The 56,016-nt window shown below is 58.4% G+C and carries 56 protein-coding genes and 4 tRNA genes (2 of these 60 cut by a window edge); 45 read left to right on the top strand and 15 right to left on the bottom strand.

Going from position 1 to position 56,016, the window contains the following annotated elements; translation table 11 throughout:
- Nucleotides 1–76 carry the 5' portion of a TraR/DksA C4-type zinc finger protein gene (locus tag CIC07_RS15365; RefSeq protein WP_076354907.1) on the bottom strand. The gene continues 629 nt to the left of window position 1, outside the view, so only the first 76 of its 705 coding nucleotides appear in the window; the start codon lies at nt 74–76; its stop codon lies beyond the left edge, outside the window.
- 155 nt (nt 77–231) lie between these two features.
- On the opposite strand from CIC07_RS15365, the gene lspA reads away from it, so the two are divergent.
- The 18 genes from lspA (at nt 232) to CIC07_RS15275 (ending at nt 19,408) form a co-directional block, all read left to right on the top strand.
- A complete protein-coding gene (gene lspA / locus CIC07_RS15360) occupies nt 232–753 on the top strand; it encodes a signal peptidase II (RefSeq protein ID WP_076354909.1) in 522 nt (173 codons plus the stop codon).
- 39 nt (nt 754–792) lie between these two features.
- Nucleotides 793–1,770: an RluA family pseudouridine synthase gene (locus CIC07_RS15355; protein ID WP_076354911.1), complete on the top strand. Its 978-nt coding sequence runs from the start codon at nt 793–795 to the stop codon at nt 1,768–1,770.
- Nucleotides 1,771–1,967: 197 nt separating this feature from the next.
- Nucleotides 1,968–3,203: an LL-diaminopimelate aminotransferase gene (locus CIC07_RS15350; RefSeq protein WP_076354913.1), complete on the top strand. Its 1,236-nt coding sequence runs from the start codon at nt 1,968–1,970 to the stop codon at nt 3,201–3,203.
- A 426-nt stretch (nt 3,204–3,629) separates the two neighbouring features.
- Nucleotides 3,630–4,184, top strand: coding sequence for a bifunctional pyr operon transcriptional regulator/uracil phosphoribosyltransferase PyrR (pyrR, locus tag CIC07_RS15345; protein WP_076356890.1), 555 nt, complete (start codon nt 3,630–3,632; stop codon nt 4,182–4,184).
- A 6-nt stretch (nt 4,185–4,190) separates the two neighbouring features.
- Nucleotides 4,191–5,093: an aspartate carbamoyltransferase catalytic subunit gene (locus tag CIC07_RS15340; protein ID WP_076354917.1), complete on the top strand. Its 903-nt coding sequence runs from the start codon at nt 4,191–4,193 to the stop codon at nt 5,091–5,093.
- Between the two features lie 31 nt (nt 5,094–5,124).
- Nucleotides 5,125–6,423: a dihydroorotase gene (locus tag CIC07_RS15335; protein ID WP_076354919.1), complete on the top strand. Its 1,299-nt coding sequence runs from the start codon at nt 5,125–5,127 to the stop codon at nt 6,421–6,423.
- Between the two features lie 12 nt (nt 6,424–6,435).
- Complete coding sequence (locus tag CIC07_RS15330) at nt 6,436–7,581, top strand: carbamoyl phosphate synthase small subunit (protein ID WP_076354921.1); 1,146 nt, start codon at nt 6,436–6,438, stop codon at nt 7,579–7,581.
- A complete protein-coding gene (gene carB, locus CIC07_RS15325) occupies nt 7,568–10,780 on the top strand; it encodes a carbamoyl-phosphate synthase large subunit (RefSeq protein WP_076354923.1) in 3,213 nt (1,070 codons plus the stop codon). Before CIC07_RS15330 ends, carB begins: the two co-directional genes overlap by 14 nt.
- A 122-nt stretch (nt 10,781–10,902) precedes the next feature.
- On the top strand, nt 10,903–11,649 hold the full coding sequence (gene pyrF, locus CIC07_RS15320; protein ID WP_076354925.1) for an orotidine-5'-phosphate decarboxylase: 747 nt from the start codon (nt 10,903–10,905) through the stop codon (nt 11,647–11,649).
- Complete coding sequence (gene pyrE / locus CIC07_RS15315; protein WP_076354927.1) at nt 11,646–12,293, top strand: orotate phosphoribosyltransferase; 648 nt, start codon at nt 11,646–11,648, stop codon at nt 12,291–12,293. The genes pyrF and pyrE overlap by 4 nt, the downstream gene beginning before the upstream one ends.
- Before the next feature lie 178 nt (nt 12,294–12,471).
- The gene (locus CIC07_RS15310) at nt 12,472–13,281 is read left to right on the top strand and encodes a hypothetical protein (protein ID WP_076354929.1); all 810 of its coding nucleotides are present in this window, start codon (nt 12,472–12,474) and stop codon (nt 13,279–13,281) included.
- Complete coding sequence (locus CIC07_RS15305) at nt 13,278–13,883, top strand: hypothetical protein (protein ID WP_076354931.1); 606 nt, start codon at nt 13,278–13,280, stop codon at nt 13,881–13,883. Before CIC07_RS15310 ends, CIC07_RS15305 begins: the two co-directional genes overlap by 4 nt.
- On the top strand, nt 13,880–14,341 hold the full coding sequence (locus CIC07_RS15300; RefSeq protein WP_076356892.1) for a GNAT family N-acetyltransferase: 462 nt from the start codon (nt 13,880–13,882) through the stop codon (nt 14,339–14,341). The genes CIC07_RS15305 and CIC07_RS15300 overlap by 4 nt, the downstream gene beginning before the upstream one ends.
- 123 nt (nt 14,342–14,464) lie before the next feature.
- Nucleotides 14,465–15,808, top strand: coding sequence for a stalk domain-containing protein (locus CIC07_RS15295; protein WP_076354933.1), 1,344 nt, complete (start codon nt 14,465–14,467; stop codon nt 15,806–15,808).
- 73 nt (nt 15,809–15,881) lie between these two features.
- A complete protein-coding gene (locus CIC07_RS15290; RefSeq protein ID WP_076354935.1) occupies nt 15,882–16,379 on the top strand; it encodes a tetratricopeptide repeat protein in 498 nt (165 codons plus the stop codon).
- Nucleotides 16,380–16,663: 284 nt separating this feature from the next.
- Nucleotides 16,664–17,713, top strand: coding sequence for an ABC transporter ATP-binding protein (locus CIC07_RS15285; RefSeq protein ID WP_076354937.1), 1,050 nt, complete (start codon nt 16,664–16,666; stop codon nt 17,711–17,713).
- Entirely contained in the window at nt 17,710–18,609 is a 900-nt protein-coding gene (locus CIC07_RS15280; protein WP_234992890.1) for an ABC transporter permease, read from the top strand. Before CIC07_RS15285 ends, CIC07_RS15280 begins: the two co-directional genes overlap by 4 nt.
- Before the next feature lie 10 nt (nt 18,610–18,619).
- A complete protein-coding gene (locus CIC07_RS15275) occupies nt 18,620–19,408 on the top strand; it encodes an ABC transporter permease (protein WP_234992891.1) in 789 nt (262 codons plus the stop codon).
- Between the two features lie 119 nt (nt 19,409–19,527).
- Here CIC07_RS15275 and CIC07_RS15270 read toward each other — a convergent pair whose 3' ends face one another.
- Entirely contained in the window at nt 19,528–20,523 is a 996-nt protein-coding gene (locus CIC07_RS15270; protein ID WP_076354941.1) for a glycosyltransferase, read from the bottom strand.
- 157 nt (nt 20,524–20,680) lie between these two features.
- On the opposite strand from CIC07_RS15270, the gene CIC07_RS15265 reads away from it, so the two are divergent.
- The 15 genes from CIC07_RS15265 (at nt 20,681) to CIC07_RS15195 (ending at nt 35,471) form a co-directional block, all read left to right on the top strand.
- On the top strand, nt 20,681–22,972 hold the full coding sequence (locus CIC07_RS15265; RefSeq protein ID WP_076354943.1) for a preprotein translocase subunit SecA: 2,292 nt from the start codon (nt 20,681–20,683) through the stop codon (nt 22,970–22,972).
- Nucleotides 22,973–23,015: 43 nt separating this feature from the next.
- On the top strand, nt 23,016–23,474 hold the full coding sequence (locus tag CIC07_RS15260) for an NUDIX domain-containing protein (protein WP_076354945.1): 459 nt from the start codon (nt 23,016–23,018) through the stop codon (nt 23,472–23,474).
- Nucleotides 23,475–23,619: 145 nt separating this feature from the next.
- Entirely contained in the window at nt 23,620–24,612 is a 993-nt protein-coding gene (locus tag CIC07_RS15255) for a Gfo/Idh/MocA family protein (RefSeq protein WP_076354947.1), read from the top strand.
- 320 nt (nt 24,613–24,932) lie between these two features.
- Nucleotides 24,933–25,709, top strand: coding sequence for an ABC transporter ATP-binding protein (locus tag CIC07_RS15250; RefSeq protein WP_083687914.1), 777 nt, complete (start codon nt 24,933–24,935; stop codon nt 25,707–25,709).
- Entirely contained in the window at nt 25,675–26,763 is a 1,089-nt protein-coding gene (locus tag CIC07_RS15245; RefSeq protein WP_076354951.1) for an efflux RND transporter periplasmic adaptor subunit, read from the top strand. Before CIC07_RS15250 ends, CIC07_RS15245 begins: the two co-directional genes overlap by 35 nt.
- Before the next feature lie 4 nt (nt 26,764–26,767).
- Nucleotides 26,768–29,683, top strand: a complete 2,916-nt coding sequence (locus tag CIC07_RS15240) for an ABC transporter permease (protein WP_076356896.1) — start codon at nt 26,768–26,770, stop codon at nt 29,681–29,683.
- 7 nt (nt 29,684–29,690) lie between these two features.
- The gene (locus tag CIC07_RS15235) at nt 29,691–30,575 is read left to right on the top strand and encodes an ABC transporter ATP-binding protein (RefSeq protein ID WP_076354953.1); all 885 of its coding nucleotides are present in this window, start codon (nt 29,691–29,693) and stop codon (nt 30,573–30,575) included.
- Nucleotides 30,572–32,155, top strand: coding sequence for an extracellular solute-binding protein (locus CIC07_RS15230; protein WP_234992892.1), 1,584 nt, complete (start codon nt 30,572–30,574; stop codon nt 32,153–32,155). Before CIC07_RS15235 ends, CIC07_RS15230 begins: the two co-directional genes overlap by 4 nt.
- A gap of 150 nt (nt 32,156–32,305) precedes the next feature.
- Entirely contained in the window at nt 32,306–32,470 is a 165-nt protein-coding gene (locus tag CIC07_RS15225) for a hypothetical protein (protein WP_165895337.1), read from the top strand.
- 113 nt (nt 32,471–32,583) lie between these two features.
- Nucleotides 32,584–32,657: transfer RNA gene (locus CIC07_RS15220), tRNA-Met, on the top strand.
- A gap of 44 nt (nt 32,658–32,701) precedes the next feature.
- Nucleotides 32,702–32,778: transfer RNA gene (locus tag CIC07_RS15215), tRNA-Ile, on the top strand.
- A gap of 76 nt (nt 32,779–32,854) precedes the next feature.
- On the top strand, nt 32,855–33,340 hold the full coding sequence (locus tag CIC07_RS15210) for a MarR family transcriptional regulator (protein ID WP_076354957.1): 486 nt from the start codon (nt 32,855–32,857) through the stop codon (nt 33,338–33,340).
- A gap of 146 nt (nt 33,341–33,486) precedes the next feature.
- Complete coding sequence (locus CIC07_RS15205) at nt 33,487–34,722, top strand: MFS transporter (RefSeq protein WP_076354959.1); 1,236 nt, start codon at nt 33,487–33,489, stop codon at nt 34,720–34,722.
- 108 nt (nt 34,723–34,830) lie between these two features.
- Nucleotides 34,831–34,916, top strand: a tRNA-Leu gene (locus CIC07_RS15200).
- 318 nt (nt 34,917–35,234) lie between these two features.
- Complete coding sequence (locus CIC07_RS15195; RefSeq protein ID WP_076356898.1) at nt 35,235–35,471, top strand: DUF2642 domain-containing protein; 237 nt, start codon at nt 35,235–35,237, stop codon at nt 35,469–35,471.
- 137 nt (nt 35,472–35,608) lie between these two features.
- On the opposite strand, the gene CIC07_RS15190 is transcribed toward CIC07_RS15195, so the two are convergent.
- Entirely contained in the window at nt 35,609–36,562 is a 954-nt protein-coding gene (locus CIC07_RS15190; RefSeq protein ID WP_200801145.1) for a DMT family transporter, read from the bottom strand.
- Between the two features lie 113 nt (nt 36,563–36,675).
- On the opposite strand from CIC07_RS15190, the gene pdxR reads away from it, so the two are divergent.
- Nucleotides 36,676–38,136 (top strand): MocR-like pyridoxine biosynthesis transcription factor PdxR, encoded by a 1,461-nt coding sequence (gene pdxR, locus CIC07_RS15185; protein ID WP_076354963.1) that lies wholly within the window; start codon nt 36,676–36,678, stop codon nt 38,134–38,136.
- Between the two features lie 52 nt (nt 38,137–38,188).
- Here pdxR and CIC07_RS15180 read toward each other — a convergent pair whose 3' ends face one another.
- The gene (locus CIC07_RS15180; protein WP_076354965.1) at nt 38,189–38,446 is read right to left on the bottom strand and encodes a hypothetical protein; all 258 of its coding nucleotides are present in this window, start codon (nt 38,444–38,446) and stop codon (nt 38,189–38,191) included.
- Nucleotides 38,447–38,639: 193 nt separating this feature from the next.
- Nucleotides 38,640–38,909, bottom strand: a complete 270-nt coding sequence (locus CIC07_RS15175) for a hypothetical protein (protein ID WP_048743809.1) — start codon at nt 38,907–38,909, stop codon at nt 38,640–38,642.
- 111 nt (nt 38,910–39,020) lie between these two features.
- Here CIC07_RS15175 and CIC07_RS15170 point away from each other — a divergent pair, with 111 nt between their 5' ends.
- Complete coding sequence (locus tag CIC07_RS15170) at nt 39,021–39,806, top strand: uracil-DNA glycosylase (protein WP_076354967.1); 786 nt, start codon at nt 39,021–39,023, stop codon at nt 39,804–39,806.
- Nucleotides 39,796–40,611 carry an SPL family radical SAM protein gene (locus CIC07_RS15165; RefSeq protein WP_076354969.1) on the top strand — a complete coding sequence of 272 codons (816 nt, stop codon included), beginning with the start codon at nt 39,796–39,798 and terminating at the stop codon, nt 40,609–40,611. Before CIC07_RS15170 ends, CIC07_RS15165 begins: the two co-directional genes overlap by 11 nt.
- On the opposite strand, the gene CIC07_RS15160 is transcribed toward CIC07_RS15165, so the two are convergent.
- Both CIC07_RS15160 and CIC07_RS15155 read right to left on the bottom strand, forming a co-directional pair.
- Entirely contained in the window at nt 40,574–41,503 is a 930-nt protein-coding gene (locus tag CIC07_RS15160) for an S-layer homology domain-containing protein (protein ID WP_159442427.1), read from the bottom strand. The two genes, CIC07_RS15165 and CIC07_RS15160, sit on opposite strands and share 38 nt — an antisense overlap.
- 237 nt (nt 41,504–41,740) lie before the next feature.
- Nucleotides 41,741–42,079 carry a L,D-transpeptidase gene (locus CIC07_RS15155; protein WP_076354973.1) on the bottom strand — a complete coding sequence of 113 codons (339 nt, stop codon included), beginning with the start codon at nt 42,077–42,079 and terminating at the stop codon, nt 41,741–41,743.
- 249 nt (nt 42,080–42,328) lie between these two features.
- On the opposite strand from CIC07_RS15155, the gene CIC07_RS15150 reads away from it, so the two are divergent.
- The 4 genes from CIC07_RS15150 to pstA all read left to right on the top strand — a co-directional run bounded on the left by CIC07_RS15150 (nt 42,329) and on the right by pstA (nt 46,549).
- Nucleotides 42,329–43,699, top strand: coding sequence for a TolB-like translocation protein (locus tag CIC07_RS15150; RefSeq protein WP_076354975.1), 1,371 nt, complete (start codon nt 42,329–42,331; stop codon nt 43,697–43,699).
- A gap of 62 nt (nt 43,700–43,761) precedes the next feature.
- A complete protein-coding gene (locus CIC07_RS15145) occupies nt 43,762–44,622 on the top strand; it encodes a phosphate ABC transporter substrate-binding protein (protein ID WP_076354977.1) in 861 nt (286 codons plus the stop codon).
- 99 nt (nt 44,623–44,721) lie between these two features.
- On the top strand, nt 44,722–45,654 hold the full coding sequence (gene pstC / locus CIC07_RS15140) for a phosphate ABC transporter permease subunit PstC (protein ID WP_076354979.1): 933 nt from the start codon (nt 44,722–44,724) through the stop codon (nt 45,652–45,654).
- A 7-nt stretch (nt 45,655–45,661) separates the two neighbouring features.
- The gene (pstA, locus tag CIC07_RS15135) at nt 45,662–46,549 is read left to right on the top strand and encodes a phosphate ABC transporter permease PstA (protein ID WP_442953340.1); all 888 of its coding nucleotides are present in this window, start codon (nt 45,662–45,664) and stop codon (nt 46,547–46,549) included.
- 57 nt (nt 46,550–46,606) lie between these two features.
- On the opposite strand, the gene CIC07_RS15130 is transcribed toward pstA, so the two are convergent.
- From CIC07_RS15130 to CIC07_RS15120, 3 genes are all read right to left on the bottom strand, one after another.
- A complete protein-coding gene (locus tag CIC07_RS15130; RefSeq protein WP_076354981.1) occupies nt 46,607–46,840 on the bottom strand; it encodes a hypothetical protein in 234 nt (77 codons plus the stop codon).
- Between the two features lie 120 nt (nt 46,841–46,960).
- On the bottom strand, nt 46,961–47,104 hold the full coding sequence (locus CIC07_RS15125; protein WP_083687916.1) for an aspartyl-phosphate phosphatase Spo0E family protein: 144 nt from the start codon (nt 47,102–47,104) through the stop codon (nt 46,961–46,963).
- Nucleotides 47,105–47,240: 136 nt separating this feature from the next.
- Nucleotides 47,241–47,804, bottom strand: a complete 564-nt coding sequence (locus CIC07_RS15120) for a VanZ family protein (protein WP_083687917.1) — start codon at nt 47,802–47,804, stop codon at nt 47,241–47,243.
- An 88-nt stretch (nt 47,805–47,892) separates the two neighbouring features.
- Here CIC07_RS15120 and CIC07_RS15115 point away from each other — a divergent pair.
- A tRNA-Val gene (locus tag CIC07_RS15115) sits at nt 47,893–47,965 on the top strand.
- On the opposite strand, the gene CIC07_RS25870 is transcribed toward CIC07_RS15115, so the two are convergent.
- On the bottom strand, nt 47,963–48,115 hold the full coding sequence (locus tag CIC07_RS25870; protein WP_481855865.1) for a hypothetical protein: 153 nt from the start codon (nt 48,113–48,115) through the stop codon (nt 47,963–47,965). The two genes, CIC07_RS15115 and CIC07_RS25870, sit on opposite strands and share 3 nt — an antisense overlap.
- A gap of 354 nt (nt 48,116–48,469) precedes the next feature.
- On the opposite strand from CIC07_RS25870, the gene CIC07_RS15110 reads away from it, so the two are divergent.
- Nucleotides 48,470–48,976 carry a DUF3231 family protein gene (locus tag CIC07_RS15110; RefSeq protein WP_076354985.1) on the top strand — a complete coding sequence of 169 codons (507 nt, stop codon included), beginning with the start codon at nt 48,470–48,472 and terminating at the stop codon, nt 48,974–48,976.
- Nucleotides 48,977–49,174: 198 nt separating this feature from the next.
- Here CIC07_RS15110 and paiA read toward each other — a convergent pair whose 3' ends face one another.
- Together paiA and CIC07_RS15100 are read right to left on the bottom strand one after the other, a co-directional pair.
- Nucleotides 49,175–49,708, bottom strand: a complete 534-nt coding sequence (paiA, locus tag CIC07_RS15105; protein WP_076354987.1) for a spermidine/spermine N(1)-acetyltransferase — start codon at nt 49,706–49,708, stop codon at nt 49,175–49,177.
- Nucleotides 49,709–49,725: 17 nt separating this feature from the next.
- Nucleotides 49,726–50,178, bottom strand: a complete 453-nt coding sequence (locus tag CIC07_RS15100; protein WP_076354989.1) for a MarR family winged helix-turn-helix transcriptional regulator — start codon at nt 50,176–50,178, stop codon at nt 49,726–49,728.
- Between the two features lie 231 nt (nt 50,179–50,409).
- Here CIC07_RS15100 and CIC07_RS15095 point away from each other — a divergent pair, with 231 nt between their 5' ends.
- From CIC07_RS15095 to CIC07_RS15085, 3 genes are read left to right on the top strand one after another with little or no spacing between them, the layout of a single operon-like run.
- A complete protein-coding gene (locus CIC07_RS15095; protein WP_076354991.1) occupies nt 50,410–51,756 on the top strand; it encodes a spore germination protein in 1,347 nt (448 codons plus the stop codon).
- Nucleotides 51,749–52,819 (top strand): GerAB/ArcD/ProY family transporter, encoded by a 1,071-nt coding sequence (locus CIC07_RS15090; protein WP_076354993.1) that lies wholly within the window; start codon nt 51,749–51,751, stop codon nt 52,817–52,819. Before CIC07_RS15095 ends, CIC07_RS15090 begins: the two co-directional genes overlap by 8 nt.
- Nucleotides 52,816–53,898: a Ger(x)C family spore germination protein gene (locus CIC07_RS15085; protein WP_076354995.1), complete on the top strand. Its 1,083-nt coding sequence runs from the start codon at nt 52,816–52,818 to the stop codon at nt 53,896–53,898. Before CIC07_RS15090 ends, CIC07_RS15085 begins: the two co-directional genes overlap by 4 nt.
- Before the next feature lie 67 nt (nt 53,899–53,965).
- On the opposite strand, the gene CIC07_RS15080 is transcribed toward CIC07_RS15085, so the two are convergent.
- Together CIC07_RS15080 and CIC07_RS15075 are read right to left on the bottom strand one after the other, a co-directional pair.
- Nucleotides 53,966–54,988 carry a cytochrome d ubiquinol oxidase subunit II gene (locus tag CIC07_RS15080; protein WP_076354997.1) on the bottom strand — a complete coding sequence of 341 codons (1,023 nt, stop codon included), beginning with the start codon at nt 54,986–54,988 and terminating at the stop codon, nt 53,966–53,968.
- 6 nt (nt 54,989–54,994) lie between these two features.
- Nucleotides 54,995–56,016: the 3' portion of a cytochrome ubiquinol oxidase subunit I gene (locus CIC07_RS15075; protein WP_076354999.1), read on the bottom strand. 313 nt of this gene lie beyond the right edge of the window; the window shows 1,022 of its 1,335 coding nt (coding positions 314–1,335); its start codon lies off the right edge, out of view — the gene reads right to left on this strand; it ends in the stop codon at nt 54,995–54,997.

Below are 56,016 nucleotides of genomic sequence, written 5' to 3'. Positions count from 1 at the left end.
GCAGCAGCTCCAGCTCCTGCTTTTCTTGGATCAGCCGCCCGCGCATGCGGGCAAGAAACGAATCGGAATGAGGCATCGTTTGGCACACACCTTTCGCAGATAGATCGATACTAGTGTGGTCGATTGTGGCCTCGATTAGAGATGGGCTTCTATGGAAACGGAAGAGGCGCATCCGCGGTGGCTCCTTGCTGAAGCGATATGCTACAATGGGACGGATGAGGAGGGAATCGCTTGAGGCTCAAAGGGTATTCATATTGGTTGGCGCTCGTCGTCATCGTTTTGGACCAGCTCAGCAAATGGGTCATTTCCAGCCGGCTCGAGCTGTACGAGCAGCTTAAAGTAATCGGGAATTTTTTTGTCATCACATCCATCCGCAATACGGGGGCGGCCTTCAGCATTCTGGAGGGCAAGCGCGCTTTCTTCCTGCTGATCACGCTCGCAGTGGCGGCAGGCATCATGTGGTACATCCACCAAAGCCGGAAGTCGGGGCGGACATTGCTGCTGACGGCGCTCGGACTCGTGCTCGGAGGAGCTCTGGGCAACTTCATCGACCGACTCCTGTACGGACACGTCGTCGATTTCCTCTCCTTCAACTTCGGCTCCTATTCGTTCCCGGTGTTCAACCTGGCGGATACGGCCATCACGATCGGAGTCGGGCTCATCATTCTCGACACCTTCCTCGGCGAGCGGCGCAATGCCGCCTCTTCGGAAGCGGATCAGCCCGGCGCAAGCGACAGCACGAGCGGCGCTTAATCGGCGACTACCAAGAATGAAGTAAGGACTGAATCAGGCATGAATGAAGAAACCATTATCAACCCAACCGTCTCCGGCCTCGACGAGGAGCATGGAGCCGAGCCTGTCCTGGAATGGACGGTGTCGGCCGAGGACGCCAAGACGCGTCTGGACAAGTTCATTACGGACAAGATGAACGACCCTTCCGTTTCCCGCACGCAGGTGCAGGAATGGATCGGCTCGGGAGCGGCTCTCGTAGGCGGACGCCCCGCAAAAGCCAACCTCAAGCTCTCCGAAGGCGATCTGCTGCAGGTAACCGTGCCCGAGCCTCAGGCCGCTGAAATCGTGCCGCAGGACATTCCTCTGGACATCGTCTACGAGGACGGAGACGTCATCGTCATCAACAAGCCTCGCGGCATGGTCGTGCATCCGGCTCCCGGCCATTCGTCCGGCACGGTCGTCAATGCGCTGATGTTCCATTGCAAGGATCTGTCGGGCATCAACGGCATGCTTCGCCCGGGAATCGTCCACCGCATCGACAAGGACACGTCCGGCCTGCTCATGGCGGCGAAAAACGACCTTGCCCATCTGTCGCTGGCGGCACAGCTCAAGGACCACAGCGTCACCCGCAAGTACATCGCCCTGGTGCATGAGAACATGCATCACGACATCGGGACCATCGACGCTCCGATCGGGCGCGACGACAAGGACCGCAAAATGTTCACCGTCACGACAAAAGGCAGCAAACACGCCGTGACGCACTTCAACGTGATGGAGAGGCTCGGCGACTATACGCTGCTGGAGCTTCAGCTTGAGACCGGCCGCACGCATCAGATCCGCGTCCATCTCAAATACATCGGTCATCCGCTTGCGGGAGACCCCGTATACGGACGCGCCAAGACAGTCGCACTGGCCGGCCAGGCGCTCCATGCCGCGGTGCTGGGCTTCACGCATCCCCGCACGGGAGAGCGGCTGCAGTTCGAAGCGCCGATTCCGGACGATATGCAGCATGTGCTGCACAGCCTGAGGAACCGTTGATTTTTCCCGGCCGGGCATCAGTCCTTCCGCAGCGGCCGTTGCCGGGCGGGAGGCAATTAATGCAAACATTTCTCGAAATGCTCTATTAAAACCATTTCCATGCTGAGCTATGCTGGATTGTAGCCGGCAGCCGGACGAGCGACAGCACGACACATCGGCCGGGGCCTATCATACAGGACGAAAGGTGATTCCATTCCATGACTCAAATCAACTCCAACTTCCTCAATCTGCAGGGCAGCTACCTGTTCTCCGAAATTGCCAAGCGCCGCACGAAGTTCATCCAGGACAATCCGCAGGCGGAAATCATCAGCCTCGGCATCGGCGACGTGACCCGCGGGCTCCCGGAGGCCGTCACCAAGGCGATGCACGCTGCCGTCGACGAGCTGGCTGTTCCGGGCACCTTCCGCGGCTACGGCCCTGAGCAAGGCTATGATTTCCTCGTGAACGCCATCATCGAGAACGACTACAAGGCACGCGGCGTTGATATCCGCTCCAACGAGGTGTTCGTCAGCGACGGCTCGAAATGCGATGTCGGCAACATCCAGGAAATCTTCAGCACGGACAGCATCGTAGCCGTGCAAGACCCTGTATACCCTGTGTACGTCGACACGAACGTCATGGCGGGCCGCTCCGGCCTGTTCGACAGCGGAATCGGCCGCTACGAGAACATCGTCTACCTGGACTGCACGGCGGAGAACGACTTCAAGCCTTCCCTGCCGGACCGCAAGGTGGATCTGATCTATCTGTGCTACCCGAACAACCCGACGGGCATGACGCTGACGAAGGACGAGCTCAAGGTATGGGTCGACTACGCGCGCGAGAACAACTGCCTCATCCTGTTCGATTCGGCCTACGAAGCGTTCATTACCGAAGAGGACGTTCCGCACAGCATCTATGAGGTCGAGGGAGCGCGCGAGGTCGCCATCGAGTTCCGCAGCTTCTCCAAGACGGCCGGCTTCACAGGCATCCGCTGCGCCTACACCGTCGTGCCCCGCGAGCTGAAGGGCTACGACAAGAACGGAGGCGAGGTCGTCGTCAACGACCTGTGGAACCGCCGCCACACGACCAAGTTCAACGGCGTCTCCTATGTGACCCAGCGCGGCGCGGAAGCCATCTATTCGGCTGAAGGCAAGGAGCAGATCTCGAGCCTCGTCGATTATTACATGACGAATGCCCGCATCATCCGCGACGGCCTGACATCGCTCGGCCTTGAAGTGTTCGGCGGCGTCAACGCTCCGTACATCTGGCTCAAGACGCCGAAGGGCATGGATTCCTGGGCGTTCTTCGACAAGCTGCTGTCGGAAGCGAACATCGTCGGCACGCCGGGCGTCGGCTTCGGCCAGAGCGGCCAAGGCTACTTCCGCCTGACGGCTTTCGGCAGCCGCGAGAATACGGAAAAAGCGGTCGAACGCATCCGCAATCTCAGCCTGTAATGCCCTAATGACTGGAAATCCCCGTTGTATTTATACACAACGGGGTATTTTTATGCAAAAATATCGTTTTTAGCGGTTGACTTCCTCGCTGGCGCATGGGATAATCAGAACCGATAACGGCAGTACCTTTAACTCAGTCCAGAGAGGCTGGCAAGGTAGCGTGAACAGTAGCCGCTGTCAGGAAGAAGATCATACCGGCATCCGGCGCGAGCGGCCGGGACGAAGCGGGGAGCACGGCCTTGGACGGCCTTCGCTCCTGGCTCGTCCTGCCGCGCGGCCTCCCGTGCCCTCTTCTCCTGCAGCGCTTCTAAAAAGCTCTCCTTGCTGATGTACCCGGCAAGGAGAGTTTTTTTTGTCCCGCTGACAGAGGATAAGCCTAACGAATCGGACCGGCCCATGCCGGCCGGAAGGAGCAGCAGCCCCATGATCCTGAACGAGAAACGAGCCATCATGGACGACACGGCCATTCGCCGTGGACTCACCCGGATTTCCCACGAGATCGTCGAAAAGAACAAGGGCATCGAAAACTGCGTGCTGATCGGCATCCGCACCCGAGGCGTCTATCTGGCGCGCCGGATCGCCGAGCAGATCCGCGAGATCGAAGGCACGCCGGTGTCTTGCGGCGAGCTCGACATCACGGGATACCGGGATGACCGGCGAGTCGAGGGGGAGACGATCCGCTTCACGACGACGGACGGAGCCGGCAACGCGCTTCTGATCCATGACAAGCGCGTCATCCTGTTCGACGACGTCCTATACACGGGCCGCACGATCCGCGCGGCGATGGACGCTCTGATGGATCAGGGCCGGCCGCAGTCGATCCAGCTCGCCGTGCTCGTGGACCGCGGGCATCGGGAGCTGCCGATCCGACCCGATTATGTAGGCAAGAACGTGCCAACCTCCAAGGAAGAGAACATCCGCGTAGCGCTTACTGAAGTGGACGGGGAAGACATCGTGACCATCATTCATCAAGGAGGATGAGCGGATATGACGGCAACACAGCTGATGCAGAGAAGCCTGCTCGGGCTGAAGGGGATGGACCGGGAGGAGATCGAGTCGATCCTGTCGAGGGCGGCCTACTGGGAGCAGCAGAGCGTGAAGGCCGGCGATGCGCTGGCAGGGCGTTTCGTGGCGAATATGTTCTTCGAGAACAGCACCCGCACGCGATTCAGCTTTGAAGTGGCAGAGAAGCGCCTCGGCGCCGAGGTGCTGAACTTCTCCGCTGCGGCATCGAGCGTGCAGAAGGGCGAGTCCATCTATGACACGGTAAGGACGCTGGAGTCGATGGGCATCGATGCGGGCGTCATCCGGCTGAAGCCGGCAGGCGTGCTGCAGGAGCTGGCAGAGCGGATCAAGGTTCCTCTCATCAATGCCGGGGACGGCAACAACGAGCATCCGACGCAGGCGCTGCTGGACATGTATACGATGCGCCAGCAGTTCGGCAGCCTCAGCGGGCTCAGCGTTTCGATCATCGGCGACATCAAGCATAGCCGCGTCGCCAGATCGAACCTGATCGGCCTGCGCGAGATGGGCGCCGCAGTAAGCTTCTGCGCTCCGGACAACATGAAGGCCGGCGAGCTGGATGCGCCCTACATCGGCATCGAGGAAGCGGTCAAGGCGGATGTCGTCATGATGCTGCGCGTGCAGCTGGAGCGGCATGAGGACGGGATGATCAAGTCGGCGGAGGAGTACCGGCAGCAATACGGCCTGACGGCGGAGCGGGCGGCGAGGATCGCTCCTCACGCCATCATCATGCATCCGGCTCCGGTCAACCGGGATGTGGAGATCGACGGCGATCTCGTCGAGCATCCGCAGTCGAGGATCTTCCCCCAGATGCAGAACGGGGTTCCGGTGCGGATGGCGGTCATCGAGCGGGCGCTCAGAGGCTAACAGGATTTACGAGAGGGGATTGAACACATACATGGCACACATCAAATGGGTAGTGAACGGCCTGGTCTGGAACGACGCGGCCGGCGAGCTGGAGAAGAAGCATATCCGCATCGAGAACGGCGTGATCGCGGAGATTCTCGGAGGAGAAGCTCCTGCAGCCGCCTCGGACGAGGTGCTCGACGCATCGGGCAAGCTGGTGTCGGCCGGCTTCATCGACATGCACGTCCATCTGCGCGACCCGGGGTTCACGCATAAGGAAGACATCGCATCCGGCACCCGCTCCGCGGCGGCGGGCGGCTTCACGACGATCGCCTGCATGCCGAACACGCGGCCTGCCATCGATTCGCCGGAGACGGTCCGCTACGTGCTGGACAAGGCGAGGACGGAAGGCAACGGCGTCAAGGTGCTGCCTTACGCGGCAATCTCCAAAAACCAGCTGGGACGGGAGCTGACCGACTTCGCGGCGCTCAAGGAAGCCGGCGCGATCGGCTTCACCGACGACGGCGTCGGGGTGCAGCGCGCCGGGATGATGAAGGACGCGATGGCGCTGGCGGAGTCGATCGGCATGCCGATCATCGCGCACTGCGAGGATGACAGCCTCGTTGAAGGGCTGTACGTATCCGAGGGCAAGTTCGCCACCGACAACGGCATCAAGGGCATTCCGAACGAATCGGAAGCGATCCATGTCGGGCGCGACGTGCTGCTCGCCGAAGCGACCGGCGTCCACTACCATGTATGCCATGTCAGCACGGAGCAGTCGGTCCGGCTGATCCGCCTGGCCAAGTCGATCGGGGTCAAGGTGACGGCGGAAGTATGCCCGCATCACCTGGTGCTGAGCGACGAGGACATTCCGGGCATGGATTCCAACTGGAAAATGAACCCGCCGCTGCGCACGCCGCGCGACGTGGAAGCTGTGCTGCAGGGGCTGGAGGACGGCACGATCGACATGATCGTAACCGATCACGCTCCACATGCCGAGGAGGAGAAAGCCCGCGGCATGCAGCTCGCGCCGTTCGGCATCGTCGGCTTCGAGACGGCCTTCCCGCTGCTGTACACGACCTTCGTCCGCACCGGCAAATGGTCTCTCGGCTTCCTGCTCCGCCGCATGACCGAGATTCCTGCCTCCGTGTTCGGCCTCGACAGCGGCCGCCTGGAAGCCGGAGCGCCGGCCGACCTCGCCGTTCTCGATCTGGAGAGCGAGCTTCCGGTCGAGCCCGGGAAATTCCTTTCGAAATCCCATAATACGCCGTTCGGCGGCTGGAAGCTTCACGGTTGGCCTGTCGCCACCGTCGTAGGCGGCAGCGTCGTCTGGTCCAACCATACAGCTTAAGGAGTGATACGGATGCAAGCTAGACTGATACTTGAGGACGGAACCGTATTTGCGGGCCAGTCGTTCGGCGCCAATACATCCAAACCCGGCGAGGTTGTTTTCAATACAGGCATCACAGGCTACCAGGAGGTTCTGTCCGATCCGTCCTACTGCGGCCAGATCGTCACGATGACGTACCCGCTCATCGGCAACTACGGCATCACCCGCGACGACTTCGAGACGGTCGCTCCCTTCATCCACGGCTTCGCGGTGCGGCGCCACGAGCCGGTGCCGAGCAACTGGCGCGCCCAGGTATCCCTGGACTGGCTGCTCAAGGAGCATGGCATCCCGGCGATCAGCGAGATCGACACCCGGATGCTCACCCGCAAGCTGCGCCACTTCGGCACGATGAAGGGCATGATCACGACGGGCAGCGAGCGCGTCGAGGCGATCGTCGAGCAGCTGACCGGCGCATCCCTGATGACCGACCAGGTCGCCCGCACGTCGACGAAGCAGGTGTTCACGAGCCCCGGCTTCGGCGAGCGCATCGTGCTCATCGACTTCGGCGCCAAGAGCGGCATCCTGCGCGAGCTGACCAAGCGCGGCTGCGACGTCGTCGTCGTGCCGCATGACACGTCCGCGGAGACGATCCGCCGCCTGAACCCGGACGGCATCCAGCTGTCCAACGGTCCCGGGGATCCGCAGGACGTTCCTTACGCGGTGGAGACCGTGAGGCAGCTGCTCGGCGAGTTCCCGATCTTCGGCATCTGCCTGGGCCATCAGCTGTTCGCCCTCGCCTGCGGAGCAGACACCGAGAAGCTGAAGTTCGGCCATCGCGGCGGCAACCATCCCGTCAAGGAGCTTGCTTCCGGCCGCTGCTACATTACGAGCCAGAACCACGGCTACACCGTGCCCGAGGCGTCGATCGCCGGCACGCAGCTGACCGTGACCCATATCAACAACAACGACAAAACGATCGAAGGCCTCAAGCATAACGAATATCCGGCTTTCTCGGTCCAATACCATCCGGAGGCGGCTCCCGGGCCGTTCGATTCCAGCTACCTGTTCGACGAGTTCCTGGAGATGATCCGCGCCCACCGCCGCAACAACCCGTCCAGACCGCGCCAAGCCCAGCTGTCGGATGCGTCCAAAGGAGAGCTGCTGTATGCCCAGAAATAACCTGCTCAAGAAAATCCTCGTCATCGGCTCCGGCCCGATCGTCATCGGCCAGGCCGCCGAATTCGACTACGCCGGAACCCAGGCCTGCCAGGCGCTGAAGGAAGAAGGCTACGAGGTCGTGCTGATCAACAGCAACCCGGCGACGATCATGACCGACACGAACATGGCCGACAAGGTCTACATCGAGCCGATCACGCTCGACTTCGTCTCCCAAATCATCCGCCAGGAGCGTCCCGACGGACTGCTGCCGACGCTCGGCGGCCAGACCGGCCTCAACATGGCGGTCGAGCTCGCCCGCGCCGGCGTGCTGGAGCGCGAGAACGTCAAGCTGCTCGGCACGCAGCTGTCCGCCATCGAGAAGGCCGAGGACCGCGACTTGTTCCGCGACCTGATGCGCGAGCTGGAGCAGCCGGTGCCGGAGAGCGTCATCGTCACGACGGTCGAGGAAGCGGTCGACTTCGCGAACTCGATCGGCTATCCCATCATCGTGCGTCCGGCCTACACGCTCGGCGGCACGGGCGGCGGCATCTGCGCAAGCGAGGAGGAGCTGCTCGAGACGGTATCGTCCGGCATCCGCTACAGCCCGATCGGCCAGTGCCTGATCGAGAAATCGATCGCCGGCATGAAGGAAGTCGAGTACGAGGTCATGCGCGACGCCAACGACAACTGCATCGTCGTCTGCAACATGGAGAACTTCGATCCGGTCGGCGTGCATACGGGCGATTCCATCGTCGTAGCGCCGAGCCAGACGCTGTCGGACCGCGAGTACCAGATGCTGCGCTCCGCCTCGCTGAAGATCATCCGCGCCCTGAACATCGAGGGCGGCTGCAACGTGCAGTTCGCGCTGGATCCGTTCAGCTTCCAATACTACGTCATCGAGGTCAACCCGCGCGTCAGCCGCTCCTCGGCGCTCGCCTCCAAGGCGACCGGCTACCCGATCGCCAAGATGGCGGCGAAGATCGCCGTCGGCTATACGCTGGACGAGATTGTCAACCCGGTTACGGGACAAACCTATGCCTGCTTCGAGCCGACGCTCGACTACATCGTGTCCAAAATTCCGCGCTGGCCGTTCGACAAGTTCACGGGCGCCAACCGGAAGCTCGGCACGCAGATGAAGGCGACCGGCGAAGTGATGGCGATCGGCCGCACCTTCGAGGAATCGATGCACAAGGCGATCCGCTCGCTTGAGATCGGCGCCCATCGCTTCCACTTGAAGGACGCCGCCGGCTTGTCCGACGAAGTGCTTCATGCCCGCCTGGCCAAGCCCGACGACGAGCGCATGTTCCTCATCGCCGAAGCGTTCCGCCGCGGCTGGACGCTCGCCGACATCCAGGACATCACGAAGGTCGACTGGTGGTTCCTCGACAAGATCGAAGGCATCGTCGCCTTCGAGGACGAGCTTCGCCGCGCCCCCGGCCTGACCAAGGAGCTGCTGTACCAGGCGAAGCGCAAGGGCTTCTCCGACCGCTCGATCGCCGAGATCCGCCGCGAGGGCAGCCAGTCGACGATGACGGCGGAAGCGGAAATCCGCACATTCCGCCACGAGCAGGAGCTGCGCCCGGTGTACAAGATGGTCGATACCTGCGCCGCCGAGTTCGAGGCGACGACTCCATACTACTACTCCACGTACGAGGTCGAGAACGAGGTGCTGGAGTCGGACAAGGAGAAGGTGCTCGTGCTCGGCTCCGGCCCGATCCGCATCGGCCAGGGCATCGAGTTCGACTATTCCACCGTGCATGCGGTGTGGGCGATCCAGAACGCCGGCTATGAAGCCGTCATCATCAACAACAACCCGGAGACGGTGTCGACCGACTTCAGCACGTCGGACCGCCTGTACTTCGAGCCTCTCTTCTTCGAGGACGTGATGAATGTCATCGAGCAGGAGAAGCCGATCGGCGTCATCGTGCAATTCGGCGGCCAGACGGCGATCAACCTGGCGGCTCCGCTGGCTGCCGCCGGCGTGCGCATTCTCGGCTCCAGCCTGGAGAGCATCGACACCGCGGAAGACCGCAAGAAATTCGAAGCGCTTCTCCGCAGCCTGGACATCGCCCAGCCGGAAGGCAGCACGGTGACCAACCTCGAGGAAGCGGTCGTTACGGCAGGACGCCTCGGCTATCCGGTGCTGGTCCGTCCTTCCTACGTGCTCGGCGGCCGCGCGATGGAAATCGTCTACTCCGACGAGGAGCTGGTCGGCTACATGGCTGAGGCGGTGAAGATCAATCCGGAGCATCCGGTGCTGATCGACCGCTACATGCTCGGCAAGGAAGCCGAGGTCGACGCGATCTGCGACGGCGAGACGGTCGTCATCCCGGGCATCATGGAGCATGTCGAGCGTGCAGGCGTCCACTCCGGAGACTCCATCGCGGTCTATCCGCCGCAGTCGCTCTCCGCGGATATCAAACAGCAGATTATCGACATCACGATCTCGATCGCCAAGGCGCTCAAGGTCGTCGGCCTGGTCAACATCCAGTTCGTCATCCATAACGACAAGGCCTATGTCATTGAAGTCAACCCGCGTTCCTCGCGCACGGTTCCGTTCCTCAGCAAGGTGACGGGCCTGCCGATGGCGAACCTCGCGACACGCGCCATTCTCGGCACGAAGCTGGCCGAGCTCGGCCATGTCGACGGCCTGTGGCCGGAAGACAGCTTCGTCTCCGTCAAGGTGCCGGTATTCAGCTTCGCCAAGCTGCGCCGCGTCGACCCGACGCTGACGCCGGAGATGAAGTCGACCGGCGAGGTCATGGGCCGCGACGAGCAGTACGCGAAGGCTCTGTACAAAGGCCTTATCGGGGCCGGAATGAAGATTCCCCTGCAAGGGTCGATCATCGCCACCGTCGCCGACAAGGACAAGGAAGAAGCGATCGAGCTGCTGAAAGGCTTCTACGCCATCGGCTACAAGATCATCGCGACCGGCGGCACGGCGGAGTCCCTGGAGAAAGCGGGCATCATCGTCCAGCATGTGAACAAGCTGAGCGAGGGCTCGCCGAATATCCTCGACCTCATCCGCAGCGGCCAGGCGCAGTTCGTCTTCAATACGCTCACCAAAGGCAAGACGCCGGAGCGCGACGGCTTCCGCATCCGCCGCGAGGCGGTCGAGAACGGCGTCGTCTGCATGACGTCGCTCGATACGGTCCGCGCGCTGCTTAAGATGCTGGAGACGATCAACTTCAGCTCCAATCCGATGCCGGCGCTGCAATAATTCCATCAGGTACGGCCAGCTCCGCGGCTTTGCGCCGGAACGCCTCCCAAGGCGGTTCCGGCTCAGGGCTGCGGCGGATGGCCGTTCTCTATGTCCGTACTATACGTTGAGGAGGAGCACCCATGAGCGTACAAACGTTGAGCCGCGAGCAGGCGGCGGGCAAGGTAATGGTCGCGCTGGATTACCCGGACGCGGCTTCGGCCGAGAAGCTGCTGGCGGCGCTTGAAGGCATTCCTTGTTATATGAAAGTAGGCATGCAGCTGTTCTATGCGGCGGGTCCGGACTTCGTCCGCAGCCTGAAGCGGCGCGGCTACAAAGTGTTCCTGGACGTGAAGATGCATGATATTCCGAACACGATCAAAGGCGGAGCGAACAGCGTCACCCGCCTCGGCGTCGACATGTTCAACGTCCATGCGGCCGGCGGCCGCGACATGATGGAGGCGGCGATGGACGGAGTCGACGAGGCGCTGGATGCCGATTCCACGCTGGCGCGGCCGACGGTCATCGCCGTGACGCAGCTGACCAGCACAAGCCTGGAGATGCTCAACGACGAAATCGGCATCCTCGGCTCGATGGAGGAGGCGGTCAAGCGCTATGCGCTGCTGGCCATCGCTTCGGGCCTCGACGGAGTCGTCGCCTCGCCGCACGAGGTGACGCTGGTCAAGGACTTCTGCGGGCCGACATTCCAGACGGTGACGCCCGGAATCCGTCCGTCCGGCGCCGACATCGGCGACCAAAGCCGCGTCATGACGCCGTCCGAGGCGCTTCGGGCAGGAACCGATTACATGGTCGTCGGACGTCCGATCACGAAGGCCGCAGATCCGCGCGCCGCCATTGAATCCATTATCGAGGAGCTGATCAAGCCATGAGCACGATCCAACTGGAAAGCCTTCCGCGGGAAATCGCCGCCAAGCTGCTGGAGATCGGAGCCGTAGCGCTTCGTCCCGAGGAGCCGTTCACCTGGACCTCCGGGCTGAAATCGCCGATCTACTGCGACAACCGCCTGACGATGTCCTACCCGGAAATCCGCGAGCTGATCGCCGAGGGCTTCGCCGCTGTCATCCGCCGCAACTACCCCGATGCGGATGCGATCGCGGGCACCGCGACGGCCGGCATCCCGCATGCGGCCTGGGCAGCGCAGAAGCTGAACCTGCCGATGTCCTACATCCGCGACAAGGCCAAGGGGCATGGCAAGCAGAACCTGATCGAAGGCCGGATCGCCGCAGGACAGAAGGTCGTCGTCATCGAGGATCTGATCTCGACAGGCGGCAGCTCGCTCAAGGCCGCGCAAGCGGTCCGGGAAGCCGGAGCCGAAGTGCTGGCCGTCCTGGCCATCTTCACCTATCAGTTCAAGCAGGCATCCGATGCCTTCGCCGAGGCATCCGTGCCGCTGGAGACGCTGAGCAGCTATTCGGCGCTCATCGACGTTGCCGCCGAACGCGGCGTCGTCCGGAGCGGACAGATCGACTCGCTGAAGGCTTGGCGCGAGGATCCGCAAGGATACGGGAAGTAAGGGCAAAGGTTGAAACGAAGCAATCAGGCCGGCTCCGCGAACATGCGGCGCCGGCTTTTTTTGTCGGGCAGGGCTTAAGAAGGCTGAAGCGGAACAACTGGAACGGCATGAGAACGCATAATAAGGAAGACATTCCCAATCGTCTCTGCTAAACTGCTGAAGGGGGTGGCAAAGCGAAGTGAAAGCCAAAATGCTTGCCGGAATCATCGCGGTCCTGATCGCAGGCAGCTGGGTCGGCAATATCCTATACTATCGGAGCGGCCAGCTGCAGGAGCCGCTGTTCATGAATCATGAAATCGTGACCGCCAGCAAGGGCGGCATGGTCGATCTCTTCTATTTGCAAAACAAGAACGCAGGAAAAAAAGTGACGGCCATCCAAATCGAATCGCTGCCGACGCTCCGGTTTGATTTGACCGAGTGGCAGAGCTTTTCCCATCAGACCTTCATTCATGCCGCAGGCCATGCCGAAGGCGATCTGCAACCCGGCATCTATACAGAGGCGACCGTCTATTACAATGAAGGACTTCCGAAGAAAGTGCCGATCGGCATGATCGAAGTGAAGGATGGGGAGGGAGAAGGGAATGGGGCGCTGAATTTCAACTCCTCGGGCGGAAGCAGCGACGGCTCGGGATTTCTAAGCGGACGCTTGAGAAGGGATGTCGTGGTCGAGGAGGTTGAGACGAGCATCAGCGACAAATACAAACCGTTGCTGACCTACGAGCTGAAAGCGTTGATGCCGGGCGCCGGCGAGCTCGATCCGATCCGGCTGCCGGAGAGCTTCCCGCAGGGCACGTCCCTGCGAGTGGACTATCGGTGGGGCGAACAGGACCCGGCTGCCGGACTTCCGACCGTGTTCAAGCCATGGATCACGATCAGGTCGCGAGCCTCGGACGGAACGGAGCGGATCGATACGTACTTGATCCAGTTCAGTCTCTATTTGACCGAAGCCCAAGTCCGCGCTGTCGTACGAATGGAGGCGAAGCCATGATTGACGCCAGGCTCATGACTCCGCTGCGCCGTCTCGGCTGGGGCCTTGCCTTGATCCTCATCGACATTCGGCTCGGAACGATCGATGTGCTGCCCGACTTCATCGGTTATCTGATGGCGGCGTCGGCTCTCGGAGCTCTGGCGCAGAGCGGCAAGGTCTTCGCCAAAGCGAGAGCCGTCGCTGTTGGTCTGGCTCTCCTGTCGCTGCCGGATCTGGTTGTTCCGTCGGACACGCTGACGGACTTCGCTGCGGTTCCGCTCGGCATGCATCTGTACGGCCAAGGCCTGGCGCTGATCCATACGCTGATGGCCTATTGGATGATCCAGGGCTTCCTGGCGCTGGCCAAGGATGCCGGAGCCTTCGAGCTGGCGGCATCCATCTCCTGGCGCGGCAAGCTCTATCTGACCTGCAGCGTCCTGCAGCTCGCGGCGTATCCGTGTCTGCTCAACTTCAACGATGGGGACTGGCTGCTGGCATTCGGCGCCTTTATCGTCTTTTTGCTTCTGCTTGAATTCCTGCTGCTGCGGATCCCGTTCCGGCTGGCCAAGCTGCCGCCCGGGGACGATGGAGGGAAAGGGAGGAACATCGATTGGAAAGCATGAAATCGATCAGGCGTTTGATGCCGGGAGAGCCGCTCCCTCTGGAGCTGCTGCTGCTTGCCGATCCCGACAGGGATCTCGTCGAGGATTATGTCCCGCGCGGGGAGTGCTGGGTGCTGGAAGATGAAGAGGCGCATATCCCCATCGGGGTGTATGTCCTGATCCGAACCCGTCCGGCGACGGCGGAGCTCGTCAACGTGGCCGTCTCCGAGTCCTATCAGGGACGCGGCATCGGCAAGAAGCTCGTGCTTCATGCCGTCGAACGCGCTCGGCAAATCGGCATGGCGACGATCGAGGTGGGCACGGGCAGCACGGGCATCGGCCAGATCGCGCTGTATCAGAAATGCGGATTCCGGATAACCGGCGTGGACCGCGATTTCTTCATCCGGCATTACGAGGAGGAGATCATTGAGAACGGGATGGTTCTGCGCGATATGATCCGGTTTTCGATGGATTTGTAGATCGTATTCATGTCGAATAATGACTCTTTATATTTCAATAGACTTTTCCCCTATAACCGCCGATAATAGATTGGGAGTTTCCAGAGATAGAGGAATAATCGACATAAGTTGGGGGATATGGACATGGCAAACAAATTCACACGAACGGCCGGAATTTTGCTGGCATCCGCGTTGCTGGCGACCGGGGCAGCGGGCTTCGCGCCGGCAGCATCGGCAGCGAAAGCTCCCATCAGCGTAACCTTGGACGGAGCTCTGCAGAAATACGATCAGTCTCCGATCATGCTGGAAGGCTCCACGATGGTCCCGCTGCGGGGCATTTTCGAAGGACTCGGAGCGAAGCTGACCGTGTCGGGCAAAAAAATCACGGCGGTCAAAGGCCGCAAAACCGTCGTTCTGACGATCGGCGAGAAGACGGCGGTAATCAACGGCCAAAAAGTAACGCTGGCCCAGCGCTCCGTCGTGCTGAAGGGGCGGACGCTCGTTCCTCTGCGCTTTGTCGGCGAAGCGCTTGGAGCGCATGTCAGCTGGAACGCCTCCAAGTCCCTCGTGACGATCACGAGCCAGACAGCGGAGGAGCTTCAGCTTGAGCTGGACGGATACGCCAACGGCTACGTCTTCAAGCAGGATATCGCCGGTCTCAAGGGACTGATGGCGGAGGGCTGGAAGATCGCGCAGAGCAAGGCGCCGGTACTGAACAGCGTCGGATTCCGCAACGAGGAGATGATCCGCTTTTTCCTCGATCAGGGAGCATCCGTCCAGACCGCCGATCTGGACGAGAACGGCCAGACGGTGACGGTGTTCGATGTCGTCTCCTATCCGTACAAGTTCACCGCGACGGGATATGCGGAGACGACGGAAGAGGCGGATCTGGCGACCGTGAAGCTTCTGCTCAGCTACAAGCCGGATATTCCGGCCCTGGAAAAGGCTTACGGCTCCGTTCTGTGGCATGCCATCCTCTTGGGCAGAGCCTCTATCGTGACGGAGCTGCTGAAGGCGGGCGCCAGCGTCAAGGCTGACGATGCGGGCGATTTTTTCCCGCCGCTCATCGCGGCGACGACGGCGGTGGACAAGGACGGCAAGCGCATGCCTTCCATGGTGGAGCTGCTTCTCAAGAGCGGCGCGGATGCCAACGATTGCAACTGCGATGCTTCCCAGGACTACACCCCGCTGGAAAATGCCAGCCGTACGATGTACGACGAGGATGAGTACGGAGCGTCCGTAGCTTATGACCCCGATCCGGCCGTCGTGAAGCTGCTGCTGCAGTACGGAGCGGATCCGAAGCGCGACAATTCCCTCTACGAGGCTGTCGGCGCGGACAGCCTGGAAATCGCCAAGCTGCTGCTTGCAGCCGGCGCCGACCCGAACAAAGTCTATCCAAGCGCGGAGGAAACCCCGCTTGAATATGCCAAGGCCATCGAGAATGCGGACATGATCGCTCTGCTGGAGGGAGCCGCCAAGCAAGCGTAAGGCGGCTGGTTGAACGGCATCTGCGGATATGAAAATGAACTCATCCATGGAAAATAGTCAGGAGGCGGCGGGAATGGAGCTGAACCTTGCGGACAGGCTGCAGGAAGCCGTATCCCTGCGATCAGGAGGCGACGCCGAGAAGGCGCGCCTCCTGATCGCCAAGCTGGCGGAAGCGCATCCCGAGGACGCGCAGGTATGGTATCAGCTCGCCTGGACCCATGATTCGCTGGGACTGGAGTCGGAGGCGGCGCCGCTCTACGAGAAGGCGCTGTCGCTCGGCCTGCCCGCAGAGGATGACGCAGGCGCGAGGCTCGGCCTCGGCAGCACGCTGAGGACGCTTGGCCGGTACGAGGAATCGGAGAAGCTGCTCCGGGAGGCTGCGGCGAAGTACCCGCAGCGGCGGGAATTCAACGTGTTTTTGGCGATGGCCCTGCATAATCTCGGCCTTCATGCGGAGGCGATGGAGCTGCTGCTCGTGGAGCTGGCCGAGACGAGCTCCGACGAGGGGATTTCTTCGTATGGGCGGGCATTGAGCTTCTATTCCGACAAATTGGATCAGGTTTGGAATTGAAAAAAAGGCTTTACGTTCCGTTTTTTGCCATGTAATATGTTACATCAAACGGAAGGGTTTCTAGGGATCCGGGAAACGGGCCGCCATGAGGCGCCCTCTCTTCGTCCGAACCGAGCGAAACCGCCGCGGCGCGATAGGCCGTGTACACCGTAGGGATAAAAGACCTTCGGAAAGTTCCGCCTGCTTGGTCAGGCCGGCTTTTCGGAGGTCTTTTTTTGCTATATCCATTCCCGGACTGAAGGCCAGATTCCAGCAGAAATCATAGACAGAAGGGGGCGTCGGACATGAAGGTGCTTGAGACAGAAGGGCTGAAGAAAACGTTCATGGTCAAGCGCAAGCAGCCTGGCCTCGGGGGAAGCTTCCGCTCGCTTTGGAAGCCGGAGTGGGGAGAGAAGGAAGCGGTGAAAGGAATCGATCTGGCGGTGGAGGAAGGGGAAACGATCGCGTTCCTCGGTCCGAACGGCGCAGGCAAATCCACGACGATCAAGATGCTCACCGGCATCCTGCACCCGACCTCCGGGGAGGCGAAGGTGCTTGGCTATACGCCCTGGCAGGAGCGCGGACGCCTGGCTTATCTCATCGGCACCGTATTCGGGCAGAAATCGCAGCTGTGGTACCACTTGCCGCCGAGCGATACGTTCGAGCTGATGAGCCGCATCTACGAGCTGGACCGCGACGTCTATCGGAGACGGAAAGCCTCGCTCATCGAACGCTTCGATCTCGGTCCGTACCTGAACGTCCCGGTCCGGAAGCTGTCGCTCGGAGAGAGGATGCGCTGCGAGATCGCCGCTTCCTTCCTGCACGGGCCGCGGCTGCTGTTCCTCGACGAGCCGACGATCGGGCTCGACGTCATGATCAAGGAGCGGATCCGCGACCTCATCGCGGAGCTGAACCGGGAGGAAGGGACGACGGTCTTTCTGACCTCGCATGATGCGGGGGACATCGAGAAGCTGTGCCGCAGAGCCGTCGTCATCCATCACGGGGGCATCATGGTCGACGGGCCCGTGGAGAGGCTGAAGCGGGATATTCTGAGGTACAAGACCGTGACGGTCAGGCTGGCGGGAGAGGGTCGGGGCCTGGGAGCGGGAATCCAAGGCTTGACCGGAACGGAGCTGCTGGAGGCGGAGGAAGGCGTCCTGAAGCTATCCGTCGATCTGACGAGGACCGACATCGAAACGGTGCTGTCCCGGCTCATGGGAAGCGTGCGCATCGCCGATGTGACGATCGAGGACCCGCCGATGGAAGAGGTCATCAAGACGCTCTTTGCCCGGAGCCGCGATCATGATCCAGCTGACGGGACGACCATTGCCGGGGAAGGACGGGGGCTGCCATGAAGATTGAAGTCCGGAAGCCCGCTGCCGGCCCAGGATATGATATGGGCGGCGGTCGCGGATGGAAGCGGAGGCCTTATTCCTCGCGCCAGGAAGCGATGGTGCTGAAAGGGCGCAAATACGCGGCCGTAGGCTCCATCACCTTCAAGCAGCAGACGGCCTACATGGCGGATTTTCTCATCCGCTCCGTCTTTCTCCTGCTGATCCTGTTCATCTTCATGCAGCTGTGGAGCGCCGCCTATAGCGGGCAAGGAGGGGCGGAGGCGAGCATCGGGGGCTTCGTCCTGAAGGACATCATCTGGTACCTCGTCCTGACGGAGGCGTTCACGATGGCCTGCCCCCAGCAATGCACGAGAATCGAGGAGGAGGTCAAAAGCGGAGGCGTCGCCGTCCGGCTGCTGACGCCGATCTCCTATGTCGGCTATCAGTATTTCTCCTATATGGGCGAGGCTTTGCTCCGCTTCGCCGTCAATCTCGCCGCTGGCACGCTGATCGGCTGGCTGATGGTCGGACCGCCGGATTTCGGCTTCGGCTGGGCGGGCATGGCGGCGCTCGGCCTCGGCTCCTTCACGATCGCTTACCTGCTCAACATGTCCATCGCGCTGTGCGCGTTCTGGGTCGAGGAGACCCGCGGCCTGGAGTTCGTCCTGCAGAAGCTGCAGTTCACGGTCGGAGGCATGCTCATTCCTCTGGATCTCATGCCGCACTGGCTGCAGCAGATATGCGCCTGGCTGCCTTTCCAGGCGGTGCTGTACTTCCCGGCGAAGACGGCGGTGGGCGGCACGGATGCGCTGGGAGCATTTCTCGCCACCCAGATATTCTGGATCGCGCTGCTCGGCGCGCTGGTCGCCTGGATCTACTCGAGGGGAGTGAGAAGGCTGAATGTCAACGGAGGTTAGGAAAGGAAGCTTGAGAAAAGGAACGCTGCCGTTCCTGCTCGCCTGCTGGAAGCTCAATCTGGCGGGAGCGATGGAGTTCCGGCTCAGCTTTTTCATGACGGCCGGCATGATGTTCCTGAACAACGTCATCTGGATCGTGTTCTGGGGCATCTTCTTTACCCGCTTTCCTTCGGTCAACGGCTGGGGAATCAACGATGTGATGCTCATGTGGGCGGTTGGAACGGGAGGCTTCGGCTGGGCGAGCATGCTGTTCGGCAACTTCAGCCGGATCGCCTCCATCACGGCGCGGGGCGAGCTGGATGTCTACTTGACCCAGCCCAAGCCGGTGCTGCTCAATGTGCTTGCAAGCCGGATGTCGCTGACGGCGATCGGAGACTTTCTGTTCGGCCTGGCGATCTTCGTCTATGCGGGCGAGCTGTCGCCCGGCGGGGTTCTGAGATTTATGCTGGGCCTGCTGCTGGCGGGGCTGATCTTCCTGTTCTTCAACGTCGCCGCCGGCTCTCTCGCGTTCTTCATCGGCAACGCGGAGGGCATCGCATTCCAGCTGTTCAACGGCCATCTGGCCTTTACGACCTATCCGACGGACATATTCAAAGGAGCGGTGCGGCTCATCCTGTTCACGGTCATTCCTGCAGGGTTCATCAGCTACATGCCGATCGGGCTGCTGCGGGGCTGGCAGGGAGATTATCTGCTGCTTGCGATAGGCGCCGCCGCTATGATCGCCGCCGGGTCGATCGGCTTGTTCTACTGGGGGCTCAGGAGGTACAGCTCGGGCAATATGATGACGATGAGAAGCTGACGGGCGGGAGGAGCCGTTGAGCCGGGGGAAGCGCTCCATCCCTGGCCATAGAGCTTACAGCCTAAAGTGCAGCGCGATCGAGGCGTTCAACCGTTGAACGGCCTCTTCTCGCTGGATGGCTACAGCCAGCCGGCATAAAACCGCTCGTAGCCTTCTCTCATGATCCGGTCCGAGAAATGCTCGAAGGCATAACCGCGGTTGTCGGCGGAAACCTTGAGCGGGGAAGCGGCCGCCATGTTCAGCAGCTCGAACCAGTTGCGCTCGTTGCCGGCGAAAGTGTGCGTGGAGGAGATATGGCCATAGCAAGGATGATCCGGCTTCACGACGAGCTTGCCCATCGCCATCGCTTCGGCCAGCGGCATGGAGAACGTATCGAAGACGCTGGAGCTCCAGTACACTTTGGACGAGTTCATCAGCCCGAAGATGTCTGCGCGCGACAGCGCGAAATGCAGCGTGACATTGGGAGGGATGTCGTAGCGCTTCATGCTTTCCCGATAGCGCTGGCCGCCCATGACCATGACGACATCCTTGTCCGGGTTGCGGCGGGCATATTCGATCGGCAGCTCCGGCCTGCGGTTGGGCTCGTCCCGGCCGATCCAGAGGATGCGGTTGCCGATGACGGCATCCGGATCATAATGCTTGCGGGCGAGATCGCCCTCGAAGCCGATCGGAATGACGTCCACATCGGTGACGCCGTAGTCGGTCTTGAACAGTCCCTTGAGATAATCCGTATGGACGACGGCCTTGTCCACAATCGAGTAGAACGGCTTCATCATCTCGTAGCCGGTCAAGTCCGGATGCGGGTAGGAATGGGGAAACAGCACGCATTTGTCCACGAACATCTTGAGGTATGTGAAGCCGGATACGGTATAGATGACCCGCTCGATCTTCTGCCGTTCCAGCTGCTCCAGCACGAGATCGTAATTGACGAGATCGCCCTTCTCGTATTCGTAGCCGGGAGCCTGATCGTAATCGCTGACATGGCGCTCCGGCATGACAAAGACGATCTCCACGCCGAGCTCGCGGCTGAGCTCCTTCAGCCTTTCGGCATAGATGCGGGGGCCTTGCGCTTCGGCGAACTGGATTTTTCTCATGACTAGCCCTACTTTGGTCATATGAAACCCTCCTGAGTGTATGCGATCCTGCTGTCATTATAGAGCACTTCGGGAGACAGGTTAAGCGGTTGAAGCGGACTTGATCCAGATGGACGGCAGAACGGCGCAAAATTGTCCGCGACCAGGCGCAATTCTACCGAGGGGAGATCGAAATCGTATGAATATAGCCTTGAAATGGATGCAAAGGATCAATGGCCGCGATGACCGGAACAGACTGAAAAGCTATCAGGACAAAGCGGAGCTCATCCGAAAGCGGAATTTGGAAGCATGGGACGATCGGCAGCTTCAAGCGGAATCCCTCCGGCTGCAAAAAGAGGCCCGATCGGGCACGCCTTTGGATGGGCTGCTTGTCGATGCTTATGCGCTGGTCTGCGAGGCGTCGAGGAGAATGCTGGGATTGGAGCCGTACGAGGTCCAGATCATGGCTGCCATCGCCCTGCACGAGAGATTTTTGATCGAGCAGCATACCGGCGAAGGAAAAACGCTATCCGCCGTCATGCCTGCTTATCTGAATGCGCTGGCCGGCGCAGGCGTCCATGTGCTGACCTTCAACGATTATTTGGCGAATCGGGATGCGGCGTGGATGGGGCCGATCTATCGTTTCCTCGGGCTGACGGCAAGCTCGGTTCAAGCGGGCATGAGCCTGTCCGAGAAACGGGCAGCGTATTCCGCGGACATAACCTATGTTACGGCCAAAGAAGCGGGATTCGATTATTTGCGCGACACGATCGCATGGAACGAAGCCGATATCGTGCATCGTCCTTTCCACTGCGTCATCGTCGACGAAGCGGACTCGCTGCTGCTCGACGAGGCGCGGGTGCCGCTCGTCATCGCCGGCGAGGCGGGCTCTTCCAGCTTCGACGGCATTCGTTTCGCAGAAGCGGCCCGGCAGCTGCAGGAAGGACAGCATTACGACTTCGACGAGTTCAAGCGGAACGTTTACCTGAATGAAGCAGGCTCAGCGAAAGCGGAGTCGCTGCTGGGCTGCGGCAATTTGTACACAAGCGGCAACAGTCATTTGCTGACGTTGCTGAACTGCGCGCTGCATGTGGAGCTGTTGTTGAAGAAGGACGTCGATTACATCGTCCGGGACGGGGAAATCGAGCTGATCGACGAATATACCGGCCGGGTGGCGGAGAACAGGCATTTGCCGGATGGGCTGCAAACCGCGCTGGCGGTCAAGGAAGGGCTGCAGTCGAAATCCGGCGGTGAAATTCTGGGGACGATAACCCTGCAGCATTTCCTCAGCCTGTATCCGAAAATCAGCGGAATGACGGCTACCGCGCACGCTTCCCGCATGGAATTCGAAGACATTTATGCGCTGCAGGTCGTGCAAATACCGCCGCATCGGCCAAACATACGGGTTGACCATCCGCTCCGGATCTATACCCATAAAGAAGCCAAATTCAAGGCGCTTGTACATGAAATCTCGTCCGTCCATGCGGCGGGACGTCCCATTCTCATCGGTACGTCGAGCGTCGAGGAGTCAGATATGCTGGCGGAGGCGCTGGCGGCTGCCGGCGTGGCCTGCCATGTTCTGAACGCGAAAAACGACGCGAAGGAAGCCGAGATCATCGCCAAGGCGGGCGAAATCGGCGCCGTGACGGTATCGACGAATATGGCGGGACGCGGCGTCGACATTCGGCTCGGCGGCGGCAATTCCGCGCAAGCAGAGGTTGTCGCCGAACTGGGCGGATTGTACGTGATCGGCACGCATGTGAACGAAAGCGTGCGGATCGACGACCAGCTGCGCGGGCGCTCCGGCCGTCAAGGCGACCCGGGAGCTTCCGTATTTTACGTGAGCTTGGAGGAAGAGCTGCTGCTTCGGTTCGGCATCGATAAAGCGTTGCGCAGCCATAGGCAGGATGAGGCTGTCGACAAGCCGGTGCTCCGCAGCAAAATCGCGCATATTCAGCGCGTTGCCATGGGACAGAACTTCCATATCCGCCAGGAACTGAACCGTTATTCGGATATGGTGGAGGAACAGAGGCGTATCCTATGCGAGGAGCGGCTCGTCATTTTGAAAGGCGAGACGCCGATGAGCCCTTCGGAGCGGCGGGTCCGGCTTTTTTATATCGACAAGTGCTGGGCCGACCATCTGGCTTACGTTTCTTACCTTCGCGAAGGCATCCATTTGGAGAGCCTAGCCGACCGCAATCCAATCGTCGAATTTCATGCTCAAATCATCCAAGCCTACGAGCAGATTCCGGCTGAAATAGAGAGAGAGTCGGCTGTTATGCTCGCAAGGCTGGGCGGGGCGAACGATCCGGGAAAGTGGGAAGAGCTCGGGCTGAAGAGCCCTCCTTCCACTCGGACTTATATCATCAACGATCAATACATGGAGAACAAGCGCAGCTCGTGGGGAGCGGAAACAATATTCGCTTTTTATCTTCGCAAGCTGATGAAGCCGGTATTGGACCGGGCATACGCCGCGCTGAACAAAGGCTGATCGCGCTGCAGGCAAAGACAAGAGGGATGGAGGCGGACGGGAAATGAGAATCGTCGTTACGGGCGGAGCGATCATTCGGGATCGCAGAGGCCGGGTGCTGCTGCAGCGGAGATCGGATTACGGAAATTGGGGGCTTCCGGGAGGAAGCATGGATCCGGGCGAGACGATCGAAGAAGCCATGATCAGGGAAGTCAAGGAGGAGACGGGCCTGTCCGTCTTGGAAGCGGAGTTGTACGCGGTTTACAGCGGTTCGAGAATGGAGTATGTCTATCCCGACGGCAACAGAGTTTCTTTTGTCATGTTTTTATTTTCGGCAAAGACCGATCATGAACGTCATCTCGCCGCCGATGGTGACTCCATCCCGTTCCGCGACCAAGCCGGCGAATCGCTGAGCCTGCGGTTTCGCGAGCTGGATGAGGAGCTGCTGCGGGAGATCAATCCGGTCCAGCTGCCCGTGTTCCAGGATCTGCTTGCAGGGAGAAGCGGCATCCTGAGAAGCTAGCTTTTGTAATCGGCTTCAACGGATGAGGATGATCGCGATGCAGCCGAAGCGTCGGACTTGAAATTTCCGTTGTTTTATCCGATTGGATGCGCTGTGCTAGAATAAGAGGATCAGAGAACCACAGCGATGTCAGGAGGAGCTACTCATGGTCAGAATCGGAATCATCGGATCCAATTTCATTACAGAGACATTCATCGATGCGGCAAGGCGGGTGCCGGAGGCGGTCGTAGCGGCCCATTATTCCCGCTCCGCGGAGCGGGGCAAGGAATTCGCCGACAAGCATGATATCGCGCTGCGCTTCACCGATCTTCAGCAAATGGCGGACAGCGACGCCATCGACGCGGTCTACATCGCCAGCCCGAATTCCCTGCATGCGCCGCAGGCGATCGATTTCATGCAGCGGGGCAAGCATGTCCTCTGCGAGAAGCCGATCGCGTCCAACGCGCGGGAGCTGCGGGAGATGATCGCCGCGGCCAAAGAGAACGGCGTGCTCCTGATGGAAGCGATGAAGTCGACCTTCGTGCCGAACTTCGCCGCGATCCGGGACAACCTTCCGAAGCTCGGCAAGATCCGGAATTACTTCGCCTCCTTCTGCCAGTACTCGTCCCGGTACGACCGCTACAAGGCGGGCGAGGTGCTGAACGCCTTCAAGCCGGAGCTGTCGAACGGCTCGCTCATGGATATCGGCACCTATTGCATCTATCCTCTGGTCGCTCTGTTCGGCAAGCCATTGTCGGTGCAGGCCAGCGCCGTCATGCTGGATTCCGGGGTAGACGGCAAAGGCACGCTGACGCTTTCCTATGACGGAATGGATGCCGTGCTCGTCCATTCGAAAATATCGGATTCCTCGCTGCCGGCGGAAATCCAGGGCGAAGAAGGCGTCATGCTCGTCACCCGCATCAGCCAGCCGGACAGCGTCGTCATCCGCTATCGCGACGGCCGTCCCGAAGAGGACTTGACCCGGCCCCAATCCGACAACACGATGCAGTACGAGATCGAGGAATTCACGCGCCTGATCCTCGAAGGCAGGCTGGAATCGGGAACCAACACGTTCGACAGCTCGCTCGCGGTGCTGGAGATCATGGATGAAGCCAGGCGTCAGATCGGCCTGGAGTTTCCTGCCGACAGGCGGAACTGAAGCAGCGCCTGACGAACGGCGGCGTCATGGGAACCATGTGCGAAAGTTCAAACAGAGAGGCGGTTCCGAGTCATGCCCATGGCTCGGGACCGCCTCTTTTTTTCGTGCATCCGCAATACGGCCGGATGGCTCCGCCCCTAAGCATGAATGTCGAAATTTGACCGAAAAACAGGTCGGCAGCAGGAAGCGACATCTCTTGACACCGGTACCGCGGAACTCTTTTGCAAAAAAAATCGATGAAAACCAAATTAAGGTGTAACCTTTAAGCATTTCCAATCGTCAGAACGAAAATGAGAAAGATGAGAAAAGGGAGAGGGTCTATGGTTTGGAAATTGAAACGCCCGGGGGAACAGCTGCCGGCAGAGACGGGCCAAGACGCCGCCGCCGAAGCTGCGGGCGAGGAGCTTCGCCGGCCGCAAGGGCAGGCAGAGCCGATCCTGCAGGTCATCGGCGTGCATCGCACGTTCCATTCCTCGGGCGCCGACGTGCATGTGCTGAAGGGAATCGACATGAAGGTCGATCCGCTGCAGCTTGTCATGCTCAAGGGCCGGTCCGGCTCCGGCAAGACGACGCTGCTCAATCTGATCGGAGGTCTCGACACTCCGTCCCAAGGGAAGATATGGTTCGACGGCCTGCCTTTCCATGAGCTTGGGGACGATCGCCGGACCGTGGCGCGCAGGGAGCGCATGGGGTTCATCTTCCAGGCGTTCGTCCTCATGCCGCTGCTGTCGGCCTGGGAAAATGTGGAGCTGTCGCTCCGGATGGCGGGAACCCCGCGCGGCGAGTGGAAAGAGCGGGTCGCGCACTGCCTGGAGCTGGTCGGGCTCGAGAAGCGGATGAAGCATCGTCCCTTCGAGATGTCCGGAGGCGAGCAGCAGCGGGTCGCCATCGCCAAGGCGATCGCACACCGGCCGAGGCTGCTGCTCGCCGACGAGCCGACCGCGGAGCTGGATTCGCAGATGTCCGCCCAGATCATGAATGTTTTCCGCACGATCATCAAATCCGAGCAGGTCACGATATGCATGACCACTCACGATCCTACGATTTTGGAGGTTGCCGATCATGTTTACGAAATGGTGGACGGTACGTTCATCTAAAAGCGCCGCGGCCGTGCTGCTCGGCTGTTCGCTGCTTATGTCCGGAGGCTGCGCGCTGCTGCCTGCCGAGCAGTCGGAGGAGGTGCTCCCGTCCATCGCGCCGCCGCAAATTTCCAAGAAGCCCGAATACGAGGTGACGACCGAAACGCTGACGACGACGGTGGACACGACGGGCAAACTGATTTCTTTGCGCGAGGAAACGCTCTATTACACGCTGGACGGCAAGCGGTTGAAGGACTTATACATAAAGGCGGGCCAGAAAGTCAAAGCCGGCGATCCCATCGCATCGCTGGACGTCGAGGACCTGCAGAAGCAGGTCCGCGACCAGAAGCTTCAGTTCCGCAAGGACGAGGTGGGCATGAAGGAAACGCTCCGCAAGAAGGATGAGATGCCTCCCGTCGATTTCGAAGCGGCCGTCATCGCCTTCGAGGAGAAGAAGCAGGCGATAGCCGATCTGGAGCAGCAGATCGCCAAGGCGACGCTGACCGCGCCGTTCTCCGGCACGATCGTGCAGCTGACGCTGCAGAAGGGCGATGCCGTCAAGGCCTACGATCCCGTCTGCGTCATCGCGGACACCTCGCAGCTGGTTCCCGGCATTCAGCTCGATTCCAGCGACCTCGAGAAGGTGTCGGTCGGCATGAAGGCCGTCGTGGACATCAACAACGCCGGCACGATCAACGGCAAGGTCAAGACGCTGCCCGTCAAAGCCGCCGATGACGAATCGGGCGGCAACAACGGCAGCGGCAGCGGCAATGGCGGCGGCACCGGAACGAAGCCGGAGCGTCCCGAGGATTTCCTGACGGTCCAGCTGGACAAAATGCCTGCCGGAGTTACCCGGGGAACGAGGCTTTCGGTCAGCATCATCGTGAAGAGCAAGCCGAACGCCGTCGTCATTCCGCCTTCCGCGCTCCGCAGCATCGGCTCGCGGACCTATGTGCAGGTTGCCGAGGGCGAGACGAAGCGGGAGGTGGATGTCGAGGTAGGCGAGCGGACCGCAACGGCGATTGAAATCCTCAAGGGCCTCGAGCCCGGGATGAAAGTGGTGGGCAAGTAAGGTGATGCTCATTCGATTCCTGTTCCGCAAAATGTGGAACACGCGCTGGCTGACGCTCAGTTCCCTGGCGGGCCTCGTGCTCGCCGTCGCGTTCGCGGTCAGCATACCCATGTATGCGGACGGCGCGCTGAAGCGCGTCGTCACCCAGTCGCTTCAGGAGAAGAGCGAAGGCCTTCCGGCCGGTTCCCTGCTGATGCGCTATTCCGCCTCGGGCGGTCCTACGGATCTCGGCTCGCTGAAGAACGTGGACGCCTATATCCGCGGGGAAGTGCCGGACATGATCGGCTTCCCGGTCGAGACCGCGGTGAAGAACTACGCGATCCGCAGCGCCGCGATCACGCCCGAGGATCCCACCAAGGTCGACGCCAGCATCATGAGGCAGTTCTCCCTGCAATCGCTGTCCGGACTCGAAGCCCAGGGCGACCTCGCACAGGGCCGCTGGTTCGCGGGAGGCAAAGGAGACGGCAGGACGGTTGAGGCCGTCGTTCTCGACGATGCCTTGTACCGGGCGGATATGCACGTGGGCGATGCCTTCGATTATCCCGTCTACGCGAACGGCTCCAACCAATCGATCCGCGTCGTCGTCGTCGGCACCTTCAAGCCGAAGAAAAGCGGAGATCCGTACTGGTATCAAGGGCTGGAAGGGCTGATGAGCACCTTCCTGATCAGCGATTCCGCCATGGAGGATTCCCTTCTGACGGGGAACAAGATCCCGGTGCACAGCAGCAGCTGGTACTACTCGTTCGATCTACGCAACATCCGCACGAGCGAGCTGTCTCCGCTCAGCCAGACGCTGGAGAGGCTGAACATCGATCTGTACCAGAAGCTCACCGACACGAAGGTCGAGATCAGCTTCGCTGCGACGCTGCAGGAATTCCGCAAGATGAGCGTGCAGCTGCAGACGCTGCTGTTCACGCTGGCGGCGCCGATGATCGCGATGGTGTTCTACTTCATCGCCATGAACGCCCGCCAGGCGCTCGACAAGCAGCGCAGCGACATCGCGGTTCTGCGCAGCCGAGGAGCCGGAACGAGGCAGATCGTCTGGCTGTACCTGCTGGAGAGCCTGCTGCTCGGGGGCGCGGCGCTCGTGCTTGGACCGATGCTCGGCTGGTTCATGGCCAAGAGCATCGGCTCGGCGAACGGGTTCCTGCAGTTCGTCGACCGCAAGTCAATTCCGGTCGGCTTCACTACCGACGCGATCATCGCAGGCTGCGCAGCCGTGCTGCTGGCCATGATGGCGACGGTCATCCCCGCGGTCATCTATGCCCGCGCTTCGATCGTCGGCTACAAGCAGCAGCTGGCCCGCTCGGACCGGGCGCCTGTATGGCAGCGATGGTTTCTCGACATCCTGCTGCTCGGTGCGACCGGCTACGGCTGGTATCTGTTCAACCAGCGGCAGATGCTGACGTTCCAGACCGGCATGACGACGGATCAGCTCAACGTGCAGCCGTTCCTGTTCTTCGTGCCGGCGCTGGCGATCTTTTCGCTCGGACTGTTCTTCCTGCGGCTCTTCCCGTGGCTGCTGCGCCTGTTCAACTGGCTCGGACGCAAGCTGCTGCCGGTTCCCCTGTACTTGACGCTGACGCAGCTGTCGCGCTCGTCCAAAGGTTATTACCCGCTCATGATCCTGCTTATCCTTACCTTGGGGCTAGGCGTGTACAACGCCTCCGCAGCGCGGACGATCGATCTCAATTCCACGGAACGGACGCTGTACCAATACGGCACCGACGTGGTCATGCAGACGGTATGGCCGGGATCGCCCGAGCTTCCTCCGACGCAGGGAGGCGGCAACGGCTCCGGGGGCAATGGTTCCGGGGGCAACGGCTCCGGAGGCGGCGGCTCCGGAGGCGGAGCTGGCGGTGGCGGAGGAGCGGGCGGCGGCCAAGGCGGCGGAGGCAATCCGGTGCCGGCCACGATCCGCTACAGCGAGCCGCCCTTCGAGCTGTTCCGCACTCTGGACGGAGTCGAGGCGGCGGCGCGGGTGCTCCAGACGAAAGGGAGCATCGTTGTATCGGGACGTTCCATCGGCCAAGGAACGCTGATGGGAATCGACAATGTCGACTTTGCCAAAGTAGGCTGGTTCCGCAACGACCTGTATCCGGTCCATCCGTTCAACTACCTCAACAATCTGGGCGTGTACGCGGAAGGCATGGGAGCGATCATTCCGACCTCGATGGCGGAGAAGTACCAGCTGAAGCTGGGAGACACCGTCTCGGTCGGACTGTCGGACGGCATGATCGACTTCTCCGTCGTCGGCATCCTTCCTTACTGGCCGTCCCAATATCCGGACCAGTCGCCGTTCATCATCGCCAACCTGGACTACATCTACGACCAGGTGCCGATCATTCCTTATGATGTCTGGCTCAAGATGAAGCCAGGAGCGAAGGTCGGTCCGCTCATGAGCAAGCTGGCGGAGCAAGGCGTCGAGCTCGCTTCCGTGAAGGACGTGCGCACCGAGCTCGTGACGCAGAGCAAGCTTCCGACGCGCGGCGGGGTGTTCGGCATCCTCAGCCTCGGATTCCTCGTCTCCGTCATCGTGACGCTGACCGGCTATATTCTGTACTGGTTCTTCAACCTGTCGGGACGCGTCGTCCAGTTCGGCGTGCTGAGGGCGATGGGCCTCTCCCGAGGACAGCTGACCGGCATGCTGCTTCTGGAGCAGCTGTTCACGGCCGGCCTCAGCATCGGCCTGGGCGTCCTCATCGGCAAGATCGCGAGCATCCTGTTCCTTCCCTTCCTGGAGACGACGGACGGCTCCAGCGGCAACGTGCCGCCGTTCCGCGTCGTGTTCAACAGCCAGGATACGGCGCAGCTGTACGGAGTCGTCGGCTTCATGATGCTGACGGGAGCTCTGCTGCTGCTGCTTCATATCCGCAGGCTGCGCGTCCATCAGGCGGTCAAGATGGGAGAGGAGCGGTGATGGCATCATGATCGAATGCGAAGGCCTGGTCAAAATCTACAAAACGGACGATCTCGAGGTCGTCGCCCTGCAAGGCTTGAACCTGAGCGTACAGGACGGCGAGCTCATGGCGATCATCGGCAACAGCGGCAGCGGCAAGTCGACCCTGCTCAATATTCTGGGCGGGCTCGACCGCCCTTCGGCGGGCAGCGTCAAGGTCGGTCCCTGGGATCTGCTCCAGGTGACGGACGACCAGCTCGTCAAATACAAGCGGGATACGGTCGGCTTCATCTGGCAGAACAACGCCCGCAATCTGCTCCCTTATTTGTCCGCTCTGGAAAATGTCGAGATGCCGATGATGCTCTCCGGCAAGGTCGACCGGCCCTATGCCAAGCAGCTGCTGGATTGGGTCGGGCTGAAGGAGCGGATGCACAACAAGCTGCATCAGCTCTCGGGCGGAGAGCAGCAGCGGGTGGCGATCGCCATCTCGCTGTCCAACCGGCCGCAGATGCTGCTCGCCGACGAGCCGACCGGCTCCGTCGACAGCCGCACCTCCGACCTCATCATGGACATTTTCCGGCGGCTCAATCGCGAGCTGGGCCTGACCATCGTCATCGTCACCCATGACCTGTCGCTGGCCGGCAAGGTGGACCGGGTCGTCGCGATCCGGGACGGACTGACGAGCACGGAGTTCCTTCGCCGCAACCCGAATCTCGACGACGAGTCGTCATTCGGCGCGGGAGGCCTGCAGGAGGTTCACGAAGCTTACGCGGTCGTCGACCGCGCGGGCAGGCTGCAGGTGCCGAAGGAATATTTGACCGCGCTGGGCATCAGCAACAAGGCTTCCATGGAGTTCGACGGGGAGCGCATCATCATTACGAAACCAAAGCCTTTAGAGGGGGAACAAGCATGAGTATGGAAGTGGGTCGATCAACAAAGAAAGAGGCCGGACGCAAGATCCGCCGCACGGCAGCCATCGGCTTGTCGCTCGTCATGGCATCGGCCGTGCTCAGCGCATGCAGCGGGGGAACGGCGGATAAGCCGGAGAACCGCGTGCTGCGGATCGGCATGATGTACGGTTCGCCGGATCAGGAGCAGTGGATCCGGCAGCAATACACGGACACCTACGAATTCACGCATCAGAATATCGAGCTGCAGTTCGAATATGCGATCAACTACAATGACATGCGGGGCCAGACCGGCGAGCAGCAGCCCGATCCGTACGAGAAGTTCAAGGAGCTGCTGACGGGCAAGAACCCTGTCGACGTCGTCATCGCCGATTACAGCAATCTGCCGCGCATGACGCAGGACGGCCTGCTCAAGGAGCTCGATCCGCTCATTACAAAGGACAAATTCGATATCAGCGACTATGTGCCGACCGTGATCGACGGCATCAAAGCGGTCGGCGACAACAAGATCTACGTCCTGTCTCCGACATTCTCCAGCTCGGCGCTCTTCTATAACAAGAAAATCTTCCAGAAGGCCGGCGTGCAGCCGCCGACGGACAACATGACCTGGCAGCAGGTGTTCGACCTCGCCCGCAAAGTCAGCGGCGGCGAAGGCGCGGACCAGATCTACGGCATGACGATCAACCGCTGGGGCGGATCGGATCTGTACAGCGACGTCTCGACCTACGTGCAGCCGCTTCAGCTGAAAGTTTTCGACGACAAAGCCGAAAAGATGCTCGTGGACAGCGGCTCGTCGTGGTCCAACGCGATCAAGACGATTCTCGATCTGTACAAGGTCAAGGCCATCCCGAACCAGGAAGGCTACCAGAAGCTCAGCGAAGCGTTGAACAAGAAATACGAGAAGGCCAGCAAGGAAGGCGCCAACAATTACAACCCGTTCCAAGGCGATCTGTTCGGCAGCGGCAACATCGCGATGACCGTCGCGGACTACGGCTACATCTCGCAGATGAAGAGCAACAACAGCTACTCCTCGCAGAGCAAGGACTTCACGCCAGTGGACTGGGATGTCGTGACGCCGCCGGTATTCGAGGAGAAGCCCGGCATCGGGGGCAGCTCCTACCTCAGCCAGCCGCTCGGCATCAACAACAAGGCTCAGAATGCGGACGATGCCTGGGACTTCATCAAGTTCCTGAACAGCAAGGAATGGGCGAAGCTGAAGTCCCGCAGCACTTATGAGATTCCAGCGCGGGCGGAGTTCATTAAGCCGATCGACGGCATGCAGTACAACATCAAAGCGTTCTATACGCTGAAGCCGATTCCGCCGGACACGAGCAACGCCCAGGATATGTACACGAAGTATCCGGGACTGAACGAAATGTATTCCATCAGCCAGCAGCTGTTCCAGGAAGCGGCGACCGGCAAGAAGACGCCGGAGGAAGTCGTCAAGGAATGGGCCGTCAAGGGCAACGCCTTGCTCAAGAAGGTCAAAGCCAACCCGAAGGGAACGGATGAGGGCGGAGCGACGACGGAAGGCGGAGCAGCGACAGAAAAGGAAAAAGTAGACGCGGCGGCCGGCAACGGCTAAGCATCGAGCCATCGAGAGCGGTCCTTCGGGACCGCTTTTTTCCGTTCGGCTTCAAGCTGCAAGGCGTCCCTCATTTTTGCCTCGGCGCTGGAATGTTTTCCTAGTCCGCTGGGGTAAACTAGGAGCAGAGAGAAAGGAAGGGGCTTGCCGATGAACTGGATTTATTGGGGAAGGCTGTACGAGAGCAAATTCCAAGCCGGCTGCCTGGTCAAGCGGATGGAGAACGACTGGTGGATCTACGGTTATGAATGTCCGCGCGAGATCGAAGTGTTCCAGTCGAAGAAGGGGAAATACGGCGTCAGGTATTTGCCCTAGGAAGTTGACTTGGGAGGCTGGCTTAGGAAGTTGACTTGGGAAGTTGACTTTAGGGAAGCTTTTATTGTATATTTATCCTTGTGTTCCAAACGGAACCTTTCTTTTTTGGACGACGCGGGGTGGAGCAGTCCGGTAGCTCGTCGGGCTCATAACCCGAAGGCCGCAGGTTCAAATCCTGCCCCCGCAACTTATTCAGTCCTGATCGGCTTTTTACCTTTTTTGACACAAAAAGGGCCCTTAGCTCAGTTGGTTAGAGCGGTCGGCTCATAACCGATTGGTCGCAGGTTCGAGTCCTGCAGGGCCCACCAATGAAACCTGAATCCTTGCGGAGCAAGGCTTTTTTTATTTATAGGCATCGATGCGGCGACGGCGGGAGGGCGGTCCATGAACAAAGAAGAACAGGTCATAATGGGGTTCAGGGACTTGCTGAACAAAATGATTCTGATCAATAAGGACAAAATGGAAGAAAGCCTGAAAGGGTTCACGTCGACGGAAGTCCATTGCATCGAATTCATCGAAAAAAATGATGACTCCAATGTGACCAAGCTTGCGGAGTCCTTCTATATGACTCGCGGCGCCATAAGCAAGCTGACGAAAAAGCTTCTGAAAAGAGGCCTTATCGAAAGCTACCGGAAGCCGGACAACAAAAAAGAAATTTATTTCAGGCTTACGGAGCAAGGCAAAGTCATTTTCAACATTCATGAGGACCTGCACAAAGAGTTTCAAGAGCGGGATAAAGCCGTATTTGAGCAGGTGACCGAGGAGCAGCTGGACAGCATGATCCGCTTCGTAGACAAGTACAGGAAGCATTTGGATGCCGAAATAAAGAAACAGGATCTGGATATCAAGCTGAAAACGATGGAAGAATGAAACGGCAGGCAGCAGTCTGGCTCTTTGGGGAGCAGGCTGTTTTTTTTTATTTCCGATATTTTGTTGACTAGGAAACAAAGATTTGATATGATCATTTCGTTTCCTAGGAATCAAAATTGCGGCTTGCGAGGGGAGAAATCAATCCCGTGTTGGAATCCAAATCACATCCCGAACCGGACACCGACCAAACGATAGATAAACATGCCTTGTTATTCGGTCTCATCTCTGTGTTTCTTTGCGGACTCGGCTTCAGCATCATCACACCTGTCGTGCCGTTTTTAGTTCAGCCGTACACAAGCAGTCCGGCAGAGCAAGCGGTCGCTGTTACGCTTCTGACCTCTGTATATGCGTTCTGCGTATTTTTTGCAGCTCCCGCACTTGGAGCGTTGAGCGACAGATATGGACGTCGTCCACTGCTTCTGGCCTGCCTTTTGGGTTCGGCAATCGGGTACTTCGTTTTCGGCCTGGGAGGAGCTTTATGGATCCTGTTTGCCGGGCGCATCATCGAAGGCGTGACAGGCGGAAGCATCAGCACGATCTTCGCCTATTTTGCCGACATCATTCCTCCTGAGCAGCGAACCAAATACTTTGGATGGGTGAGTGCGGTTGTCGGGGCGGGAACCGTCATCGGGCCGACTTTGGGCGGATTGCTCGCCAAGTTCGGTTATTCCGTGCCCATGTACTTTGGAGCCCTGATCACGGTACTGAACGTCGGGTACGGGTTCTTTTTCATGCCCGAAAGCCTTGGCAAGAAGAAGAGGCTGAACAGGATCGCCTTGGCAAGACTGAATCCATTCACGCAGCTTGCAAGCCTGCTTTCCATGAAAAACTTGAACAGGCTGCTGGTCTCCGCCTTTTTGCTATGGATACCGAACGGATCCTTGCAGGCCGTCTTTTCCCAATTCACGCTGGATGCGTTCAACTGGAAGCCTGTATTAATCGGACTCATGTTCTCCATCATGGGCGTCCAGGACATTGTATCGCAAGGGTTCATCATGCCGAAGCTATTGAAGAAATGCAGCGATAAGCAGATAGCGGTTCTGGGGATGGTCTCGGAGATAATCGGTTATGGTCTAATCGCTGCATCCGCTTTGTTCTCGTTCTATCCTCTTTTAATCGCCGGCATGTTCATCTTCGGCTTTGGGGATTCGATCTTCGGACCTTCCTTCAATGGGATGCTCTCCAAGTCGGTCGATGCCAGCGAACAAGGCAGGATCCAAGGAGGCAGCCAATCGATCCAGGCTTTGGCCCGAATGATCGGGCCTATCCTCGGAGGCCGGATCTATATATCGCTTGGCCATGCCGCGCCCGCTCTCATGGGCATGATCCTTATCGCAGCGGCGATACCGGTTCTGTACAAGAGAACGCATGCAAGCGTGTAAGTTGCCTGCTGACATCGAATGACATTTGCGATTCTTATATTGACGTTCGCTGGCTAAATATGTTATGCTACGCTTCGTCAATGTTTGAAACAGGCATTGCTCCATCACGCCGAGGTGGCGGAACTGGCAGACGCACAGGACTTAAAATCCTGCGGTAGGTGACTACCATACGGGTTCGATCCCCGTCCTCGGCACTTCTTGATGACACCTTGCCAAGATCATTGTTCTATCCATGATTCGGCTGCTTATACGAACTGTTATAGTGACTCGGTTGCTGCACAACAAATGCGGCGAACGGCTCGTTCACGGCTCCTCTCCCTTGCGAGAGGAGTTTTTTGTTTTTGCCGCGCTGGCGGATAAAACTGTCGGCGAGTTCGCCATCGACGGAGAACAAGGGCTATAAGGGACCGCTTACGACGGCTTCTGCAAGCCAAAAGATTCGTTAACCTCCGCTAGGCTGACGCATATACTGCCGTATCAACCTAGTGGGAGTGAAGAGTTTGTATTATCAAATGCCTCAGCACGTATCCCCTCAAGCCGCAAATCCAATCCACACGGTATTTCCCGTCAATCCATACGTCGTCGAGGCGCTGATGTCCGTCAAAGGAAAATGCGTCATTCTGGAGACGACCAGAGGACGGATTGAAGGAACGGTCGCAGGCGTCAAGCCCGACCATGTCATCGTGCAGCTCCACGAAAAGATGGCTTTCGTCCGGATTGCCGAAATCGTCTGGATCATGCCGGAGTAACGCTCGCCGCGGAGACGGTCCGATACGTCGAGGTGCAGACTGGCGCCTCCACCGGCTGGCGGCCGATCCGCAAATCGAGCCTATAGAAGCATAAACAACTGAAGCAGGCCGGCGGATTCCCGCCGGCCCGCTTTTATTTACAGCTGCTGGACAATCGGGTCCTTGCTCTCCGCGGCTCGGGCAGCCCTGCTTCCGATCAGCAGCATGCCTCCGATGACAAGCGCCCCGCCCAGCCACTGGACGAGCGGCGGCTTCTCGCCCAATAGAAGCATGGACAGGAGCAGGGACGTCAGAGGCATCCAGCCGGCATAAGCAGCGGTGGTGTATGCGTCGCAGCGCTTGATGCCTGCATAGAAGCAGCCGTAGGACAAAGCGGTTATGGCCAGTCCATACCAGGCGAGCGCCAGCCATTCCCGAAGCCCGATCACGCCGAGCGACCGCACCGGATGCTCCAGCAGGGCGGGGAGCGCGCACAAGGCCAGCGCGGCGGCGCCGACCAGCAGCGTCTGAACCATGGGATGAGCGTCTGCCATCGCTCCGGGCGAGCCATCATTCGAGCGGGATTTGCGGGACAGCACATTGAAGACGGATTCGCAGGCGACGGCGCAGAGGATGAGCAGGTTGCCGGCCAAATGGGCCAAGGGAAAGCCGTGGCTTCCCAAGCCCATTCCCTGCAGCAGCGCAATTCCTGCCGCAGTGCAGCCGACTCCAAGTCCGGCCTTGGCCGTCAGCGGTTCCCGGAGGACGAAATAAGCGAGGCATGCGGTCAGAGCCGGAGCGGCACCGGTCAAAATCCCTGCTTCGCCGGCGCTTGTCAACGTCAGGCCCAGCAGCAGAAACATGCGAAACCCGAAAATGCCGAATACCGCCTGGAGCCAGACCGCCCTCCAATCCTGCCTGTGCATGGATCGAATCGTCCTTAGAGCCGGCCGGGCATAAAAAGGCAACAATCCTGCGAGCAAAATGGCCAGGCTCGCCGAGGAGATGGTGAACATGCCGAGCGAAGCCGACAGCAGCCGGGCGGTGACGACGGATGTGCCCGCCAAGGCAAAAGCGAAAAACAAATACATTCTACCGATTTGAATGCCCACGCTCCACGATCCTTTCCTGTCGATTGCCATATAATCAAGTATAAGAGTAAACTGGACTTATGGAAGATCCAGTTCAAAGGCAAGGATAGAGATCCAGTTGGGGGCGATTGTCGATGTGGGGAATCCAGCTGCATTCGGGTCAAGAGGTGGCGATGTCCAGACAGCTGTTCCTGGCGCTAAAGGATCGAATTCTGAAGGGAGAGATACTGCAAGGGGAGGAGCTGCCCTCGACGAGGGAAATGGCGAAGCTTCTCGGCGTATCCCGCAATACGGTGACCGAAGGGTATGATATGCTTCTCGCCGAAGGCTTCGTCGTGAGCCGTCCCGGAGCTGCCACGCGAGTGGCGGACGGGCTGAGGCTGAGCCCGTCCGCTGCCGGCCTTTCATCCGGCAATCCGCAGGCCGAGGGTGGCGGATTTCAGCCTGCGGCCCTGCCGCTCCAGGCCGACTTCAAAACCGGCCAGCCGGATCTGTCCCGATTTCCTTGGACGGCATGGAACCAGCTGCTCCGGCAGGCCGCGGAAGGCATGACGCCGGAGCTGCTCGGCTACAGCGGGCCGAAGGGGCATGAGCCGCTCTGTACGGAGATTGCCGCCTGGATGCACCGCAGCAGGGGGGTGAAGGTGGATCCCCGTCATATTTTCATCACGGCGGGAACGACTCAGGCGCTTCATATTCTGGCGGATCTGCTTCATAAGGAAGGCTGCAGCTTCGTCGTGGAGAATCCGTCCCATCCATCCACTTCTACGATCATTGCGGATAAGGGATATCCTTGCCGCTGGCTGAAGGCGGACGGTGCGGGAGCGGATGTCGACTCTCTGGATGGAGAGCGGGTGTCGGCCGTCTGCGTGACCCCGTCGCATCAATTTCCGCTGGGAGGCATCCTGCCCGCAAGCCGCAGGGCCGCTCTGATCCGCATGGCCGAGGAGCATGGCTTCTACATCGTCGAAGACGACTACGACAGCGAGTTCCGCTATTCGGGAGCTCCTGTGAGCCCGATCTGTTCCATGGACGGCTCGAGGACGATCTATGCGGGCACATTCAGCAAAACGCTGTTTCCTGCCCTGCGGATCGGCTACGTCATCCTGCCGGAGCCTCTTCACGAGGAGTGGAGCAGGAGGCGCACCTTCGCCGGCGTCCAGAATCCCATGCTCGAGCAAGCCGCGCTGGCCGAATTTCTGCGCAGCAGAAGGATGGACAGGCATATGCGTCGGATGAGACGGGAGTACGGGGAGAAGCGCCGTCTTCTCCTGAGCGCGATCGATAAGGTTTTCGGCAGCGGCGCAAGTTGTCAGGGCGACGCCTCGGGCCTGCATCTCGTTCTGGAGGTAGCGGGATTGGAATGCGGGAGGACGTTTGCGGCGGAGTGCCTGGAGGCAGGCGTGCGGGCGCATCCTTTGATCGACTATTGCCATGACGGGGAGGATGGAGAGGACGGCTTCCGGAACAAGCTGCTGCTCGGGTACGGACATCTGGATCCGGCCCGGATCGAGGAGCAGGTGCGTTTTTTGCATGCATTTCTGGCTCGGCGGATGAGCGGGCAGGGGAGGGACTTCAGCATGGCTTCCCGTTGAAAAAAGCCCATGGCCGTTATCCCCGCGGGGAAGACGATCATGGGCTCCGCAATCATTTGCCGCCGTCCTTCACCGGAACGGCGCTTCCGGGCACGGCTGGTTCCGCTTGGGCGCGTATGGCCTTGGCCTGCACTGTCTGGGCCGGATTGCCTCCGGAAGAGGAGGATAAGAGAGTGGCGGCGAGCACAGCCAGAAGCACGGCCGTCCAAATGCCGCCCCAAGCCTTCGCCGTTCCGGGAAGTTTCTTCCACCGTGCCGGCAGCATGAGAAATGGAGCCACGATCCAGCCCACAACCATCATCGCGCGCATTTTCCGCTCTCCTTTCGTTCCCTTTCTTCCTATATCGGCAAGTTTTTAATTGAATTAAACGATTTCCCGAAAATGGAAACGGTGTTTTCGAGGAGCGGCCTTCGGGGTAAGTTGTCCATGCCCCAAAGTCGGAAAGGGATGGAGAAAAAAGAGAAAGAAAAAAGAGAAAGAAAAAAGAGCCTCCGAGGGGCTCTTACTTGGATGCCGGCTGAGCGGCCTTCAGTTCTTCCAGGTCGACCTGACCGGAGATTTCTTCAACGAAGTTGTCCATGCAGCTGCAGTAGTAATCCCTGCGGCACACCGGACATGGGGTCGTTTGCAGACGGTTGATTTTGGTTCCCAGCGGACTGTAGAACAGACGGCATTCGCCCCCGTCTTTGAGCTTCACGACAACCTGATACAGCCCCGTGGAGTCATTGCGCTCCGCAAGCTTGCTGCCGGTAACGATCGGACGGTAACTCAAGGTACAATCACCTGCTTCTTTCTTTCATATATACGCTTGATTTATCTTACTTTCTACAGCTATCATTGTCAAATTACAGCGGGTCGATCCCGTCATGGAGGAGGGGCTGGCATGGCCGGATATTTCAGCAACGATTGGGACGGACTGCTGCAGGAGGAGATGTCTCTTCCCTATTATAAGAAGCTTCGCAGCAAGCTGGCGGAAGAATACCGCTCGGAAACCGTGTACCCGGACCCGCACGATATTTTCAACTCGCTTCATTATACTTCCCTGGAGGAGGTCAAGGTGGTCATTCTTGGCCAGGATCCCTATCATGGTCCCGGACAGGCTCACGGCCTCAGCTTCTCGGTCCAGCCGGGAGTCCGCATTCCGCCTTCCTTGAAAAACATCTACAAGGAGCTGCACGAGGATGTCGGCTGTCCCGTGCCGGAATCCGGCGATCTTCGGGGCTGGGCGGGCCAGGGAGTGCTGCTGCTGAACAACGTATTGACCGTCCGGCGCGGACAAGCCGCATCGCATCAGGGGCTCGGATGGGAAAGGTTCACCGACCGCATCGTCCGCCTGATCGGAGAGAGGGAGCGTCCGGCCGTCTTCATGCTGTGGGGCAGGCACGCCCAGGAGAAAGCTTCCTTCCTGGACGGAAGCCGTCATCTGCTGATCGCTTCCCCGCATCCGAGCCCGTTTTCGGCGCACAGGGGGTTCCTGGGCAGCCGGCCTTTCTCGAGGGCGAACGAATTCCTGCTTCAAAACGGCATGACGCCGATCGACTGGTGCCGGACAGCTTCCCTGGATGCTGACGATCCCAGCGACGGGAGGGCTGCGGCAGCGCTTGGCGCCTCCGGCTCGGAGCGCAAGGCAGAGGCTTCAGGGCGAGGGAGAGCGCAGGATGGCCGTTAACCAGGGGCGCAAGCCCTCGCGCTGGCTGAATCCCGCTGGCGGTTACCTCGCCGGCTACAGCCATACCTTGAATCCGTACAGCGGGTGCAGCTTCGCATGCAGCTACTGTTATGTCCGCCGCATGCCGGTCGGGCTGTTCCGCGGCGAGCCGTGGGGCAGCTGGGTGGACGTCAAGCAGCTGGACGAAGCGGCGTTCCGCCGGGAGTGGGCAAGAGAATCCGCCAAGGGAGCGGTGAGCGTCTTTTTCGGCTCGGCGACAGATCCCTATCAGCCCGCGGAGGCCGAGCGCCGTCTCACGAGGCGGCTGCTTGAGCTGATGCTTGAGCGGCCGCCCGGATTCGTGCTGCTGCAGACCCGGAGCCCTCTTGTGGCGGGAGACGCCGCTCTGTTCGGCGAATTCGGCGATAGGATCCGAGTCAGCGTGACGATCGAAACGGATGATGAGGCGATGCGGCGGCGCTTCTCTCCCTCGGCTCCGCCGCTGGCCGCGAGATGGAAGGCGCTGCAAGCCCTGCGGGAAGCCGGCGTGCCCGTACAAGCGGCCGTATCTCCGCTGCTGCCGCATACGTCCGAATTCGCGCGCAAGCTGGCCGCAACCGGCGCCAGAATCGTCGTCGACGATTTCCACCGCGGGGACGGCAGCGGCGGCCGGCGCTCGGAACAGCTCGGCATGCGGGAGCTGTACCGCAGCCTGGGGCTGGAAGCCGATTATGCGCCGGCCGCCGCGGACCGGTTCTATGACGAGCTGCTAAGCCGGTATCCCGGCGTCAACGCGCATTTTTCCCAGGAAGGATTCCTCCCTTGAACGGACGGGCCGCTATGCCGCCTTCATCCTGCGTCTGCCGAAGCTCCGGCGTGTAGGAGGAGCCGATGTACGTGACCGCCGATATCTCGGTCATGACCTGCGGATTCATCTGCCCCGGCTTCGGCGGGACGACCTCCACGGAGAGGATCGCTTTGGTGCCCGAAAATTCGATGCCGGCAATGACGAGGCCGTAACCCGGATTGGGCGCCTGCGCCGTAACCTTCACCTCCTGCACCTTGTCGCTCAGCTTGCTGGCCGTCAAGGCCAGCTCCTGCAGTGGCGATGCCGAAGGCGCAGGGTTCTGCACGCTTCCATTGTCTCCATTCATTTTGTCCACGAAAGTCACCCCTCCATTGATCCATGCGGCCGCCTCGCTTCGAGTTACGGCCGTTTTCGGCTTGAATTCCTTGCCTTCATCCAGCTTGGCGATGCCTAGCTTGAGAAGCATCTGCACGCTTGCCCGGTAAGGCTCGGCTACCGCGTTTTCGTCCTTGAACACAACCGCCTGCTGGGTAAAGGCATAGTCGCCCGAATGATGGATGCCTTGGGCGACCAGATCGGCGAACTGCTCGCGCGTCACGGATGCGCCCGGGCTCATGTCCTTGGGAAACTGGACGCCGTTCGCGGCTGCGGCCAGAAACGGGGAGGCGTACCAGGCCTTATCGTTCATGCCGGGGAAATACTGGCTGGCCAGCGGCTCGCGGATGAAGCGAAGCCTGTCCAGATTGAACTCGAAAGCCTTGACGACGAGCGACACTCCCTCGGCGTAGCTGAGCTTCTCCTGCGGCTTGAACTGTCCGCTGCCCGATCCTCCGACAATGCCGGATTGCTCCAGCTGCCGAATCGCCGCCGCATGGGGGTCGTTGTCGATATCGGTGAAGGCCGACACCATAGGCACGCATCCAAGCAGCAAAGCAAAGGTTAGGCCGCCGGTCAAAAGCGGCCTCTTTCGCATCCGCTTGCTGTGTTCATGGACGGGGCCTCTATCTTTTACGGAATCTGCATTCGCCGGTTGAGCCGGCGAAGTCGGTCTGCGGTGCTTTCTCAATTCCATCGCCTCCATAAGGGAAGTATTCCCACACTCACCCATACAGACGCAGAATTCGGAATGGATGTTGCGATCCTCCGCTCAGGAACGGATCGTCACGCGCGTCCCGACAGGCGCCATCGCGGACAGGGCGAGCACATCCTCATTGTGCATCCGGATGCAGCCGTGGGACACGGCTTTACCGATGGAGGAGGGATCGTTCGTGCCGTGGATGCCGTAGTGCGGCCGGGACAGCCCCATCCAGAGCACCCCGAACGGACCGCCGGGGTTTTCCTGCTTGTTGATGATCCGGTATTCCCCCTCGGGAGTGGAGGTGAGCACCTTGCCGACGGCGATGGGGTATTGGCGGACGACGGTATCCCCGTCGAGCAGATACAAGGCCCGGTCGGACAGGTCCACGATGATGCGGTAGCTGGCCATGACATTCACTCCTTTAGAACCAGTATATTCGGCTCCGGCAAGTCTCTGTACGGAGTTTTCTTTACAATAGATCCACATTGCCAAAATATTCCCTAAACAATCCCTTGTTAGGATGAGGTTGTACAGGACATTAGTCATACATACGGCTTCAACAGCCAGAGGTGTGGCAGGCCCGAACAACAAGCCGACTGGGCCGTCGGTCATACATTACAGGCGACAATCGTCGCGAAGAAGGGTGAGCATCGAACTATGTCCACGGGATCCAAGTTAGCCGCAGTCGTACTTACCGCTGTGCTCGGCACAGCATCCGCAGGAGCCGTTCAAGCAGCCGCATCGCAACCAAGCACGGGAAAGCTTCAATGGACCGTCAACGGCCAATCCTCCGAACTCCGCACGCTCGTTCTGAACGGCCAGCAGCTCGTATCGGTATCGGACGCAGCCAAGGCGCTCGGCGCCGAAGTGGAGATCATGCCGGAGGGTGCGGGAATCCGCATTACGCTGGGCGAGCATTCCGTTCTGGTCAAAGCCGGCTCCAAGCCTCTGAATGAAGACGGAACGGCTTTCGGTCAAGTGGTGCAGTCGTGGAAGCAAGCGAACTACGTCGACGGAGCCTCGTATGTGCAAGCTCTCGGCGGAAGCTATTCGCTGCTCGACGGCAGCGGCATCAGCATCCAGACGCTGCAGCTGCTTGAAGGCGCGGAAACGGCTCAATGGGCCGGCGACGGCCGCCTGATCGTCTCTGTATCGGACGAAAGCGGACGCACCGACTACCTGGTCGATGCTACCACGGGCGCATACAGCCAGCTGCTGAGCTCGAGCGGCGCTTCGGATCTCGTCGTCTCCCCGGACGGCGGACACGTCGCCTTCTCCGAAACGGACGGCACGCTCCACACCGTCGACCTGAATACCCTCCGCATGGCCAAGATCGGTACGGACACTTCGATCAAGAGCAATCTGCAATGGTCTGCTGACGGCAAGTCGATCTACTTCCTGCAAGGCGACAAGACGAATGTCATCGCGGCAGCCGACGTGGCGACGGGAGCCATCAGCAAAGTGCTGGACGACAAGGTCGAGTACAAGGGCGATCTGTCCGTAACGGCTGGCGGCCTGTCCTACTCCGTCGTCAAGGCCGGCACGGTGACGGCCGACGCAGCCAAAGCGGTCGAGCTCGATGACGTGGCTATCGACGATTCCCAGACGAACCCGCAGCTGTTCGATCTCGACCTCGGCAAAACCGACGCAAAGCCTGTTCAAGTGACCAAATCCGACGACGGCAAGCTGTTCATCCAGCGTTCCGCAGCCGGCAAAGTCTACTACGTGCAAGCTGGAGACGAAGGCTCGAATTCCAAGCTGGCTTCCGCCACGGCAGCGGGACAAGCTGTTGCGTTCGACAAGGAAGACGTGCAGGAAGCCGTGCAGGCCGGTTCCTATGTCGGCATCCTGACAGACCGTTCCGTCTATGTGCTGAACGAAGAGTCGGGCAGCGTGAGCAAGCTCGCCGACGCTCCGGAAGGCGCGAGCAACCTTACTCTCTCCAAAGACGGCAGCAAGGCGGCTCTTATCGCGGACGGCAAGCTGCAAGTGCTGAGCGGCGGCAAATGGATTTCCCTGACGAAATAATTCTTTCGGTCTGAAACGGCCTTATTCGGAACATTCCCCAATACGAGAGGAGATTTTACACAATGAAATGGTACGGAAAACTTACGACTCTTACACTCGCGGCAACACTTCTGCTGGGTGCGGTAGGCGGCGGCGCGGCTACGGCCGCAGCCTCCAAGCTGAGCGGCAAAATCGTCGTGAACGGATCCTCCGCCCTGCTTCCGCTGACGCTTCAGGCGTCCAATGAATTCAAGAAGCTGAATCCGAAGGTGCGCATCTCCGCATCGGCTGCCGGCTCCGTAACGGGTCCTCAAGCCGTGCGCAAAGGCATCGCCGACATCGGCGCCTGCGACTGGGACGCTTCCACGGACGTGCCGGGCTTCAGCAAATTCGACGGCCAGGTAGCGAACAAGGTAGCGGTCATTCCTTTCGCAGCGATCGCCAATAAAAGCGCAGGCGTAAGCGGCCTGACGACCAAGCAGCTGCAGGACATCTTCTCCGGCAAAGTGAAGAACTGGAAAGACGTAGGCGGCAAGGATGCCGACATCGTCGTCGTCAACCGCGCCTTCGGTTCCGGCACGCGCGTCAACTTCCAGATGAAAGCTCTGCAAGGCACGGACTTCATCACCAAAGGCGACAACTACAAGGAAGTCAAATCGAGCGGCGACATGAAAACCGCCATCGAAACGACTCCCAACTCCATCGGATACATCGACCTTGTGTATGTGACGGACAAAATGACGGCTCTGAAAATCGACAACGTCGCTCCTACGACCGACAACGTCATCAACGGAAGCTACAAAGTATGGAGCTACGGCTACTTCATGACCAAAGGCCAGCCTACAGGCGCCACGAAAGCATTCATCGAGTACATCCAAAGCGCGAAGTTCCAGAACGGCTCGCTGAAAAAGCTTAAATTCATTCCGCTTACGGCAATGAAATAAGATTCATCCTCTCTTCGATTCTTTGAACAAAGTCCGGAGCCGAGCTGAAGCTCGGCTTTTGGGCATCCATTATACGGCCAGAAAGGACCGGCCCTTCCTATGAGCAAATCCATTTCCGCACCCGCCCGGCAGCAATCCGGCGGAGTGCCTGCAGGCATCGGACGCAGGCTGCGCCTGCGACTTGCCCATCGCTCCTTCCGCATTCTGTGCGCGGCAGCGGCTGTACTCGTGAGCGGCGTCCTGCTGACGATGCTCTTCTTCATGTTCCGCACTGGCGTGCTTACCTTCCAAAGCGTCTCCTTGCGGGAGTTTTTCCTGTCCGCCGAGTGGGAGCCTGAGAACGACAAGTACGGAGCGCTCGTCTTTATCGCGGGCACCTTCATGGTCACCGCCCTTACGCTGGCGATTGCGGTGCCGATATCGATACTGGCGGCATTGTTCCTTGCCGAGCTCGCTCCGTCCAGACTGGCCCGGGTAATCCGTCCGATCCTGGATCTGCTTGTCGGCATACCGTCGGTCGTCTACGGATACATGGGGCTTACGCTGCTCATTCCGGCGCTGCGCACCGTGACGGGCAGCAATCTCGGGGATGGGGTGCTGGCGGCGTCGCTGGTGCTGGCCATCATGATCCTGCCGACCATAACCCGCATCAGCGACGATGCGATCCGCACCGTTCCCCGCAAATATATCCAGGGCTCGTACGCACTGGGAGCGACCCGCTTCCAGACCGTGACCGGCGTCATCCTGCCGGCGGCGAGCCGCGGCATCGTCCAGGCGTGCATTCTCGGCATGGCTCGCGCCATCGGCGAGACGATGGCCGTCGTCATGGTCATCGGCAACACGCCGCAGCTGGCCGACAGCCTGCTGAAGCCGACATCGGTGCTGACGAGCAACATCGTCATGCAGATGCCGAACGTGCCCTTCGATTCGACCTGGAACAACGCCCTCTACATGATGGGCTTCCTGCTGCTGGCGATCTCGCTGCTGATGATCGCGGTCGTGCGCCTGCTTCAGAAGAAAGGGGAGAATTAGGATGAGCATGGCCGCAACTGGAATGTCGGACCGCAGGCAGGTCAGGCGCAAGCGCAGATCGGACCGGATGTTCACCGCTCTCGTGTGGGCGGTCGGCATCGGCTGCACGCTGTTTACGCTTGCTCTGATCGGGATGATCCTGGAAAAGGGCATGCCCGGTCTCAGCTGGAACTTCATCTTCGGGCTGCCGAGCGAGATCGATGCCGGAGGCGGAATCGGACCGGCACTGTTCAACTCCTTCTATATTCTGATCCTGTCGCTCGCCATCTCCATCCCGCTCGGGCTGGCGGCTGGCATCTATCTGGCCGAGTTCGCTCCGGACAACAAGCTGATCGGATTCGTGCGGATCTGCGTGGAGGGGCTTGCCTCCGTGCCTTCGCTCATTTTCGGGCTGTTCGGCATCGCTCTGTTCGTCGAGGGCATGGAAATCGGCCTGACCATCCTTGGCGGAGCGATCAGCCTGGCGCTGCTCAATCTGCCGCTCCTGACGAGGGTGACGGAAGAGGCGATGCGCTCCGTTCCGCCGGAATACAAGCAGGGCTCGCTCGCACTCGGGGCGACGCATACCCAGACGATCTTCAAGGTATGCCTTCCGGTCGCTCTGAACGGCATCATGACCGGCATTTGCCTGACGGCCGGCAGGGCATTCGGCGAAAGCGCCGTGATCGTCCTCGTGGCGGGCGTATCGACCTCCGGCATCATGTGGGATTTCGATCCATTGTCTCCCGGAGCGACACTTGCGGTGCATCTGTGGTATGTGCAGTCGGAGGCTATCGTTCCGGATGCGGCCGAGATCGCAAGCAAGTCTGCCGCCGTCCTGCTCATCGTGGTGCTGCTCATCAACATGGCGCTGAGAATTCCGCTGTGGCTGGTCGACAGGAAAAAACAGGCTTGAGTGTAAATGACAATAACCGCCTCCTGTTGGGGGCGGTTATTTGTGCCGGCGGGGAGCTCAACCGGTTTCGGATGCCTCCGAGGAAGCGGGCCGCACCTGCTGGCAGCTTTCGAACTGGCATTCGTCCCGGAAATAATAGTTTCCCCTTATCTTGACGGTATGCTCGTTGAACAGCTGCAGAGGAGCGCCGGGCTCCAAAAGTCTGCCGCTGCGGTATACGGCGACGGAAGCTTTGGCCGCTAGGGCCGCTTCAAAATGGGCTAGAGTGGTGAGCATACGAAAAAGCAGCATGGGCAGCTCCTAGGTAAGGATCTTTTATGATACAAATCGTATCACAAAAAGACTCTGGTTAGAAGAGCTCTTTGCCTGCTGCTGATAAAAGTACACCTATATGACGATAACGGGGACGATTTACCCGGCTTTGTAATAGGAAACGATCAATTCATCCAGGCGTTGGCTAAGCTCCAGATTGTATCCGGATTTTCCCATGGCCGATTTGTTCAGAATTTCTCTCAATATTTCGATATTTCTCATAATTTCATGTTTATTCGACATTGTTCATTCTCCTATTCCTTATAAGATCGATAAGATGTCGAACGCACAGACAAGGTTTATGAGCAAACTTGTACATATCGCATATTCAATATTAACCGATCTAAATGCTTTGAAACAGAATGTTGATTGAATAAAACTATTGCTTTTTTGTTGGTGCAGAGATCGGTTGCAGACGGAAAAGAGCGTGGGAGACGAGGCCGGCTGTCAGGGCTCCAAAGGAATCAATGAGCACATCGTAAAGGCGGCCGTCTCGGTTCAGATAAAGCTGCAGGATTTCAGTCGCCAGGGCGAACAAGATGGAAATCAGCAGCGAGGCGGGCCGATTGCGCAGCCAGTTGAAGACCAGCAGATCAAGAATGGCAAAGCCGATGAAATGGCCCAGCTTGACGATGACCCAGACATGATGAATGCGGGTGACGTCAGTCCAGTTGAAAAATTCGGCGAAATCCGGCTCGGGATTGAAAACAAAGACGAGCTGCTTGTGCAGGAGCAGGTTGTTGAGGTTTTCGGTGCCGGTAAAGACCAGCAGCACGAGAGCCCAAACAAGGACAGCGGCCGCCCTTGTGCGTTTCGGAATCATATCGAGCAAGCCTCCCATGAAACAATTTCCATATTGTAAATGCTGACGACAGGGAAGGGGCTTTGGTTTCGGTCGACCGAGGATGTAAACGCTCCCTAAAAGAAAAATAAAAAAATCCATAAAAAGTGTTGACTCGGTTCTGGGGTTTTGATATATTAATAACTGTCCTCGAGACGAGGCATAAAAACAAAAGAAAAATACTTAACATGATCTGTTAGCTCAGCTGGGAGAGCACCATCTTGACAGGGTGGGGGTCAGTGGTTCGAGCCCACTACAGATCATACTGAAAAACCCTTGCGGAGCAAGGGTTTTTTGCTTTTTTCACAGGCAAATCCAAGAAGCAGACATATGGATCCGAAGAGAATGCATGCCACGCCGTCTGCTTTGGAGAGAGCTGGATAGATGTCGCTTGGCTCCGAATCCCCATCCACTTTCCATCCCTCCCTGCATCACCCTGATCACCTCCTTTGTAAATAGTTACGCATTAAATGGGAGAATATTTCCATTCCATGGTTGAAGAGCAGTGAAGAGCTGTGCCGAACCGATCGGAGATCTCCAGGGTGAGAATGCGAACGAATGGGGCGAATGCTTCGTGAAGGGATTCGAATAGAAACTTCCTGAGTATTGCCCGGAAGAATAATATTCCAGACGGCCTGCTGCTGATGCAGATCCGATCCGGAAATGACGGCTCAAAGGCTAGGATGACAGCGATGCATACAGGCTTTATCCAGAGGGTACCATATCAACCGTCGATATCAGTTCATGTTAAAAAGGAGCATGCAAAAATGTCTATTTTAGGCGGTAACCCGAAAGATGAGCCTCTGCACTACGGCGAGATATTCGCCATATGGACCTACTCTGTAGGCGCGAAAGGAATGGTCTCGGCATATCAAGCCTTCCTTTCGCATGCTGGAGACAAAGATCTGAAGAAACTACTTGAAAACCTTATTGAACAGGCAAAGAAGGAAGCCAAAGAAGTGGATGCTTTGTTGACAGCAAACGGCATCGCGCCGGCACCTGCACTTCCTGAGCGCCCTCCAGTCAACCTCGAGGATATCCCAGTGGGGGCCAGATTCAGCGATCCAGAGATTGCAGCAGCCTTGTCGATGGATATTGCCGCAGGCTTAGTCAGCTGCAGCCAGGGAATGGGGATGTCCATCCGTGAGGACGTCGGTGCATTGTTTTTGAAATACCACACGGTCAAAGCAGCCGATGGCGTGAAAATCCTGGAAATGAATAAAGAAAAAGGCTGGTTGATTCCACCGCCTCTACAAGTCAAACGGCCCGAATAGTCAGACGGAATTAGAACCGCATCTTAGGCGTCACTGGAACAAGTAAAGGCCGCAGCCGATGCTGCGGCCTTTACTGTTTCCGTTCCGTTCATTCTCAACGAATCCGGAATGCTTCTCGACGAAAAGCGATGTCCACTCCTGGCCTTCTTCTTTTAGAGATGGCCGTAGCCATTACTTCATGTATTGCGTGAGAGGGGCTTAAAGATCGGCTTCCAAGCCGTCAAGCCGCTTTGTCATGATCAAGTCCGTCTGCTCTTCATCGCCCATAAAAAAGGAATGGCTTCCGGTTTGGATGAAACCCATTTTGGCATAGAATCTCAAGGCTTGTTCATTTTTCTCCCACACGCCAAGCCATATTTTTTTCTTATCCGCTTTTTTGGCGATCTCGATGGATTTGTTGAAGAGATGCATGCCTAGACCTTGCTTCTGAAAGGTTCTTTTAATATAGATTCTCTCAATTTCAAGGGAGTCGCTGCCCATCATTTCGGATTGAGCCTCGTCCATGTTGACCTTTAGATAACCGGCAACATCGTTATGGACATAAATGAAGTGGAATTCGGAATGTTCGTTAGATAATTCTTGCAGCAGTTGATGCCGATCGAATGCCTTCTCCAAATACGTGTTCATATTTTCAGCCGTATTGTTGTCTGCAAAAGTTTCTGTAAAGGTTTCGATGCCGATTTCTTGAAGCCGGAGCACATCCCCGCTTCCACATTTTTTTGTGTCGATCATCCTTGCAGCTCTCCTTTTTAATAGGGTCTTGTTCCGCCTTTTTTTACGAGATCCCAATCGGCTTCAATGTTTTTTCTGACTGCCTGCAGAAGGCCGAAAAGGACTTCGGATTCATGCCCGGAAAGCCCTTTGAGCGCCGTTTGGTTGGAGTAGTCATGCTCGCGAATGATCACGGGGTAAAGTCGGATTCCTTTGTCGGTAGGAAACAGTCTTTTGATTTTCTTATTGGAGGGATCATCGGTTTTTTGGATGAACCCATTGTCTTCGAGCTTTTTTATTGCCCGTGCGGCAGTGGTGCGGTCCACCATGATCATTCCAGCCAGCTTTTCTTGGATGATGCCGGGATTTTCGCAAATCCTCACCAGGTAGAGGTATTGGCCTTTGGTCAGGTCATTTTTTTTGAATTCGATATTGCTGATCGAGTCCAAAGCCCTGGCTATCATTCCGATCTCACGCAGAATTTCCTTGATGCTATCGCCTCCAGTAAGCCAAAACGGTTGGGGAATAACTAAAGGGTAACGATTTTATGTTGCAATTGCAACATAAAATAAATGTGATAGGATGAATTCTCCAATGATTACGGTCATGTCCTCTTTCCTTCCGTCACCTTGAGGCGCGGCCGGCGCACAGGGAAAGCCGGCGCCGACGTTGCATAAAGAGGTTGGGGAACCGGCATAATACCTCGAAAGAGGTGGTAAATTTTGCAGTATGTTGATCCGGAGATTGTGCATCGCTTGGAGAGCGGGCTGCAGGAGCGATTTCATCAAAGATCGGACTTTCTATGCAAGCAAATCGTCGTTGCAGGAGAGAAATTCAAGGCCTATTATCTGCGTACTCTAGTTAACCTCCCGATGACGCTGTCGATTCTCAATCAAATCGGCATCGACAGAAACCATGACTTGAAATGGGATGCGCTCCATTCGATGGAAGCCGATGCTGCCGTATCGCTGGATGCCTTGTACGATCTTGTGCTGCAAGGAAAGCTCATCCTTCTTGGCGGAGAGGGATTTGTCGCCATCATTGAACCTGAACATGCGGAGCTTTCCAGGCCGGTCATGATTCCCAACAGCGAAAATCCCCTGCAGTCGGCATTTGATGCCTTTACAGAGGATCTGGATATAAATATCGGACTGATTCGAAAAAAAATGATTTCGGACCAGTTGGTGATCGAAACCCGATTCGTCGGCAACCAATCGATAAAAAAGCTCGCCATGGTTTACCTGAAGGGAACAGCGCGTCCGGAAGTGATTGAAGCGGTTGAAAAAAAGCTGGATGAAAATGCCCGGCAGGAGCTTACCACGGTACGGGACTTGACCCGAATTTTGGGGCATCCTAAATTCACTCTTTTTCCAACCTATATTTCGTCCGAATTGCCCGAAGAGACGGTGCAAAATCTGCTTCATGGAAAAGTGGTCATATTGATGGACCAGTTTTCCTTTGCTTTCGCTTTTCCCGCGATCGTCTCCGATTTGTGGTCGACTACCCTGGATGTCCATTACCCGCTTCTGTTTCAACTGTTTCTCCGTGCCATTCGCGGAGCATCCTTGCTGTTGTCTCTCACGCTTCCAGGCCTGTATGTCGTTCTCAACTCCGTCAATCCCGAGCTCCTCCGCATCCAGCTGGCCATCACGGTGGCCAAGAGCAGGGAAGGCGTGCCGTATCCATCGCTGATTGAAGCGCTGATGGTTTTATTGCTGCTGGAAATGATCATAGAGGCCACGATTCGGCTGCCCAAAAACATTGGTCCGACGATTACGATGATCGGCGGCATCCTGCTGGGACAGGCAATCGTACAGGCCAAGCTGGTCAGCAACCTGCTCATTATTATATTGGTTGCCTCTGCGATATCCAATTTTGCATTGACGAGCTACATGAATGCGGTCGGGGTGAGGCTGTACAAGTATGTCGTTCTGATTGTCAGCGCCTTTTTCGGCATTTGGGGTCTGGAGGCCGCAGTGATTTGGCTGACGCTATACTTGGCATCGTTGACGACCTGTTCCGTACCTTACTTGAGCTTCAGTCTGAAGGGAAAGATTGCTGATGAATAAGTTCCAGTCGATCATCCTTTTTTTTCTTCTGCATATGGCTTCTATATTCGCCATTTTCCCCGAACGAATGATGGCTGCCGCCCCCAAAGCGCAATGGATGCCGGTTGCAATCCTTTTTTTGGCTGAGCTGCTGGCCGTTTGGCTTTATTTAAGAGCCATGTCGAAATTTCCGGGCAAATCGATTCCGGAGCTTTGCCGTGATGCCGTTGGAAAATGGGGAGCCGGACTCATGCTGTTCCCCTTGCTGGTTTTTTTGTTTCTTGAAATCATCCTTCTAACGTATTACCTATCGATAGAGATAAGAACGGTGCTGCTCCCGAAAACGCCGATCTCCGCTACGTCGGCTGTTTTTGTCGCCATCTGCATGTACGGGGCCTGGAAGGGGCTTTCCGTGATGATTCGGGCAAGTATGGGATGGTTAGTTTTGTTCGTGCCATTCATCCTTTTTTCCATGCTGATCAGCATAGGCAATTTCAATTTCGATTATATCTTTCCGATTTGGGATGCGAAATTCTCCTTTATCGGGAATCCGGATTTTTATGTGGGGACAATCATGTTCGCAGGCTTTTTGTTTTTGGGGATGACTCCGTCCCATTTGAGAATCGGTTTTGGCACAGCCTCTGCGTTGATCGGGTTTATCTTCCTGTTCGCTCTAACCTCTGTCTATATCCCCTTGCTCATTTTCGGCCGTGAAACAGCGGTCCATTTCCAATATCCCATGCTGATGGCTTCCGACACCGTCGATTTGGAGTGGGTCGTCTTTGACTGGCTGCCGAGTTTTTATGTCGTGTCTTCCAGCGGGCTGGGCTTGATAAAGGTGTCTGTTTTGCTTTGGATGCTCCTGACCATCCTGAAACAGCTTTACTTGCCTAGAATAAAGAGCCATTGGCTGCTGATCCTTTTCGGTATCGTTCTGTACCTTGCCTGCCAGTGGATACCCAATGCAAAAACTCTCGACAAATATTTGTATATCAACTCGTACCTATGCCTGTACTCAACCGTCGGTTTTCCCATCCTGGTCTATCTGTCGACATTGCGGCGCAGAAGGGAGGCTCATGCATGAACAGCCTGAGGATGAAGCTGGTCGTTCTCGTTCTTGGCATGACGGTCCTGCTGGAAGGGTGCTGGGATACGAAAGACATCAATAAGGAGTATCTTCCTGTCGTTATGGGAATCGGAAAGGGAAGCAAAGAGAAATACAAGATTGTTCTGGAAATCCCGAATGCGTCGGGCAAAGTTCAGTTTTTGGAGAAAGAAGCCATTTCCATCAGCAAAGCGATCGACCTGATCCGGACGGATGCCGAAAAAAGCATCAATCTGGTGCATTTGAGGCTGATGCTCTTCGACCTCTCCATTGCGCATGAAGGGATCCGCGATATCATCGACTATGCGGTACGAGCAAACGATATCTCCATTAAAGGCATGATGGCCATCGTGGATGGAGATTTCGACAAAACGCTTTATCATGTTATTTCGCCGACACCTGAAATTTCAACCTATGACTTCTTTAACAAAGAAGCAGGGTGGACGCCCAACCAATCGCTTGTCAGGATATGGGAGGCTTATCGCAGCCAGAATTCCTACTCGGAAGATATGGCCGTGCCGATGCTCCAGAATGGCGACCGCACCCTGTATGTTTTTAAAGGAACGGCCGTCATGCGCGAGGACCGCATGGTCGGGAAGCTGAATCGGGAAGAGACCTTTTTGTACAATTTATTCAAAGGCAACTATACGGGCGGGACGATTGAGGTTGCGAAAAATACAAGCGTCCTCATCAAAAAATCGACCCTGAAACATCATCGCCGGTGGTCTGAAAAAGGGCCGTCTTTATGGACGGATATGACCCTGGACGTCGTCATTGCCGAAAGCCCCAGCGGAAAAAGCAATACGGAAATCGAAAATGAGGTCCGGGAGCAATTGAATCGGAATTTTGAAAGGACGGTGGAAAAAATAAAAGGCTATCGGTCGGATGTTCTGGGCATCGGGGTCATTTTCCGTCCGCAGCTGTCTCAAGAGCAGATCAAGAAGTGGAAATCAGAATGGTTTCCTAGGCTGGAGCAGAAAATCGATGTGCATGTGAACATCATCAATGACATCTTTATCAAAGATGAAGCCCGCCCTGAGACATTGATTCGAAGTTGACCGAGTGCGAGGGCGCTTGAAAAAGAGGCTTGCATGACGCAAGCCTCTTTTTCCTGTACATTCCTTTTCAGGGCTTCAAGTACCGCTTGTCCTTGAGGAACAGCAGCCAGAACCAGATGAACACCGGTACGAGAACCAGCGTGCTAACGCTATAGCCTGCCAGCAGCGATACGAACATGGCGTGGTTCGTGAAGCCTTGCTCCACCGTCATATGCGGGTAGATCAAGTAAGGGAGATGGGCGCTGCCGTAGCCGAAGCTGGCCATGGCGTATTGGATGATGACCAGCACGACGGCCGCACGCGGAACCCCGGTCCAGCCGCTTCTTCCTCTCCACCATAATGCGCTGTAGCCGGCGACGAAGAACAGCGCGGACAACGCGAACCAGATCCATTGCGCCTTCATTCTCTCCACGATCCACTGGGCCTCCGGATTCATGGCGACAGCGGCCAGCATGCCGGTCAGAAGGGTCAACGGCCCGATCGTCATCGCGATGCTGCGGTAGATGCCGTACGCTTGGCGGTCCTCCGATTCCCGGGCATAGTCGGCCAGAAACACGGAGGATAGGAACAGCTCGCTCGCGATTCCGAAGCCGAGATGGGCATACAAGGTCCGGCTGGTCAGCAGCTTCTCGGTCAGAACCTGCAGGTGGCCGGCCCGCAGCTCCACGAAACCGCCGAGTGTGACCGGCAGCACCGTGATGAGCAGGCCGGGAATGAGCAGGCCCGTCACCCCCGAGACGATCCGGAGCTGGGCCACATAGTTGGCCGACATTTGGGAGTAGACCATGAAGGTGCTGCGCAGCGCAAGCAGCAGCAGCACGAGGCAGACGGGCACGACGAGCAGGGAGCTCAGCATCGGCATCGCGAACGGGAAAAACCCGACGAATGCGACGACGAGCAGGACGAGGAAGACGTTGGTCACCTTCCAGGTCGGGGACAGATAGCGGTTGGCGATATCCGCCGCCGTGCTGCCTTGCCGGCCGGCAAACACCATCGACCAGAAGCCGGCGCCGAAATCGATCGAGCCGAGGATGGAATACGCGAATACGAATATCCAGATCAGCAGGATGCCCAGGCTGGAATCGCTCATCGGCCGTTATGCCCCCTCATGCTTGAGCGCCAGCTCGGCATGGACCGGATTGCGCTTGAAATAATGCCACAGCACCAGAATGGTGATGCACATCAGCATCACATACAGTCCGATGAAGAGGATGAACAGCGTGCCGAGATTCTGGGAGGAGGTCGCGGCTTCGGCCGTGCGCTGGATATGGTAGATCGTCCAGGGCTGCCGGGCGCTGCAGCTGAAGATCCAGCCGGTCTCGATGCCGATCAGCGACATCGGCCCGGTCAGGACGAGCACCCTCAGCATCCAGCCGGGGAGGGGCTGTTTTTTTCTCCAACGGTAGAACAGCGCGCCGAAGGAGATCACGATCAGCAACGATCCGAGCATGACCATCAGATTGAACAGGGTGTGCACGAAAAGCGGAGGCCAATTTTCCACCGGGAACTCATTCAAGCCTTTGACGACCGTATCGAAGCGGTTGCCGGCCAAAAAGCTGAGCGCTCCGGGAATCTCGATGGCGCCTTTGATCTCTCGGCTCTCCTTGTCGACGATTCCCCCGATCGCGAGTGGCGCATATGCCTGCGTTTCGAACAGCCCCTCCGCCGCGGCCAGCTTCTCGGGCTCGTATTCATGAAGCATCTGAGCCGTACTATGGCCGTTCAATGCGGTGGCAAGCGACATTACGCCGCCGATGACGAGCGCAAGCATGAGACCCTTGCGGTGATAAGCCGTCTCGCGCGGCTCCCGGTTCCGGGAGAGCAGCTTCCAGGCTGCGATCGAAGCGATCGCGAATGCGCCTGTCATGTAGCCGGATAGGGACACATGGAGCGCCGTGTTGAAAAAGCTGGGGTTGAAAACCGCTGCCCACGGATGCACATCCGTAATTTTGCCGTCTGCAATCGTGAATCCTCGAGGCGTATTCATCCAGGCATGCGCATCGGTGATGAGGACGGCGGAGCCTGTAGCTCCGACAGCCACGAAAATAACGCTGACGATTCTCATCCATGGACTCAGCCTGTCTGCGGCATAAACGTAAATGGACATGAACAAGGCTT

The sequence above is a fragment of the Paenibacillus sp. RUD330 genome, assembly GCF_002243345.2.
Lineage (GTDB): Bacteria > Bacillota > Bacilli > Paenibacillales > Paenibacillaceae > Paenibacillus_O.
The sequence above is the reverse complement of the archived record's forward strand: the minus strand, read 5'-3'. Positions and strand labels throughout refer to the sequence as shown.

What these genes read in the sequence shown, in the direction of transcription:
- pyrE (WP_076354927.1), top strand. Translation starts at nt 11,646, where the DNA reads ATGAGCACGATCCAACTGGAAAGCCTTCCGCGGGAAATCGCCGCCAAG.
- CIC07_RS15340 (WP_076354917.1), top strand. Translation starts at nt 4,191, where the DNA reads ATGACGGCAACACAGCTGATGCAGAGAAGCCTGCTCGGGCTGAAGGGG.
- CIC07_RS15260 (WP_076354945.1), top strand. Translation starts at nt 23,016, where the DNA reads ATGAGAATCGTCGTTACGGGCGGAGCGATCATTCGGGATCGCAGAGGC.
- CIC07_RS15240 (WP_076356896.1), top strand. Translation starts at nt 26,768, where the DNA reads ATGCTCATTCGATTCCTGTTCCGCAAAATGTGGAACACGCGCTGGCTG.
- CIC07_RS15195 (WP_076356898.1), top strand. Translation starts at nt 35,235, where the DNA reads ATGCCTCAGCACGTATCCCCTCAAGCCGCAAATCCAATCCACACGGTA.
- pyrF (WP_076354925.1), top strand. Translation starts at nt 10,903, where the DNA reads ATGAGCGTACAAACGTTGAGCCGCGAGCAGGCGGCGGGCAAGGTAATG.
- CIC07_RS15230 (WP_234992892.1), top strand. Translation starts at nt 30,572, where the DNA reads ATGAGTATGGAAGTGGGTCGATCAACAAAGAAAGAGGCCGGACGCAAG.
- CIC07_RS15285 (WP_076354937.1), top strand. Translation starts at nt 16,664, where the DNA reads ATGAAGGTGCTTGAGACAGAAGGGCTGAAGAAAACGTTCATGGTCAAG.
- pstC (WP_076354979.1), top strand. Translation starts at nt 44,722, where the DNA reads ATGAGCAAATCCATTTCCGCACCCGCCCGGCAGCAATCCGGCGGAGTG.
- CIC07_RS15350 (WP_076354913.1), top strand. Translation starts at nt 1,968, where the DNA reads ATGACTCAAATCAACTCCAACTTCCTCAATCTGCAGGGCAGCTACCTG.
- pstA (WP_442953340.1), top strand. Translation starts at nt 45,662, where the DNA reads ATGGCCGCAACTGGAATGTCGGACCGCAGGCAGGTCAGGCGCAAGCGC.
- CIC07_RS15080 (WP_076354997.1), bottom strand. Translation starts at nt 54,988, where the DNA reads ATGAGCGATTCCAGCCTGGGCATCCTGCTGATCTGGATATTCGTATTC.
- CIC07_RS15245 (WP_076354951.1), top strand. Translation starts at nt 25,675, where the DNA reads ATGTTTACGAAATGGTGGACGGTACGTTCATCTAAAAGCGCCGCGGCC.
- CIC07_RS15165 (WP_076354969.1), top strand. Translation starts at nt 39,796, where the DNA reads ATGGCCGTTAACCAGGGGCGCAAGCCCTCGCGCTGGCTGAATCCCGCT.
- CIC07_RS15210 (WP_076354957.1), top strand. Translation starts at nt 32,855, where the DNA reads ATGAACAAAGAAGAACAGGTCATAATGGGGTTCAGGGACTTGCTGAAC.
- CIC07_RS15270 (WP_076354941.1), bottom strand. Translation starts at nt 20,523, where the DNA reads ATGACCAAAGTAGGGCTAGTCATGAGAAAAATCCAGTTCGCCGAAGCG.
- CIC07_RS15280 (WP_234992890.1), top strand. Translation starts at nt 17,710, where the DNA reads ATGAAGATTGAAGTCCGGAAGCCCGCTGCCGGCCCAGGATATGATATG.
- paiA (WP_076354987.1), bottom strand. Translation starts at nt 49,708, where the DNA reads ATGATCGACACAAAAAAATGTGGAAGCGGGGATGTGCTCCGGCTTCAA.
- CIC07_RS15330 (WP_076354921.1), top strand. Translation starts at nt 6,436, where the DNA reads ATGCAAGCTAGACTGATACTTGAGGACGGAACCGTATTTGCGGGCCAG.
- CIC07_RS15130 (WP_076354981.1), bottom strand. Translation starts at nt 46,840, where the DNA reads ATGCTGCTTTTTCGTATGCTCACCACTCTAGCCCATTTTGAAGCGGCC.
- CIC07_RS15090 (WP_076354993.1), top strand. Translation starts at nt 51,749, where the DNA reads ATGAATAAGTTCCAGTCGATCATCCTTTTTTTTCTTCTGCATATGGCT.
- CIC07_RS15355 (WP_076354911.1), top strand. Translation starts at nt 793, where the DNA reads ATGAATGAAGAAACCATTATCAACCCAACCGTCTCCGGCCTCGACGAG.
- CIC07_RS15250 (WP_083687914.1), top strand. Translation starts at nt 24,933, where the DNA reads ATGGTTTGGAAATTGAAACGCCCGGGGGAACAGCTGCCGGCAGAGACG.
- CIC07_RS15170 (WP_076354967.1), top strand. Translation starts at nt 39,021, where the DNA reads ATGGCCGGATATTTCAGCAACGATTGGGACGGACTGCTGCAGGAGGAG.
- CIC07_RS15110 (WP_076354985.1), top strand. Translation starts at nt 48,470, where the DNA reads ATGTCTATTTTAGGCGGTAACCCGAAAGATGAGCCTCTGCACTACGGC.
- CIC07_RS15145 (WP_076354977.1), top strand. Translation starts at nt 43,762, where the DNA reads ATGAAATGGTACGGAAAACTTACGACTCTTACACTCGCGGCAACACTT.
- CIC07_RS15235 (WP_076354953.1), top strand. Translation starts at nt 29,691, where the DNA reads ATGATCGAATGCGAAGGCCTGGTCAAAATCTACAAAACGGACGATCTC.
- carB (WP_076354923.1), top strand. Translation starts at nt 7,568, where the DNA reads ATGCCCAGAAATAACCTGCTCAAGAAAATCCTCGTCATCGGCTCCGGC.
- CIC07_RS15120 (WP_083687917.1), bottom strand. Translation starts at nt 47,804, where the DNA reads ATGGATTTTTTTATTTTTCTTTTAGGGAGCGTTTACATCCTCGGTCGA.
- CIC07_RS15160 (WP_159442427.1), bottom strand. Translation starts at nt 41,503, where the DNA reads ATGGTGTCGGCCTTCACCGATATCGACAACGACCCCCATGCGGCGGCG.
- CIC07_RS15335 (WP_076354919.1), top strand. Translation starts at nt 5,125, where the DNA reads ATGGCACACATCAAATGGGTAGTGAACGGCCTGGTCTGGAACGACGCG.
- CIC07_RS15305 (WP_076354931.1), top strand. Translation starts at nt 13,278, where the DNA reads ATGATTGACGCCAGGCTCATGACTCCGCTGCGCCGTCTCGGCTGGGGC.
- CIC07_RS15225 (WP_165895337.1), top strand. Translation starts at nt 32,306, where the DNA reads ATGAACTGGATTTATTGGGGAAGGCTGTACGAGAGCAAATTCCAAGCC.
- CIC07_RS15180 (WP_076354965.1), bottom strand. Translation starts at nt 38,446, where the DNA reads ATGCGCGCGATGATGGTTGTGGGCTGGATCGTGGCTCCATTTCTCATG.
- CIC07_RS15125 (WP_083687916.1), bottom strand. Translation starts at nt 47,104, where the DNA reads ATGTCGAATAAACATGAAATTATGAGAAATATCGAAATATTGAGAGAA.
- CIC07_RS15155 (WP_076354973.1), bottom strand. Translation starts at nt 42,079, where the DNA reads ATGGCCAGCTACCGCATCATCGTGGACCTGTCCGACCGGGCCTTGTAT.
- CIC07_RS15265 (WP_076354943.1), top strand. Translation starts at nt 20,681, where the DNA reads ATGAATATAGCCTTGAAATGGATGCAAAGGATCAATGGCCGCGATGAC.
- pdxR (WP_076354963.1), top strand. Translation starts at nt 36,676, where the DNA reads ATGTGGGGAATCCAGCTGCATTCGGGTCAAGAGGTGGCGATGTCCAGA.
- CIC07_RS15255 (WP_076354947.1), top strand. Translation starts at nt 23,620, where the DNA reads ATGGTCAGAATCGGAATCATCGGATCCAATTTCATTACAGAGACATTC.
- CIC07_RS15085 (WP_076354995.1), top strand. Translation starts at nt 52,816, where the DNA reads ATGAACAGCCTGAGGATGAAGCTGGTCGTTCTCGTTCTTGGCATGACG.
- CIC07_RS15290 (WP_076354935.1), top strand. Translation starts at nt 15,882, where the DNA reads ATGGAGCTGAACCTTGCGGACAGGCTGCAGGAAGCCGTATCCCTGCGA.
- CIC07_RS15150 (WP_076354975.1), top strand. Translation starts at nt 42,329, where the DNA reads ATGTCCACGGGATCCAAGTTAGCCGCAGTCGTACTTACCGCTGTGCTC.
- CIC07_RS15300 (WP_076356892.1), top strand. Translation starts at nt 13,880, where the DNA reads ATGAAATCGATCAGGCGTTTGATGCCGGGAGAGCCGCTCCCTCTGGAG.
- CIC07_RS15295 (WP_076354933.1), top strand. Translation starts at nt 14,465, where the DNA reads ATGGCAAACAAATTCACACGAACGGCCGGAATTTTGCTGGCATCCGCG.